Genomic DNA, 46,882 nt, shown 5'->3' with positions numbered 1-46,882 from the left:
TGCCGCGCACAAGGCCGGCCGGCATCACAGGGATGCCGGCCGGCCTTGTCGTTTATCGCACTATCAGAAACTGCCCCAGGTCGTCACATCGTCGACCGCGAGCCGCGCCGTCGGGCGCCCTTCGGCTGCCGCCTTGCCCACGGCGATGAGCATGACCGGTACATAGTTGTCCGGCACATTGAACGCCTTGATGAACTGCCCGTGATCGAATCCGCCCATCGGCACCGTATCGAGGCCGCGCGCCCGCGCCGCCAGCATGAGCTGCATGGACGCCAGGCTGCCGTCGATCAGGGCGATTTGCTTGAGCGCTTCCCTGCTCATCGATCCGTAGGACGAAGCAACCCGCTCCCGCTGCTGCGCGGCGAATTCCTCGGTCATATAGCCGCGCTCGACCGCAATCCGGGTGATCTCATCCACCCGCTTGTAGCCTTCGATATCGCCCAGCACGGCGATCGTGGCCGAAGCTTCGAGCACCTGCCGCTGGTTGTACGCGATCGGATACAGCTTCTCTTTGTCTTCCTGCTGATCGATCACGAGAAAGCGCCACGGCTGCAGGTTGTTCGACGACGGCGCCAGCACGGTGTCGGCCAGGAGCGACTTGATTTCTTCCCGGCTCAGCACGAAATTCGGATCGTAGTGCCGGACGGACCGGCGCGTGCGGATCACTTCGCCGAAGTCGGCCGGAATCCGCTCAGCCAGACGAAAAGCTTGATCAGTACGCATCTCTCTCACTCCTTGTATTCCGATGGTTTCGCTCTCCAATTTCTATTCTATCACAAATCGCTTCCGGCACGAAAGAATCGTCATTCGCCCGAGCGCATCGTCAGGCTGACGCGCCCGCGCTTCACGTCCACCGACAGCACGCGGACCGTCACCGTATCGCCGACGGATACGACATCCAGCGGATGCTTCACATAGCGGTCGCTCATCTGTGAAATATGGACAAGCCCGTCGTTCTTGACGCCGATGTCGACGAAGGCGCCGAAGTCGATCACGTTGCGAACCGTGCCCTTCAGTTCCATGCCGGGCGCGAGATCCTCGATGCGGAGCACGTCCGTCCGGAAGACGGGCGGCGGCAGCTCCTCGCGCGGGTCGCGTCCCGGGCGCAGCAGGCTGTCAATGATGTCGCGCAGCGTCGGGACGCCGACGTCGAGCCGTTCGGCGGCTTCGGCAGGATCGAGTTCCCGCAGTTTCGCGTTCAGCGCTTCCGTCCCCAGGTCGTGCACGGTATGCCCCAGCATCGCGAACAGCCGGTCGACGACGCCGTAGGATTCCGGGTGGATCGGCGTCCGGTCGAGCGGCTGCGCGCCGTCCGGCACGCGGAGGAACCCGATGCATTGCTCGTAGGTCTTCGCGCCGAGCCGCGGCACCGACCTCAACTGGCTGCGGTCCGTGAACTTGCCGTTCGCTTCGCGGTACGCGACGATGTTGCGGGCGAGCGCCGCGTTGATGCCGGCGACATACGACAACAATTGAGGCGACGCGGTGTTGACGTCGACGCCGACATGGTTGACCGCCGATTCGACGACGGCGCCCAGGCTCTCGTCCAGCCGCTTCGGATTGACGTCGTGCTGGTACTGCCCGACGCCGATCGCCTTCGGCTCGATCTTGACAAGCTCGGCGAGCGGGTCCTGCAGCCGCCGGGCAATCGACACGGCGCTGCGCTCCGCGACGTCGAGGTCCGGGAATTCTTCGGCCGCCAGCTTCGAAGCCGAATAGACGCTGGCGCCCGCCTCGCTCACGATGACGTATTGCAGTCCGCCGGCGTCCAGCCCCGCATCGCGCCGCTTGCGGATCAGATCGGCGGCGAACTGCTCCGTCTCCCGCGAGGCGGTGCCGTTGCCGATCGCGATCAGCGTGACGCCGTACCGGTCGATCAGCCCGCTCACGAGCTTCTCCGCCTCGGCCGTCTTGTTGTGCGGCGGCGTCGGGTAGCAGACGTCCGTCGCCAGCAGCTTGCCGGTCTCGTCGACGACGGCCAGCTTGCAGCCGGTGCGGTATGCCGGGTCGATGCCGAGCACAACCCGCCCCTTCACCGGCGGCTGCAGCAGCAGGCTGCGCAGGTTCGCGGCGAATATGCCGATCGCGTGCTCCTCCGCCTGCGCCGTCATTTCGGCGCGCACCTCGCGTTCAATGGACGGCGCGATGAGCCGCTTGTAGGCGTCTTCGACCACAGCGCGCAGCACATCGCGCACGGCTTCCGGCTGCCGGTCGAGCGCGATCCGGCGTCCGATATAGTCCAGGATGCGTGCCGGGTCGAGCTCCAGCGACACCTTCAGCACCTCTTCCCGCTCGCCCCGGTTGACGGCGAGCACGCGGTGCGGCGGCATCCGGCGAACCGGCTCGCGGTAGTCGTAGTACATCTCGTAGACCGACTCCGCTTCCGGGTCCTTCGCCGCGGACACCAGCACCGCGTGGGTCTGCGTGTGGCTCCGCACCCAGGCGCGGATCTGCGCGTCGTCCGCGAGCTGTTCCGCGATGATGTCCATCGCGCCCTGCAGCGCTTCCTCGGCCGTCGGAACGCCCTTCTCCTCATGGATGTACTTTGCCGCCTCCTCAAGCGGCGTTCCGTGCCGCGGCCGGCTGAGCAGCCATTCCGCGAGCGGCTCCAGCCCCCGCTCCTTCGCGACGCTTGCCCGCGTCTTGCGCTTCTGGCGATAGGGACGGTACAGGTCCTCGACCTCCTGCAGCTTCACCGCCCGTGCGATGGCTTCCCGCAGCTCGTCCGTCAGTTTCCCCTGCTCGTCGATGAGCCGGATCACTTCGCGCTTGCGCGCCTCCAGATTGCGGAGATAGTTCAGCTTCTCCGCAATGTCCCGCAGCTGCTGCTCGTCCAGCTCGCCCGTCATTTCCTTGCGGTAGCGGGCGATGAACGGGATCGTGTTCCCTTCCTCCAGCAACCGGACCGCCGCGCCCACTTTCCCGGCCGGCAATCCGAGGTCGGCGCCGATCAGCTTCACGATCCGTTCGCGTTCGGCCGCCTCCTGCTCCGGCGTCAGCGCCTCGGCGGAAGTCGCCTCACGCGCCGTGATCGTTTCGGCAAGTTCCGCCCCCTTTTCCTTCTCCGTATCCCATGCGTTGTCCGATCTGCTCATGCACACCATCCTTGTCAGCCGACAGTTTCCTTCCCATTTTCGCAGATCGGTCCAAGTGTTGCAATTTTCAGCGCAGCCACCTCAATTCGGCTTCATGGCCGAGCGACCGGATGAGGCGGAGCTGAAGATACAACCGGTCGTTCAGCGATATGCTGTTCGCGCGGTTCAGCCGCAGTTCGCCCCGGCCCGTATCGACGACATATTCATGGCCGCCATCCGACGATTCCTGCCGCATCGTCCATCCCCGTGCAACGAACGGTTTGAGCGGCACATACGCCTCTCCGTCCAGTCCGACGTACGCGAAGGGCAGCTGCACATCCGCACCGTCCAGCGTCAGCACCGCGGCATAGTCATGCCGAATCCCCGTGTCGGCCACCGGCAGCGCGTCAAGATCGAGATCCTCCGGCAAGGAAGGAGGCTCCGGACGCTCTTCCCGCGACACTTCGGTCTCGGGATAGAACAGCTCGGTCTCGCCTTCCTTCGCCAGCCGGGACTTCCCGGCGCGGAAATCGTAAATGCGCAGCCGCCGTTCCGGCTCATTGATCACATAGAGCAGCAGATTGCGTTCGGCGTTGTACCCCCGCATGGAACCGAGCATGAACCGCTTCGCCTCGCCGGTCGCCGGATTAATGCGCACCAGTTCGTTCTGCCGATCCGTCTCGCTGAATTTCTGCAGCAGCAGGGTGCCGTCCGCCAGCCAGTAATATGGCATGGCATTGGTGCTGACGGCCAGCTGCCGGATCTCGCCGGTCGCGTTGTTTCGCAGCAGGACGGTTTCTTTTTTCTGTATGGTGCGGGATGTGTAGCGGATGATCGACCCCGGATACGACGTTTGCCCGTTCGCCGGATCAAACGGCTCATAGTACGGGACGATCTTCAATCCCCATTTGCCGTTCGGGGAAGGCGCAAACTCCGTGTGGTAGACCACTTCGTCCGCTTCCGCGTCATAGCAGGCGTTGAAGTACTGCTCCGGGTGCGGGGGATAAGCGAACAAGAATGCGCAGCCGCTTTCGGAACCGGACCACAGACGGGCGATGCCATCCGGCAGCCGCATCCATTCTCCGTCCGCCGTGCGGAACACGACGAAACTTTCCGCGCCTCGGTAAACGTTGAAGAACACCTCCCCGGTACGGGAATCCGTATAGACGTAGTCGGCTTGATAGGGCTCCCCGGCAGCCGCATGCGCGCCCGTCGGCGTCAAGCCGGTACAGGCAGCGGAGGTCAGCGCGCCTGCAAACAGAACCGCCGTGATCGTTTTTCTCCATTTCATGATCGCAACCTCCTGATCAGATCGCATCGTTTCAACGATTCCACTTCAACCCGGCTTCATGGCCCAGCGACCGGATGAGCCGGATCGGAATGTACAACCGGTCGTTCAGCGCCATGCTGTTCGCCCGGTTCAGCCGCAGGCTACCCCGCTCCGATTCGACGATATAGTCGTGGCCGCCTTCGGCAAGCGGTTCCTTCCTCAATGTCCATCCCCGGTCGACAAGCGGCCGCAGCGGCACATACGTCTCCCCGTCCAATCCGGCAAACGCGAAGGGCAGCGGGATATCAGCGCCGTCCAGTGTCAGCACCGCGGCATGTTCCTCCCGAATCCCCGTTTCGGCAACCGGAAGCGCATCGAGATCGAGATCCGCCGGCAGGACGGGCTCTGCTTCTTTGTCACCCGGCGTTCCGAAATCGGGATAGAACAGCTTCTCCTCGTCTTCCTTCGCCAGGCGGGACTTCCCGGTCCGGAAATCGTAAATCCGCAGCTTCCGCGATGGCTCATTCATCACATAGAGCAGCAAATTGTGCTCCGCGTTGTACCCCCGCAGGGAACCAAGCATGAACCGCTTCGCCTCGCCGGTCGCCGGGTTGATGCGCACCAGCTCGTTCTGCCGTGCCGTCTCGCTGAACCGCTCCAGCAGCAGGGTGCCGTCCGCCAGCCAACGATAGTCCGGATACCTGTCGCTTATGGCAAGCTGCCGGATCTCGCCGGTCGCGTTGTTTTTCAACAAGAGGAGATGCTGTTTCTGCGAGGTGTGGGAACCGTAATGGATGCTCGGCTGCGGCGTTGAGGTATGCACATTCGTCGGTACGTAAGATTCGTAGAACGAGACGATTTTCAGTCCCCATTTGCCGCTCGGGGAAGGCTCGAACGCCGTGGTGTAGACCAACGCGTCCGCCGCGGCGTCATAGCAGACGTCATGGAACGGAGCCGAATAGGTGGATACGCGGACGCAGCCCGTGCGGTCGTCAAGCCCGATGCCGCGCACACCGTCCGGCAGACGCATCCATTCGCCGTCCGCCGTGCGGAACACGACGAGCTGGTACGGTTCGGAATTGCGGATCACATCGAAGAACACCTCGCCGGTCGAAGGGTCCGTATAGGCGTGACGGGCAAAAAATTTTTCCGCCGCGGCCGCATCCCTGAGCGGGTAACCCGCGGTTGCAACAGACAGCGCCAACAAGGCGGACAACAACCGAACGAAACTTTTCGATCGCATGCCTGAACCTCCATTACGAGAACGAATGATTTTGCAAAGTTAGACGAGCGCGGAATGGAAAAGTTTCACAGACAGCCCGCTGAAACGTTTCTCTCCATTCGGCGTATATAAATGACAGCACCGGAAACAGGAGGAAGTCCATGCACGATCCGTTCTCTCCGGGACCGTTCGGCGGTTTCGATTTCATGTTCACCTTGATGCCGATCATCATCCTGATCGGGTTCGCCGCCTTCTTCGCCATAGTCGTCGTCGGAATTGCCCGCCACATTCGCAACACCCGCGCGCCCCGTCGGACCGTCTACGCCCGCGTCGCGGCGAAACGGATGGAGGTGACGGGAGGCTCGAACATGCATCATCATGCGGACGGCGCCGTCCATCACGGCTTCGGCTCACGCACGGACTATTACATCACGCTGGAATTCGAGAACGGCGAACGGCGGGAATTTCTCGATGTGAAAAATCTGTACGGCCTCGTGGTCGAGGGGGATGTCGGCTATGCGGCCATTCAGGGAGACTGGATCGTCGCGTTCGAGCGCCAGCCGATGACGCATATGGGGCACAATCCCGGCATGTAAGGCGAAGGATCGTTACCTTTCAACGAGGAGGCAGACAGGGTCATGCGCATTGGCGTCTGGGTCATGATCATGGTCGGCGTGCTGCTCCTGGCCGTCTCCGCTCCGATGCTCTACGCCCACTATCGGGAATACGCGCTTGCCGAGAAAGCAAGGAACCAGTATGCGATACAGCGGATTCCGATCGAGCCCGACGGATTCACGGGGGAAGCTTACGTGTTCGATTTCCGCGGCAACCGGATCGAACTGCGGGATGAATTCACGAAACCGACGGAGGAGCGGCGGCACGGCCCGATCCGCATCACAGTGAACGGGCGCGACCATTCCATTGCCGCGGATGCGGTCATCCGCCCCGCTTACCGCGATTCGAACCGTTACCACGGCTATCTCGCGCTGGCCGAGCTGACCGACCGCAAGACGGGAACGGTCCGGCTGGCCATTGTGCAGCGGATCGACGGGCATGCGGACAACGCGCCTTCCCCGATGGAAGAACTGCGCTGGCGGATCCTTCTGGTGTCGGAAGACGGCACCGTCGAGGAAGAAACGTTCGCATACGGCGAGCACACGCACCCGCTCTACCGGACGCGGCTCGCCAACTTCGCGACGCCGATGTCCTTCGGATATGAATCGAATGTGCTGAATGTCTGGCTGTCGCTGTTCTACCCGATCCTGTACCCATATGTTACGGCGCTGGCGGGGATGACCCTTCTCCTCTCCGGCGCGGTCGGACTGTTCATGCTGCGGCGGGTGAACGGGAAGCCCGCAATATAGCAGAACCTCGCCGGCCCGACGGGCGGCGAGGTTCCTGTTCCTGATCAACTTTGCGGCAGCGCCGGAACGTAAGGGTTGTGCGTCATCTCGAATCCGATCGTCGTCTGCGGGCCGTGTCCCGGGTAGACGCGCGTTTCGGGCGGCAGCTTGTAGAGCTTGTTCCGGATCGAGTGCTCGAGGTCTTCCGTCCGCCCGCCGGGCAGGTCCGTCCGGCCGACCGACATCCGGAACAGCACGTCGCCGCCGAACAGATGGCTGCCGTGCAGCAGGCTGACGCTGCCCGGAGAGTGGCCCGGCGTATGGATGACCCGGAATTCGCGGCCGATAAGCTTGAGGCTCATGCCGTCCTCAAGCGCGTGTTCGGCCGGCTCGGCCGCGACGGGCGGCGTCACGTCCGGCCACCGTGCGGAGCCGTTCTTGCGCGGATCGGTCAGCCAGTCCGCCTCCAGGTCGTGCACATAGACCGGGCAATGGCAAGCCCGGCGCACCTCCTCGACCCCCGCGATGTGATCGAAATGCGCATGGGTCAGCACGATCGCCTCGACTTTGACGCCGAGCGCTTCGATGCGCTCCAGCAACCGCTTCGGACCGGCGCCGGGATCGATCACGAAAGCTTTGGCGCCTTCCGCATCCATTACCAGATAGGCGTTCGTCTCAAGCGGACCGAGCGTGAACGTCTCAATGCGAATGTCCTCCATCGTCAGAAACCGGAGATGAGCTCGCGGATTTCCCTCAGGACGTGCGCCTGGTAACCCGTGCCCTCTCCGTACCTCCTCTTGATCTCTTCACGCACCGCGGCCAGTTTCTCCTGATAGCCGGGCGCGTTCCGGTCGGGATTTTCCTGCTTGAAGCGGACCATCACTTCCTGCACGTGCCCGGGGCGCGGCCCCCAGGTGCCGAGCACCGCGCCGCCCGTATCGGCGAAAATGACGACCGGCACCGACTCGCCGCCGAGCGTCAGGAACTGCTGCATCGTATCCGGATGCTCTTCCTTGATCAGCACGTCGATCGGCACCTCGCCCGCTTCCAGCGCCCGGAACACCGGCGGGATGTTTTTGACGCAATCGCCGCACCAGTCCGCCATCAGAATCAGGCAGCGCAGATCGTCCCGAAACCGGAGCGATTCGAAGAACTCCCGGTCTTCCTCGCTCGGCCATGCGAAATGCTCATAGAGCGAGACGAACGTCTCCTTGTTTTGCGTCATGCCGTCCATGAACGCGCGCGGCGAGATGCCGCGTCCCAGCTTGTCCGCCACCGATTTTGCCATTGTGGATCGCCATCCTTCCCTCAATCTTCCATCCATGTTACCAGAGCCGCCCGCCCGTCTCAACCGCCCGCCCGGCCCGGTCCGAAAGGCTACTTGCGCTCTTTCAGCACGCGGTTGCGCACGAACCAGACGATGAAGGCAATACCGCCCAAAGCAATCAGCGCGTAGACGATATACGAGTAGACATCCATATAGTGCACGATCGATTCCCACGATGCGCCGACGGCGGCGCCGATGCTGACGAGCGCCGTATTCCAGATGAGCGAGCCGGCCGTCGTAAGCACGAGAAAGGTCGTGAAGTTCATACCGGAACTGCCGGCCGGAATCGAGATCAGGCTGCGGACAAGCGGCACAAGCCGTCCGAAGAAAACCGCCCACGGGCCGTACCGGTCGAACCAGGCGTCCGCCTTCCGGATATCCTCGGGTTTCAGCCGGAGAATCTTGCCGTAGCGGACGACGATCGCCTCCAGCCGCTCCGCGGACAGCACCCGCCCGACGCCGTACAGCAGGATGGCGCCCGCCATCGAGCCGAGGGTCGCAGCCAGCACGACGCCGAAGATCGTCATGCTTGACGTCGTCGTCATGAAACCTCCGAAGGTCAGAATGATTTCCGAAGGGATGGGCGGAAAGAGATTCTCAATCGCGATAAGCAGCAGAATGCCAAAGTATCCGTATGATTCCATGAATTCGGTAATCCAGTGTTCCATCCGCCAGCACCTCCGAAAATCGCAATCTGTTCCGTATTCTATCACACCCGCACACCAGACTTCCAGAACGATGGGGTTGCGCGGGGCCCGGGCATTTTCCGCAGCTCAGGCATGCGCGGACAAGACCGCGCATAGATTGTCCATGAACATTCTATGCGAGAGGTGGCGGGCCATGTCCAAAGTCTATTTCATTCATAAACGGAAGTTCTATCTGGCGCTCGCGCTGACGGCGGCGGTCATCCTGGCATTGGCATACCTGCGATGGGAACAGGCGATTCTGGCGAACGGCAAGCCCGAAGAGGTCAGCGTCTACCATCTGGTGACGGGCGAGTTCAGCAGCACCGGGCCGAACGGGCAGAAAATCGAAGTTTACCGCTGGGACCCCGGCCATATTGTCGTGAGCCGCGGGCAGCCGGTCGAGCTGCAGATCACCGGCGTCAACGGCGGGAGCCATCCGTTCGTCATCGAAGGGCTGGGCGTCCGCGGCATCGTCCGCAAGGGAGAAACGACGGTCGTCCGTTTCACTCCCGAACACGCGGGCACTTACCCGATCGTTTGCCTGACGCACCGGGATCTCGAACAGAACGGCCCGATGGTCGGCTACATTCGCGTGCAATGATGTTGCGTCCCGGCGGCGCGGCCATGTGCCCGCCGCCTTTCGCCATGCATACAATGCTTCAGGCTGAACCAGCGGCGCAAGCCGCAGCATGGCGAGGTGATCGGACTGATGAGACTGCAGCAGCCGGGAGGCAAGCACGAAGCCGCCTATCCTTCCGCACGCAAAATCCGACGCGCCTGCAACGTTGAACTGTACCGCACCATCAAACGGCTGAACCGGTACATTCCGGCGGAGAAAGTCGAGGAAGCGGAGAAGCTCTATTTTCGCAAGGTGGCGGAAAATCTGCTCTGGATTCACGAGCATCGGGACAACCGGAAGAAGCTGGCCGATTGGTGGGAAGCGAACGTCTGCCCGGACATTGCGGCGCTTTGGGACGTGGAACCGAAGCGGCTCAGCGCGGCGTTCCGCTCGGCATTCGGCGGTTGAGGCAGTTAAGGCGGGAAAGCCGCGCCGGTCCGGGCCGGCACGGCTGCATGCGGGGGCTTGCCGCTCGGCATCAGCCGATGACGGCGAATGTCTCGACGCCCGCGGGTATCGTCCGCGTGCGGAACAGGAACCCGTTCGAATCGAACACGCGCAGCGTATAGCTTACCCGCGTGAGCGTGGCGACGCCGCTGAACCGGACGACGCCGAAGCGGTCGAAGGCGGCGGTCTGCACAAGCACGCCGTTTCGGTACAGACGGGCAATAAACCCCGTCGTATCGAAGGGCACGCCGTTCGACTGCACCCATACGACGGTCAGCCGATCCAGAATCGGACTGTTCGGGCTCTGAAGGTTCGCCGCGGAATTCAGTCTCCATCTCCGCGCGGATTTCGGCTTTGACGGTTTGCGCATCGCGATCCCTCCCCTCGCCTTCAACGTATGCAGAAGCTGCGGGGAGGACACGGACAATGCGGATAAGCCTTCGTTTTGGCCGCGTGCGGAAATAAGAAAAACGCCTGACGGCGTCCTTTAGTTCGTGCGATTTAGTTCATACGTGCAAAATAGCCGGCTGTAGGGAACAATCTACACCCGGCTTATTTTCTTACATCGCTTATCCTGTACTCGTAACCATGAATTCCTTTGTAATATTCTGGGTACATGCCTCCTCCACATTCTTCGCAACGGAATTGCGGAGGTACTGTCGGATCTCCATCATCCATCGCATCGAAATTCCGAACGACATTCAGCGGAATCTCTTCTGTTGTATGACATTGAAGACAGATGTAGGTTACTTTCGCTTTGCTATGCAGCCCGCTTTGCGGCTTTTTCCTTTTCTTCGCTTCCTTTCGTTTCTTCGACACCGGCGACATCCCGAATCATCCTTTCCAGGCATGCCTTTGAGGTGGAGCACACCGCGTACTTCACCTTCAACTTCCCTTCTTCAAGGCAGGCTTCTCCCTTGTATTCATAATAACTTTCGCATTTTGGGCAACACGGCGGCTTCCCCGTCTGCTCCTTGACCCGTTCACTCCACGTTCTGCGTTTTAATATCCTCTTTGCCTTGACGATCCATCTTCTCGCAGCTTTTTGCCACTCACTGACTAACTTCTTGCACAAGCTCTTGATCCGCCGCGAGTAAACCCCATAGTAACGGATCGTCTTAAAGTTTTCATCCGGAATATGCCGGATCAGTCTGCCAATAAATTCTTCCACCGAAATCGTCTCCGTCTTCTCTTCCCCGTCATTCTTATCCCGGTAACGAAAGGTCACCCTTTCTCCGTCATACGCTTCGATCCGGCTAACCGCTACCGCCGGTCTTCTCATGTATCGCCCGATATATCCGAGTTGCCGCTTGACGTTCCCTTTCTGTTTCGGAGCATGCACATAGAAGCCTTCTCCATTTTCGGAGTAGGCTTTTTGCAAACGGGACTGCACTTGCCTTTTCTCTTGTTCGCTTAACTTTCGGCGAATCAGCTTCAACACAACCGTCTGCCATTGTTTACGCAACATCTCGAACGGAATAAAGTCGTATGTTTTCCACTCGCCGTTCTTCTTCATCCCTCCCATGGTTACTAGCATATGGACATGAGGATTGAAGTTAAGCCGTGCCCCAAACGTATGCAATCCGGCTATGATTCCGGGAGTTACCTTATGTTTCTTCTCAAAATGTTCTTTGACTAAGCGCACCGCTTCATCCATAAATTCTTTGAGCAATTTTGCCCGATGAAGCAGAAAGATTTCCCGCAATCCTTCGTCAATCGTGAAGACGACATGACGATGGTTGACTTGGAATACATCTTGTTCCAGTAGACGTGCCCATTCCTCTGTTTCTCCGCATGAACAGGTCGTACAGAATCTTCCTTTACAGCGATACGGAACAAGCCGCAGGTCATGACATCCTTCACATACCAGCAGCTTAAATCCGTTTCGGGGATCCCCGCATCGACGGAACTTCTCTACTTCCTTCCGTACATTGGCACGCAGCTTGCCGCCATGTTTTGCCACAAACCGATCCCAGTGCCCTCGCTCATCAAAAAAGATGCGTTTCAAGATGTTCGTCTCCATATCCTAACCTTACCAAAAACAGAAATAAGGCGGAAGACCTGCCTCCACCCCAAAACTTATAAATTCTATAATGTAAAGAAAAACGGCTTGCGCCGTCCTTCACGTGATCACAGCTCTTTCACAATCATGAGCTGCATGTCGTATTTCAGGTCGATTTCGTAGGGCGTGGACACCGGACGGCCGTCGGCTTCGCGCAGAATGCGCACAACCGGACGGTGAACGGCAAGCGGGTTGTTGGCCGTCACAACGGCGATTTGACCCGTATTGAGCATAACCGTCGTCGCGACCGGGTACACCGACACATGCCGGCAGAACAGCTTGATCAGTTCCAGATCGAACAGCGTATTGCCGGCTGCGAACAAATACTCGATCGCCTCGGACGGCGAGTAGCGGTTGCGGTAGGAGCGCGGCGATGTGAGCGCGTCGTACACATCCGCAATCGCGATAATCTGCGCGTATTCGTGTATTTCATTGCCTTTGAGGCCGCGGGGATAACCGGAGCCGTCATACCGTTCATGGTGCTGCAGCGCGCAGTGCGCGGAGAGCAGCGAGATGTCATGCTGCGTTCGCAGCATGTCGAACCCTTCCGTCGTATGCTTCTCGACAATGGCCCGTTCTTCGGGCGTCAGCGGCGTGGTCTTGTGCAATAGCTCCTTCGGCACCTTGGTCATGCCGATGTCAAAGAGCAGCGCGCCGACGCCCAGCTCCTCGATCTGATTCCGGTTGTATCCTTTGGCCATGCCCATGATGCCGGCGAGCACGGCCACATTGACCGAGTGCTGGAACAGGTAAGCGTCCGCCACATGGATCTGGGCCAGACTGTACATGATGTCCTTGCGCTGCAGCAGGTCATGAATGATCTCCCCGAACAGCGCCCGGAACGTCCGCCCGAGATCCGGCGTCGATGCGCGTCCCCTGTTGGCCGGCGTGTCCATCAGGCTGCCGACCGTCTTGTAGATGGTGTCAAACGCGCGTTGATAGGTTTCGTCGCGAATCACTTCTTCGGGCACGATGTCGCTGGTCCATTCGTCTTCCACATAGACGACATCAATGCCCATGCCGCGCAGCCGTTCGATAAATCGTTCGTTCAATTCGACGCCTGCGCCCAGCAATACGCTGCCGTTCTCCCGCATGATTGGCCTCGCGAGCCTCTCCCCCGGCCGAACCATACTGATGTGAATTCTTCTCATGAATTTACCCTTCCTTCGGCAGCTCTGACTTGCGTTCATGCCTGCAGCATGGTCTGGCGGTCATAACCGCGTTTCCGGCTCTCCTTGTCGTCGTACATGCGCCGGTCCGCATGATGCAGCAATGCCTGCAGCGTGTCGCCGTCTCCCGGGAACACCGCCGTTCCCACGGACGCCGAGACCCGGGTGCCGATCCGCTTCGACAGCTTGTCCAGCGCATCGCCGATCTCTTCGGCGATCGGCTGCCCGGTTCCCCTGTCGAACGGACGGATGAGCAGAAACTCGTCGCCGCCCCAGCGCGCGACGATCTCTCCCTTGCCCGCGCATCCGCGGAGGGCGCCGGCGATAAGCTGCAGCGCCTGATCTCCGGCCTGATGGCCGTATGAATCATTGATGAGCTTGAAGTCGTTGATATCGATCAGGGATACCGAAAGCGGCTTCCCGCGTTTCGCCGCCTGACGAAGCAGCTTCGGCATCATGCCCGAGACGTATTTCCGGTTCCAGATCCGGGTCAGGTCATCCTGCATCGCGATCGTCCGCATCCGGTCATACGCCTTGCCTGCCAGCCATGCCAGGGGAAGCAGCACCAGCAGAAAAAACACGGCCGCCAGCATCACCACCGCCGGATTGACGGCATGACCGTCGAGCAGCGCGTACAGGCCAAGCAGCGAGGAGCTACCGACAGCCGAGTATCCAATTGCCGCGATCTGCCCTTTGCTGCTCATGCCGCACCTCCCGGTTCAGCATACGATCGTCAATCGGCGGCGACGATCCGGTTCCGGCCGCCGTTCTTGGCACGATACAAGGCGGCGTCCACTCTGGAGAACAGTTCCCGGAGATATTCCTTCGGATCGTCGATCCTGTCCGGATTGCTTTCTTCCACGGCAAGCACGCCCATGCTGATCGTGACCTGGACGGTCCGGCCGCTTGCGCCGGTGCTGATCTCGCTCGACGACACGGCTTGTCTGACCCGTTCGGCCAGCATCAGCGCCTGCGTGCGGTTCGTGTGCGGCAGATAGACGGTGAACTCTTCACCGCCATACCGCGCCACGATGTCGGTCCGGCGCAGGCAGCGGCGCACGGTGTCGGCCGTGTGCTTGATGACCTCGTCGCCGATCAGATGTCCGTGGATGTCGTTAATCGATTTGAACAAATCAATATCGAACAAGAAAATGGCGAACGGAATGTTGTACCGGATGTTCGTCATGATCTCGTGCTCGAGCTGCTGCATCAAATACCGCCGGTTGTAGCAGCCGGTCAGGCTGTCCGTGATCGCCATCCGCTCCAGCTGCTGGTTCATGGCGTACAGCTCGGCCTGCATTTCGACCAGTTCACGGTTCCGCTGTTGAAGCGCTTCATTCTGACGGTATGAAGATTCAACGAGCGAGCGAAGCTCGCTCACATCCTGGAACGTCAGCACCCGGCCGATCAACACGCCGTGCGCTTCGATCGGTTCGCCGTGTATGATGACATGGCGGAATGTGTCGTTGTCCTTGAACGTCACTTCGATCTGCGCGGGCCGCGGCGGATTGCCGCGATACGCCTGCAGAAACGAATCGACCCCGCCTTCGACATCCAGCGGCTCCAGCAGCGTCTCGATCCGCAGCCGGTCTCCCGTCCGGATATCGAACAGCCGCCGGAACACGCGGTTCGTCTCCAGCACCACATCGTGCTCGTCGAGCACCGCGACGCCGGTCGACATGCTGTCCACGACATTCACCTGCGCGATGCGCACGACATCGAACACGCCGTATCTCCGGATGGCGATGACGAAGTAAATGACCGAAAACATGATGCCGAAAGACGTCAGCCCGGAGATGGTCGGGAGCTGCTTGTCGATGACGACGTTGACGAACGTGTCGCCCAGCGCGAAGACGGCCAGAATGACCATGCCCGTGACGGCCATCTGAACCTGGCGCCGGTGCCGCGGCGCGGCACTGTGGCGGGACGTCCGCATGAACAAGGCGGATGACAACACAACGTATATGAATTGTATGGCGACCATTATCCAGAATATCGGTCCGTATTCACGTTCGGCATAATCCGTTCCCACCGGCTTCATGAACAGGCCGGACGGATTCAGCAGAATCAGGATGACGACCGCAATCGTCGGGATCGCCAATGCCGTCATCGACCTGCGGTTCAACACATACGAGCTGCCCGAAAGAAATATGGCGAATATGGTCCAGGCAACCCCGACGACGGAGATGCCCGCAAACCCGATCTTCAGGTAGAATGACTGGTAGAACGGGTCATCCGTGGTCTCCACCGCGAACTGACTCAGCGGCCACAGCAGCAGGCATGCGTGAAACGTCAGGTAAACCTTGTGCAACCGGGTGATCGTACTGCTCATGAACACATAGACGAATAACGCCGACGTGACAAGGAACAGGCCGAAATCCAACCACAACGCATATTCCAAAGAGGTCACCACATTACTAAATATAGGTAGTCATTCCACCTTATCTTAGCATAAACCGGTTTTCGCCGACAATCGGCACCGGCGACTCCGCATGCACGCCGTCAACAATACAATACACGATGTCAGCGGGAAATTCGACATTTTTTTAGCCTTATCCTTCCTTGTCCGTCCCGCTTTCCTCCGCATCCAACGCCGCCAGCCCGGCTTCCGCTTCTTCGCGCGGCAGACCGCCTCCGGCGAGCCGTTCGTCCGGAAGCTTCAGCAGCCTCTTGTAAAACGCGACGGCCGTTTTCCGATCCGCCCCTTCCGACTCCAGCCATTCGTACAGCCAGTTCTCCGCTTCGGCGTACCGGCCGCGGCGCTCGCACCAATGGGCGAGACCGAGTGTCAACGACGGCGGCAGCTCCCAGGCGGCAAGCTCCGCAAGCAGCGCCTCCGCTTCTTCGTCGGGGTCCAGCGCCGCGTCGTCGGGTTTCTCCGCCGATACCCGGAGATTCAATCCCAGCGCCTTGAGTCGACGCCGGTACGCCAGTTCTTCGTCTCCCCCGGCATCCGCGACCGCCGCGGCCTCCCTGAGCAGCCGCGCGACGGCGATGATCGCGCCGGCGTCCGGAACACCGGCCGTCGTGTGAAGCTGCGCCAGGTCGTCCGCAGACAGCCGGTCGACGAGATCCAGCCGGAGCCGCAGATGCCGTTCAAGCCAGTCGTCGATGAAGCGGAGCGCCTGCTCTTGCTCTTGTCTGCGGCGCAAGCCGAGAATGGTGCCGGCCGCTTCCGCCGCCTGCGCGATCATGCGCATGATGTAATCCCGCTGGAACATGCTGTCTCCCTTCCGCGGCGCATCCCGCCGGCGTCATGCTTGTCCCGATATGACCCATTCCGTGAAACCGGCGATCGCTTCCGCCAGCTTCGCGGGCGCTTCCATCATCGACATATGCCCGCAGCCGGCCAGCAGCACGCGGCGGACGTTCGGGCCTTCCGTGTCGATGAAGGTCCGCTCCGGGGCGACAACCGCGTCGCCTTCTCCCGCGACGAGCAGCACCGGCACGGAAGCGCTCCGCACCACGCCGGAACGGTCCGGCCGCGCTTTCATGCCGAGCGCCGTCGCCGCCGCGCCCGCCGGCGAGACGCCGAGCCCGATGGCAGCCGTGCGCGCGACTTTGTCCGGCATGCGCTCGCGGTTCTCCGCCGCGAACAGTTTCGGCGCAAGCTCGTTCACGAAAGGCGCCGCGCCTTCCGCAAGCAGCCGCTGCGCCGTTTTGTCGCGGCCGGCCTTCGCTTCCTCCGTGTCGGGCAGCGGGGTCGAATGGACCAGGCCGAAACCCCGCAGCCGGTCCGGATGCTTCCCGGCGAAGGCGAGGGTGATGTAGCCGCCGAGCGAATGGCCGAGGACGATCGCCTCGCGTTCGCCGAGCGCATCCAGCAGCCGCAGGAGATCATCCGCGAACTCTTCCATTGCATATACCGTGCCGGCGGGCGCTTCGGACAGGCCGTGGCCTCTCAGGTCCGGCACAATGTACAGACCGCTGCCCTCAAGATGCGGCAGCGTCTCCTCCCAGTAAGCGGAGCTTCCGCAAAAGCCGTGCAGCAGCACGACGGCCGGGTCGGCCTCCCGCCGCTTCCGGCCGTATGTCAAATATGCCAGTTCAGCGCCGGATGCCGCGCGGATCCGGCTTGCCGCAATCGAGATCGGTTCGCTCATGTACGTCCCTCCGTAACCGGCCGGATGTGGCCGGCGTCAGTCTCCATGCCTCCGCCGCAGCGGCGGCCGCGCTCTCCGCCATGTCGATGACCAGCGAGAGCGGCGCGGTCATCAGCGCGTAATAGGGCTTCGCCGACCGGGCGGCGACCACCGCCGCGGCGCTGTAATGCCCGGCCTCGGGCAGCCGCTTGCCGACGGCTTCGGCCGGCAGCAGCGGGCCGCGGGCGACCGAATACTTTCCGACGTTGGCCGGCGAGCCGAGGCACGCGTCGAAGGCGATCACCGTCTTGCCGGCCGGCAGGCCGGCCAGCACATCCGGCAGCCGGTCCGCGTCGCAAGGCTCGCGCAGCGTGCCGTATACATGCGGCCAGCCGGCCTCCAGCAGCCGGCTCCCGAGCAGCGGACCGAACGCGTCGCCCGTCGACCGGTCCGTGCCGATACAGAGCATGACGATGTCATCCGGATCCGGCAGCGCGGCGGCGATACCGGACAGAAACCCGGCAAGTCCCGCCGTATCGACCAGTCTGCGCATCGGGATTCCGCCCTCCTTCGATTTTGCGGAAGCGCGCCCGCTCCGGCTCCGCCTGCCGCCCGTATCCCTTCCATTCTAGCGGAAGCCGCCCGCCATCCGCAAATGAATTGGCGCCGCGGCTCCCGGGCATGTTACAATGCGGTCATGCGGCGGATGCCGCCGGCATTTCCATATTATAAGGAAGGAAGTTGACGATGACGGATTTGCGCGAACCGACGGAGGACAACATCGCCTTCATGATCGAAGCGATCAAGTCGAGGCTTCGCATGGCGGCCGGAGCGGCATTGCAGGCTTCCCGTTTTCCTCTCGAGCATTATGACGAGATCAAGGAACTGTACGAACTTGTTCAGGCCAAGCCGCATTTCAGCGTCAGCGAAGTCGAAGCGCTGGTGTCCGAGCTCGGGCGTCTGAGCGCTTCGAAGCCGTCAGACGCGTAACGGACCGGAAATTGAGGGGCGGCCGGTCAGCCTTCGCTCGCCGCGGCTGCCTGCGCGTCCGGCGCCTCTTGATCCTCCGCTTCCAGCACCAGCTTGACGCTGATCCGCTTGTTCTCCCCTTTCAGGAAGAAGGCGATCCGCTCCAATTTGTCGGCCAGTTCCGGACCGGGCAGCGTCACGTTCAGTTGATAGGCAAAGTGGTCCTGCTTCGCGCCGGAGAGCGAGTTCCTGAAGTCGCCGTATCCGTACGGCCGCGACTCGGAGCGTTCGTGGATGAGCTGCTCCGGATAGAACTTGTCCGATTTGTTGACCACGCGGTCGTAAATGCGCAGCTTCTTCAGCATCATATAATATTGGGCCGAATGTTTCAGTCCCCAGGCTTCCCGAATGTCCTTGAGCGTGTAATCGAGCTTGTACCGTTTCAACTGTTCGACCTGTTCATCCGCATCAAGACGCATGAATTCTTCCAAAGGCATAATGGAAACCGCCAATCTCATCATCCCTCCCGCGCCTGAACGGCGATTCTGAACCGGCCAGCCGCATATTATTTTTTTATAATTCCTTCCATATTTTAATAAATAATTGCGGGATAATCAACGTTCATGTCAGGTTCCCATTATATTGAATTTACTGGCATGACAGCCCATCCGAACGCGGACAAAATCAAAAGATCGTCATTGTCCCGACAGGTCGGGACAATGACGATCTTCTTGCCGTTATCCTTGATGCACCGGGCGCCAACCCGCCGATTCCACGAACGCGGCAAACGCGGCCCGTCCGGCGTCGTCGCGCTTGAACACGCCGGCGTCGCACAGCACTTCGGTGAACTTGCGCCCGACTTCTTCCCGCAGCAGGCGCTCCGCTTCCGCCGGCGGCAGCGAGTTGCCGTGCGCGCGCACCAGTCCGGCGAGCCAGCCGGCATGCGGATGCAGCGGATGCGCCGCGTCGGCGAACGCCTCCGGATCGTACGGCTGATCCCCGGCCAGGATGGCCGCGATCTGCCGGAGCTCGCGCTTCAGCCGCCCGGGCAGCACGGCGAGCCCCATCACTTCGATCAAGCCGATGTTCTCCCGCTTGATGTGATGCAGATGGCGGTGCGGGTGGAAAATGCCGTCCGGATGCTCCTCGCTCGTCCGGTTGTTGCGGAGCACCAGGTCGAGCTCATACCGGCCGTCCGCCTTCCGCCGCGCGATCGGTGTAATCGTGTTGTGCGGCTGCCGCGTGCCGTCCGCCAGCGTCGTATGCGCGAGAATGCCGACGGACGGGTCGGAGTGGTCCCGCCAGGCGGCCAGCAGGTCCGCCGCGGCTTCCTCCAGCTCGTCCCGACGCTCGCCCGAGAGCCTGAGAACGGACAGCGGCCAGCGGACGACGGCGCAGCTGACACCCAAATACATCGGATGCCGGTACACCTTCTCCGTCTCCGCCTTCTCCATCGCGAATTGATGGCGTCCGGCCTGAAAGTGGTCGTGGTTCAGGATGGACCCGCCGACGATCGGCAGATCGGCGTTCGATCCGACGAAATAATGCGGGAACCGATCCAGAAAATCGAACAGCCGCGTGAATGTCGCCTCCGTGATCGCCATCGGCACATGCTCGGCGCGGAGGATGATGCTGTGCTCGTTGTAATACACGTAAGGCGAATATTGGAAAAACCAGTCTTCGCCGTTCAGCGTAAGCGGCAGCACGCGCAGGTTCTGGCGCGCGGGATGGTCCGGCCGGCCCGCGTAGCCGACGTTCTCCGGGCAGAGCAGACATTTCGGATAGCTGGACGGCGGCAGCGAGCGGATGCGCGCGATCTCGCGCGGGTCTTTCTCCGGTTTCGACAGGTTGATCGTAATCTCGATGCCGCCGTACTCGCTCGCATGCACCCAGTATTCGTTCTGCCGGACGCGGTCCATCCGGACGTAATTGGACGCGATGTTCAGCTTGTAGAACGCGTCGGTCGCCGCTTCGATGCCTTCGCGCTCCGCCAGCCGGGCGAAGGCGTCCGCCGTCTCCGAAGGCCGAGGCATGATGAGGCCCATGATCCGGGCGTCGAGCAGATCCCGGGAAGTCGTCGTGTCGTCCGGCACGAGCCCGACGGCGATGCCGTAGTCGATCAGCGGCGCGAGAACCGGCGCGGCTTCCGCGGGCACCGGCTCGCTTCCCGCCGCCGTCTCCCCGGCGGCGCCGGGCTCCGTGAAGCCGAACAGGTCAAGCAGCGCGTTGAGCGCCCAGTCCCGGTCCGCCGGCCGGATCAGCCCGTGATGCAGCGCATAGCGGACGAGCCGCCCGATCGCCGCCTGCGCCTGCCGCGCCTGTTCCGGCGTCACCGGCGCGCCGGATGTCGGTTCGGTCATGATGCAGTCCTCCTTGTCATCTCCGGCTCACCGGTCTCCGTACCCTTCGGGGTGCGCCGTGTGCCATGCCCAGGCGGTGCGGATGATCGTGCCGATGTCGGAGCGGCGCGGATTCCAGCCGAGCTCCCGCTTCGCGCGCTCCGAGGACGCGACGAGCACCGCCGGGTCGCCCGCCCGGCGCGGCTGTACGACGACGGGAATGTCCCTGCCCGTTTCGCGGCGCGCCTGCTCGATGATCTCGCGGACCGAATAGCCGCGGCCGCTGCCCAGGTTGTAGACGGCGCTGCCTTCGCCGCGGCGCAGCCGGTCCACGGCAAGCAGATGGGCGTCGGCCAGGTCCGAGACGTGGATGTAGTCGCGGATGCACGTGCCGTCCGCCGTGGGATAGTCGTCGCCGAAGATGGCGACATGCGGCCGCTTGCCGAGCGCCGCCTGCAGCACGATCGGCACGAGGTGCGTCTCCGGGGCGTGATCCTCCCCGATCCGTCCGCTCTCATGCGCGCCGGCCGCGTTGAAGTAGCGGAGCGAGACGTTCTGGATGCCGTGCGCGGCATCGAACCAGCGGATCATCCGCTCCATCGCCAGCTTCGTCTCGCCGTAGGCGTTCGCCGGCTCCGTCTTGTCCGTCTCCTCGATCGGCACGCGCTCCGGTTCGCCGTACACCGCCGCCGTCGACGAGAAAACGATCCGCTTCACGCCGTTCGCCCGCATGCGTTCAAGCAGGCAGAGGGTGCCGTAGACGTTGTTGTGATAATACTTGCCCGGGTCCGTCATGCTCTCCTGAACGAGCGAATTCGCGGCGAAATGGATGACCGCGTCGATCTCGTGCGATCCGAAAATGCGGTCCAGCAGCGCCTCGTCCCGAATGTCGCCTTCATAGAAATGTGTGCAGCCGTCCGCCGCCTGCCGATGTCCGGTCTGCAGATTGTCGAGGACGACGACTTCTTCCCCGCGCTCGAGAAGCGCCGCCGCCGTGTGCGAGCCGATGTAGCCCGCTCCTCCCGTCACCAGTATTGCCATGGTTTCTGCTCCTTTCCGTCCGGTTCGCCCCGCGGGGAATCCGCTTCTGTCTGACGCATCCGCCCGACGCGCCGCATTCGCCCGCGTCAGACGCAGCCCCGTTCGACGGACTCGCCCCCGGTTCGGCCGGTTCTTTATCTCCCGTTGTTATTCGATCCGTTCGACACCGTTGCCGATCGAGCAGACGTAGAAGTCCGCCTGAAGCCCGGTCGCTTCCGCATAGCGGCTGCCGACCACGCGCTTGAACGTCTCGACCGCGTCCTCGTGCACGAGCGACACGGTGCAGCCGCCGAAGCCGGCCCCGGTCATGCGCGAGCCGAGCACGCCTTCCACGCTGCGCGCCGCATCGACCATCGCGTCGAGTTCCCGTCCCGTCACTTCATACAGGTCGCGCAGCGAGTCGTGGGACGCGTTCATCAGCCGGCCGAACGCCGCGAGGTCGCCCCGCCGCAGCACGTCGACCGACTGCCGCACCCGGTCGATTTCCTCCACGACATGCCGCGCCCGGCGGCGCACTGTTTCATTGCCGATCAAATGCGCATGCGCGCGGAATTCGTCCGGAGTGAGCCGGCCGAGCAGTTCGAGATCCGGGAACGCTGCCTTAAGATCCCGCACCGCCTGCTCGCATTCGCCGCGCCGCTCGTTGTACTTCGAGTCGGCCAGCTCCCGGCGCTTGTTCGTGTTGCCGATGACCAGCTTGTACGCGCCGCTGTCGAACGGCACCAGCTCGTATTCCAGCGTGTCGCACATGAGCAGGATCGCGTGATTCCGGCGGCCGTTCGCCACCGCGAACTGGTCCATGATGCCGCATTTGACGCCGACGAACTCGTTCTCCGCCCGCTGCGCCAGCTTCGCGATCTCCACCGTGTCGGTCTTGTGCCCGTTCAGCTCCAGCAGGCCGAACGCCGTCACGACCTCGATCGACGCCGAGGACGAGAGACCGGAACCGTTCGGAATTTCGCCGCAGTACAGGATATCGGCGCCGCCGCCGAGATCGAAGCCCATCGCCTGCAGTTCGCGCACGACGCCCTTCGGGTAGTTCATCCAGTCGTCGGCCGGATCGTAGGCGATGCCGTCCAGGCTGATCCGTCCGGCCGCGGGAAAGTTCGTCGACGCGAGCCCGATCGTGCGGTCCGTCCGGGGCCGCGCCAGCATCGTCGTGCCGAACGTCAGCGCCGCCGGAAAAACGTACCCGCCGTTGTAGTCCGTATGTTCCCCGATCAGGTTGACGCGCCCCGGCGCGTGATAGACCCGGAGCCCTTCCTCCGTGCCGCCGTAGCGCTCGATGAATTGCTGTTTCAGACGCGCAAGATCCGCCACTGTCATCACGTTCCTTCATTTCAAGGTTTCGTTCCGCTAGCCCCAGTATAGCGGAGCGAAGCGGGGCAAGCGAATGGCGGAAAGTGAATTCGATATGGATTTTTGTGACTTCATTCGGACGTGCGGATGGCCGTTTTCGCTTCTCTGTGGTATGGTTGAAGCAACAGGTCAATCATGAGGAGATGGAACCATGGAACGCCATCCTGTGGAAGGCCGCAAACCGGAACATTCCCCGCCGTCACGCGGCCCCGCCGAATCGGAGCGCGCGCCGGCGGCACGCATGCCGGCGGAACGCGTGCCGACCTACAGCGTCGTATCCAACCCCGTCTCGATCGAGCACGGCGACCTGAACGTGCTGTTCTCCGGCGAAAGCCAGACCCGGCCCGGACACCGGATCGGCCCGAAGGTTTACGACTTCTGGCTGCTTCACCACGTGCTGTCCGGGACCGGGGTCTACCGCGTCGAAGGGACCGAATACCGGCTGCGCGCCGGGCACGCGTTCCTGATCGCGCCGGGGCGGCTCATCGAGTACGCCGCGGACGAACGCGATCCGTGGCGGTACCGCTGGGTGGCGTTCGCCGGCTCGCAGAGCGAAGCGCTCGCCGCCTCCGCCGGCTTCACGGCGGCGCGGCCCGTGGCCGATGCGGGACGCAGCCTCCGGCCGGCCGCGCTCATCGGCCGGATCCAGCGCGCCTTCCGCGAAGGCGGCAAGCTCGCGCATCTGGAGGCGGCGGGCTGCCTCAGCCTGCTCATGGTCGAGTACGGCAAAGCGCAGGCCCGCGAAGACGCGCCCGTACCCGGCCCCGGAGCCGGGGGCAACGAGCTCGTCCAGCGGATCGTACACTATCTGTCCACGCAGTACGCGGAACCGGTCTCGATCGAGTTGATGGCCGCAACGCTCGGTTTCAGCCGCGCCTACCTGTCCCGCGTCTTCAAGCGGCATACCGGGATGACGCCGGTCGAGTTCCTGCTCCGGCTGCGCATCGATCACGCCCGGCGCCTGCTGCGGGAGCGGCGCGAACTGACGGTGGAGCAGATCGCCGCCTCCGTCGGCTTTCAGGACCCCCTCTACTTCTCGAAGCAGTTCCGCCGCATCTGCGGCATGCCGCCGACGGCGTACCGCGAATCGATGCTCCGGCTGGGAGCGCCCCGGCGGGGAGATTGACGAAACAGGTCGAATGCCGTCGATTCCGAAGGAAGCCGGGCGTCCGGTACCGGTTCGATCGGCGTATGGTTTAAATTGGATGAATTTTTTTAAAATTGGTGACAGAAAGGTGGAGGATCGGAAAAAGACGAGGTGGCAGACCAAATGAAGCGTACGTCCAAACCGACGGCGGCCGATACGGATGCGCTGCTCTCCGTCTATCGGTCGAGTCCGTCCCGCGAGAACGCGGCGCGGGTGATCGAAAAGTGCGAGCCGATGATCCGGCTGGCCGCTGCGCGCGTATCGCGCAACCGGCCCGATCTGTACGAAGATTTGCACCAGGTCGGGAGGCTCGCGCTCTTTCGCCTGCTCGGCCGGTACGATTCGGCCGTCGGCGCGCAATTCGAAACGTATGCGATGAAAAGCTTGGTCGGCCATATGAAGAACTATTTGCGCGACAAATCGTGGTATGTTCAGGTGCCCCGCCGCATCAAGGAAAAAGGCATCCACGTCCGGCAGACGATCGACGAGCTGACCGCGCAGCTCGAGCGACCGCCGAGCGTCGAAGAGATTGCGGAACGGCTCGGCCTCACGCGTGACGAGACGCTGGAGGTGCTGGCCGGCCGCGACATGTACCACTATGTCTCGCTCGATACGCCGATTTATGATGACGAGAATCTGTCCACGCTGGGCGACCGGATCGGCCATCCCGGCGACGAGTTCACGGCGGTGGAAAGCCGGCTGGACCTGGAGCTGGCGATGAAAAGGCTCAAGCCGGAAGAAGCCGAGGTGCTGCGGCTCGTGTTCGGTTTCGGTCTGCCGCAGCGGGCGGTCGCCGAACGGCTCGGCGTCTCGCAGATGAGTGTGTCGCGCATGCAGCGGCGGGCGATCGGCAAGCTGAAGCGCTGGCTGTCGGACAACCGCCGCGGCGAGGAATGCCATTGATCCCCTGCGCCGCCGTGAAGGAGTCCCTTGTCCTGCAAGCCCGCCAGCGGGTATGATGGGAGTGATCAAGACAAGCGCGCAATCGCCCGAATGGAGGGACGATATGAATCACCGCATGCTGCGCATGCCGGCAGGCTGGGAATGGCATCTGCTGACCGACGGCCGCGCGTCTTCGGACCTGGCGCCGGGGCCGCGCGTGGGATCGGCGCTGCCCGGGACGGACCGGCCATGGCCGGCATCGCCGCAGATCGGATCGGAACAGCCGGCGCAGGCTTCGGTGCAGTCCGGACAGGAGCAGCCGAAGGCGGGCACGGCGCAGGACGGAGCGGAACAGCCGGGGGCTGCATCGACGCCTTCCGCAGCGGGACCGGAAGCGCGGGCGGATTCGGTGCAGGACGGAACGGAAGCGGCGGGACCGGCCGACGGCCGCCCGGCGGGTTTCGGGGTGCAACATGCGGACGCGCCCCGTACGGAAGCGCGGGGCGCGGTCTTGACCGCCGAACGGACACGCGCGGCCGCGCTGGCCGAAATCAAGCGGCAGCTTCCGGAATGTGCCAACTGGCTCGATCAGTCGCTCGAACGGCGGGAGACGCTCGCCGTGTCGACGGAGACGCCGGATGCCGGCGATGCGGCGTTCGGCACGCTGCCGCTGCGGATGTCCCCGGACGAGCACGATGTCTGCCCGCTTCATTACTGGCTGACGGAGAAGCGGCTCGTCACGCTGCAATTCGACCTGCGGTTCATGCTCCGCCTGCAGCGCCCGCCGTGGGACGACCGGCTCGAGCGGGCGGCCAACGCCCCCGAAGCGTTCGCCGTCATCCTCACGGCGGCGCTTGATGCGATGCGCAGCGGGTTCGAAGCGTTCGAGCGGCGGCTGGCCGGGCTGGAAGCGGACGCGGAACGCAGCGGCCGGCCGATCCCCGTCGAGGTGCTCGCCGAGCTGCAGCGCGGGCTGCTGCAATGGAACCGGCATTTCCTCGCCGTGGTCGAAGCGGAATCGGCGGCCGCCGAATCGTTCGGCACGCGGTTCACGGACAGTGAACCTTACCGCCGGCTGCAGCGCCGGCTCAGCCGGATCCGCGCGCTCATCGACCGGCACGCCGAAGCGATCGAGGCGCTGACCGCGCTCAGCGGCGCGGCGTCGATGCAGAAGAGCGGCTCCCTGCTCAAGGCGCTGGCCGCCGTCATCGTGCTGCCGGCGCCGGCCGCGGCGGCGGGCGCGCTCTGGGGCATGAACGCCGGCGGCGTGCCGCTCGCCGACAAGCCGTGGGGATTCGCGGCCGTATGCGGCGGCACCGCGCTGCTCTCCCTCATCCTGTACGGATGGCTGCGCCGGATGACGCGCACCGGCCCGGACCGGACGGAGGGCGGCGGGCGCGGGCGGCAGCCGCGCGCCGCGGCCCGAAGCGCGGCTGCGCACGGCGGCTCGCTTCCGGGATACGGTCACGACGGTGCCGGTCAGCAGGCCGCGCCTTATGGACAGAGCGACGGCCAGACCGGGCTGCCCTCCCGTTTGTCTCGCCGGAAGCGCCGGTAGCTCTCAACCGCAGCACTCACAGCCATCGCACAGCGAATCACCCCGCCGCGGACGTCACGCCCCGGCGGGGCTTTTTCTCTGCTCCGAATCCGCGGACCCCGGCACATATTGCACGATCTCGAAGCCGAGATCCTCGATCATCTGATGATCCCGCGACACTTCCTGGCCGGGCGTCGTCAGGTAGTCCCCGACGAACAGCGAATTGGCGGCGTACAGCGCCAGCGGCTGCAGGGACCGCAGGGTGATCTCGCGGCCGCCGGCGACGCGGATCTCCTTGTCCGGGCAGATGAACCGGAACAAGGCCAGCACTTTCAGCGCTTTCCGCGCGGACACCCTTCCGGCGCCCTCGAGCGGCGTGCCCGGAATGGCGTTCAGAAAATTGACCGGAATGGAGTCGGCATCCAGCGCGCGGAGGGTGAGCGCCATATCGACGATCTCCTCGTCCGATTCGCCCATGCCGATGATGACGCCGGAACACGGCGAGATGCCCGCCGCCTTCACCCGTTCGACGGTCTCGACGCGCTGCTCGAAGGTGTGCGTCGTCGCGATCCGGCCGTACCGTTCCCGGCTCGTGTTCAGGTTGTGGTTGTAGCGATGTACGCCCGCTTCGGCCAGCAGCTCGGCCTGGCCTTCGCGCAGCAGCCCGAGGCAGGCGCAGATCTTGAGCGGCATCGTCCGTCGGATTTCACGCACCGCTTCCGCCACTTCCCGCAGTTCCCGGTCGGTCGGACCCCGGCCGGATGCGACGATGCAGAACGTGCCCGCCTTGCGCGCGAGCGCTTCCCGCGCCCCGGCGAGCAGCGATTCCTTGTCAAGCAGGCTGTATCTCGGAATGTCCGCCCGCGAGACGATCGACTGCGAGCAATACCCGCAGTCCTCCGGGCAGAGACCGCTCTTGGCGTTCATGATCATGTTCAGCATGACCTTGTTGCCGAAATACCTGCTCCTGACGCGCCAGGCGGCATGAAGCAGCGGCAGCAGCTCTTCGTCCGGCGCACGCAGCACGTCGAGCCCTTCTTCGACGGTCAGCGGACGGCCGGACAGCGCGGCGTCCGCAAAGGCATTCCAGTCTGTGCGCGGTTTGCAGTCGATATGCGGCATGCGCATTCCTCCATTGTTAACCTTTTATTAATCACAAGGTTAACAATATCAGCGCATTCGCCTCCTGTAAAGCGCCTGAAGTCGTTCCGGGAAGTCCGAAAGATCCACGACTTCTTTCACCCTGCCCTTCTCACGCGGTCGAATGCGCGCGCGTGATCCGCATGCTTATCCCCTGCGGCTCTGGCGATTGCCCCACAAGGTGAAGAGAATGCCGATCAACGTCACCAGGGAAGTCGACCAGGGCACGGCTCTCAGTCCGCCGCCGATGCCGAAATCGATAACGATTCCGCCCAGATAAGCGCCCAGAGCGTTCCCCAGGTTGAAAGCCGCGATGTTCAGCGTGGAAGCCAGCGTCGGCGCTTCCCTGGCGGTGTTCAGAGGGCCAGCGTGGCGTGGCGTTGCGAAGAGACCGCTGTTGCGCGGGTCAAGCTGTTCGAGTCCAAAGGAATGACGAACCTTCCCCCAAAGATTGATTTTTGGTGCGAGGTTCATTTTAAGACCGGATGATTTATAAATCAAATTATGTAAATTTGAATTACTTATAAATAAATTTATGTATAAGCTGCATGAATTTCATCATGCGGCTGACGGGAGCGATGAACGGGCCGTCACAAGTTCTCCCGGATGATCTTCATGACGTGCTGAATCTCGGGATAGTATTTGTGCTTGCTCTTGTAGGCGAAGAACAACGCGTTGCGCACGGACAAATGGGAGTAAACCATCCGGACATCCCCTGCATTCGCCGGTTGCAGCAAATAGGCGGGAACCACGCTCAGGCCGGCGCCCGCCCCGACCAGCGCAAGAATCATGTGCAGATTCGGGACGATGTAAGGAACATGCAGCTTCGGGCGCTTCTTGAAATGTTCCCTCCACACCCTTCGGATGATCGGCAATTCGGGTCCGTACGCAATCCACTTCTGACCGGCGAGCCAGCGATCCTGTTCCGCCAGGCTCCGGGTTTCGGGAACGTCCCAATGCGCGGGCGCGATGATGACGAACTCCTCTTCGCCCAGCTCCTCGTATTCGATCCCCGGCTTCATGAATTTTTTGGAGGTGATGATGAGATCCACCTTTTCCGCTTCCAGACTTTCGACCAATTCTTCCGCCGTTCCGAAATGGGAAATGGAGCATGTGCCGAATCGGGGCAGCAGCGGGAGTATTTTTTCCTGATAGAAGTCCGGCGCCGAACCGATCTTGATCCATTTCATGCCCGGCAGGGAAGCGGTCTTCAAATCCGCGCTCACCTTCTCCAGCGCCTCCACGAGTGGAGCCGCCTCGGAGTAGAGCAGCTTTCCCCGCTCGGTGGGAATCATTTTTCTGGCCATCCGGACGAACAATTTCTCGCCGACCTCGGCTTCCAGGGAAGCGAGGTGCTGGCTCATCGCCGGCTGCGTCATGAAGCGGGACTTGGCGGCTTCGGACACCGAGTTGTGGCGGTAGATGGAGACGAAGCTCCGGTACCATTCAAAATCGATCACGTGATCACCTCCGCTTCTACATCACATTTTAACCGCAATTGCTTCCGGGAACGAGACACTCGCCAAGTACAGACGGCCGTTCGGGAAGCGTCCCCGACGGCCGTCGTCCGTGCTCACACTTCGATGTAATTGTTGCGCGCCAGCTTGCGGTACCAGCGGAAGCTGTCCTTCTTGATCCGCTGCTGCGTCTCGTAGTCGACGTAGAGGATGCCGAAGCGCATCGAATAGCCGTACGCCCATTCGAAGTTGTCCATCAGCGACCAGGTGTAGTAGCCCTTCACGTTCACGCCCGATTCGATCGCGCGTGCCACCTGCAGGACGTGCTTCTTCAGATACTCGATCCGGCGCTGGTCGCGCACCCGGCCGTCCGCGCCGGGCTCGTCGTTGTAGCAGGCGCCGTTCTCCGTAATGTAGATCGGGATGTCGCCGAACTCCCGCTTGATGTAGGTCAGCACGTTGTACAGACCCTGCGGGTAAATGTTCCAGCCGATGTCGGTCTTCTCCCAGCCCATCGGCACTTCCTGGAATCCGAAGATGTCGCCTTCTTCCGGATTGTAGCGTCCGATCCCTCCCGTGTAGTAGTTGATGCCGAGGAAATCGATTTTCGAGCCGATCAGCTCCATGTCGCCCGGCTCGATCTTCGGCTTGCCGCCCAGCTTCTCGAACCATTGGACGAGCTTCTCCGGATACTGCCCCGTCATGACCGGGCGGAGGAACCATTCGTTCAACCAGCCGCGCCGGCGCCATGCCGCCTCCACGTCTTCTTCCCGGTCGGAGAACGGCTCCATCCATTCGGTGTTCGGCGCGATGCCGATTTCGCCCTTGATGCCGAGCTCGCGGAACAGGCGGACCGTCTTGCCGTGCGCCACCAGCACGTTGTGCGCGACGTCGATCGCCGTCTGCAGATCGCGCAGACCGGGGGCATGCGCGCCGATATAGTTGGAGAGGAACGAGATGCACCATGGCTCATTGAACGTCGCCCACAGCTTCACCTTGCCGTCGAGCGCCTTGAACACCGTCTCGACATATTTCAGAAAATGATCGATCGTCTCGCGGTTCGCCCAGCCGCCGCGGTCCTGCAGCGCCTGCGGGAGATCCCAGTGGTACAGCGTCAGCATCGGCTCGATGCCGTGTGCCAGCAGCTCGTCCACCAGATTGCGGTAAAACTCGATGCCCTTCGGGTTGATCTCGCCCGAACCGTCCGGAATGATCCGCGGCCAGGCGACCGAGAACCGGTAGGACGTGATGCCGAGATCCTTCATCAGCTTGACGTCGTCCTTGTACCGATGGTACATGTCGCACGCGACATCGCCGTTGTCGCCTTCCCATACTTTGCCGGGCGTGCGGCAGAACGTGTCCCAGATCGACAGGCCGCGCCCGTCTTCCCGGTATGCCCCTTCCACCTGGAATGCGGCGGTGGCGGCCCCCCAGACGAATCCATTCGGAAACTGCACGATAGCCAAATCCACTCTCTCCTTCCGTTATTTTGCGCACATGCTGAACAGACGGACGCGGTCGCCGCGTCCATTTTCGCTTCATGTCTTCCATTGTAAAAGATAAACGGACCTGTTCCACTCTCCTGTTTGGCCATGGTTGTATGCGATTTTGTCATTGGCTGGAAAAATACTGGAACGGTCCAGGAGTTTCCGGCTTGCAATCCGACATGTTCGGCGGCTTTCCGTCATAAGTTTCCTTGAGGCAAAAACGGGGCGGGAGGCGGAGCGCATGTCAGAAGTAACGAGGGGATGGAGCGCAAGGCGCGCGCTGCTGCTGCTGGCCGTCTTGAGCCAGGCCTACGCGCAGTACAAACGTCCGGCCGGCCCGATCGTCCTGCCGCATCCGTACCGGATGACGGCCGCCATCGCGGGCAAGGCGTACGCGGACGATCAGACGGCATTCGCCTTCCTGGTCGAATCGGAACGGGACGCCGTCCTCGCGTTCCGGGGCACGATTCGCACGGATGAATGGGTGTCGGACGCCATGGCCCGGCAGATCGCCTGTCCGTTCGATTCCCGCATGGGTTGGACCCATGCCGGATTTACGGACATTTACGAATCCATGCGTGGCAAAATAGCGGAAGCGCTGGAGACGATCGCTTCCGCCAAACCGCTGTTCATTGCCGGGCACAGCCTGGGAGGCGCGCTGGCCGTGCTCGCCGCCGCCGAGCTGGCGTCCGGCGGGCGGCAGCCCGTCGTCTACACCTTCGGCGCGCCGCGCGCGGGCAGTCCCCGCTTCGCCTGCCGTTACGACAAGCTGGTGCCCGATTCCTATCGTGTCGCCAATCCGCATGACATCGTCACCCGGCTTCCGCCCCCGATCTGGTGGTCGCCGAGGACGAACGCCTTCTACTTCTACCGGCATGTCCGCACGCGGATCGGCGTCGAGTTCCGTTCCGGCCGACGGTCGGGCAATCATTCGCTCCGCGGTTATTTCCGCTCGCTCGCCCTGCAGGACCCCGCCTATGCGGCATCCCTCTGGACGTCGGTCGGAACGGATGAAGATTGATGGACCGCTCGCAAGCTTTCATTGACCGTCCGTCGGGCGGTCTTCGACCTCGGACAAGCCGCGGCGTTTGACAGCGCGCCTGGTGAGAATCTCATGGGTGACGACCGCCGTGAGAACGATGAAAGCCAGCACAATGAACCATGCCGACTCACCTGTGTAGAACGTCACTGTAACCCTCCTAACCAATCTGGAATTCAAGCGCATTGTTCATGAAACGTGAACTGCTTTTCCTGATTATAGGAGAATTGCACGAAAAAATCAAGGATTTTTTCACGTTTCATGAATGGTAAAAGGGGTTTGTTCATTCATCGTGTACTATGTTATCAACTCTACTAACACGATAGACGGGTGAAAGCGCCATGATCGGCGAAAGACTGCGGAAATTGCGCAAAGCGAAAGGCATGACCCAGGAACAGGTGGCCGCCTATCTGAACGCCGCCAAATCCACGGTCTCACAATATGAGAACAATGTGAACGAACCGGATCTGCAGACGTTGGTCAAGCTGGCCGACCTGTTCGGCGTGTCGGTCGACTACCTGTTCGGCCGCGGCGAACCTGCCGACAAGAAGGAGGAAACGGCCGACTGGCCGCATCTGCTGAAGGAGAAATTGACGGAAGAGGAAGCTGAATATTTGCAGGAGAGCCTGGCCATGTATCGGAAATGGAAGGCGCGCCGCTCGAAGGATCGGCGGGGAACGACGTGACGCGCGCCCCTGAACGGATCGACACCGCGCTCGTCACGGGCGCGGGCGGGGGCCTCGGGCTCGAGACCGCCATCGCCCTTGCGGAAAGCGGTTACCGCGTCGCCGCCGGCCTGCGCGACATCTCCCGCGCGAACGCGCTGCTTGAGCGGGCGCGGGTAAACGGCGCGGCGGACCGGATCCTCCCGCTTCAGATGGATGTGACCGACGCGGGCCAGATCCGGACGGCCGTGCGGGAGGCGGAGTCCGCCTTCGGCGGCATCGGCCTGCTTGTGAACAACGCCGGCTTCGCCGCGGGCGGCTATACCGAAACATTGCCGCCGGAGCTGTGGCGCCGTCAGTTCGACGTGAACCTGTTCGGCGCCGTCGAGACGGTCCGCGCCGTCCTGCCCGGCATGCGCCGGCGCGGCTCGGGCCTGATCGTGCAGGTCGGGAGCATCAGCGGGCGCATCGGCCTGCCCGGCTTCGCCGCCTACAACGCGTCGAAATTCGCCCTCGCCGGCTGGAGCGAGGCGCTGCGCCACGAGCTGCGCCCGCTCGGCATCGACGTCGCGCTGGTCGAGTTCGGCGCTTACCGGACGGGCATCTGGGCGAAAGGATTCGCCGGCCTGCCGGAGGATACGCCCGAAGACTACCGCCCGCAATTCCGGCGGATGCTCGAGCTTGCCCGGCGGTCCGCGGAACGTGCGCCGGATGCGCGGCTTGCCGCCGCGCTCATCGTCCGCATCGCGCGCGGACGTCCCCGCCGGTTCCGCTATCCGGCCGGGGCGGGCGTCCGGCTCGCGCTCGCGGCGCATGCGCTGCTGCCCTGGCCGCTCTACGAGCGGCTGATTCAGGCGATGCTGCGCGGGTAAGCCATCCGCAATGCACACACAAAGGCGGGGCCGCCATCGGGTCCCGCCTTTGTTGTGCGCGAGTGAGCATTGTGGTGCACATCTGCACCGGATTGCCCGCCGCATGCCCATTGTCGACCTCACATGGTGCATATCTGCACCAGATCGGCGTCCGGTCACGGCAGCAGGTAGAACAGGATGGCGCAGAAATGCAACGCCGATCCGGCGAGGACGAGCAGATGCCATACGGCGTGGTGGTATTTCAGCCTTCTCCACAGGAAGAAGACCGTGCCGACCGTGTAGGCGGCGCCTCCCAGGACGAGCAGGACGAGCCCTTCGGCCGCCATCCGCTCGGTCATCGGCCCCCAGGCGGCGACGATGATCCAGCCCGTCGCCAGATACAGCAAGGTCGACACGACCGGGTATCGCCCCGGAAAAAGCGACTGGAACGCGATGCCGAGGACGGCCGCGGTCCAGACGATGCCGAGCAGCGTCCAGCCGAGCGCGCCCTGCACGGCGTGCAGCACGACCGGCGTGTAAGTGCCGGCGATGAACAGATAAATGCAGGCGTAATCCGCGATCTCCGCCCATCGTTTCGCCCGGCCTTCCGGCAGGCTGTGGACGAGCGTCGATGCGGTGTAGACCAGGAGCATGGCGATGCCGAACACGGTGAAGCTGAAGACGTGCAGCGGCGTGCCCTTGACGGCCGCGAACAGAACGAGCAGCACGAGCGCCGCCAGACTGAGCACGGCCCCGATGCCGTGGGTGACGGCGTTCGCGAGCTCCTCTCTCCGGGTGAACGTACAGGTTTCGGTCAATATTTTTCCTCCCTTGCCCCCGGGGTGCATGCGGCGCCGGCCACAACCGGACGGCATGCCTTGGCGGCCCGGGGCGTTCCTGCCATTATACGCCTATTCGGGAGAAAAAGCGAATGCGCAAAAAGGGACTCCGCTTCTTCCGCGAAGTCCCTCGAAGTCCTTCTTCCGCCGCCGAGCCTCAAAATCCGCGTTCGTATTGTTTCGGGGCGATCTCTTTGGAAAGCCCGGTCGTCTCCCGGATCGCGTGCAGCGACCAGTACGGATCGTACAGCATGCCGCGGGCGACGCCGACGAGATCGGCATCGCCGTTCCGGAGCACCATATGCGCCACCTGCGGATTGTCCAGCCGGCCGACGGCGATGACCGGAACGCCGAGCGCTTCCTTGAACGCGCGGGCGTAAGGCACCTGGAAGCCGGGCGTGTCCGAAGGTTTCCGTTTGCCCGGCTTGCCCTCGCCGCCCGACGAAATGTCGAAGATATCGACTCCCGCCGCCTGGAGCCGCTTGCCGAAATCGATCGAGTAGTCGATGTCGTAGCCGCCGTCGACGTATTCGACGGCCGACAGCCGGAAGATCAGCGGCATGTCGGGCGGCAGCACCGCCTTGACGGCCCGGACGACTTCTTCGGCGAACAATACGCGGTCGCGGCCGTATTCGTCGTCGCGCCGGTTCGAATACGGCGAGAGGAACTGGTGGATCAGGTAACCGTGCGCGCCGTGCAGCTCGACGGCGTCGACTCCGGCTTCCACCGCCCGTCTGGCAGCCTCGGCGAATTTGACCACGAGCCCTTTCACTTCCTCCGTCATCAGGGCGCGCGGCGTTCTGTACCGCTCGCTGTAGGCTTCGGCCATCGGACCGACGGGCACCGGCTCGTCCTCCGCCTTCCGGCCGGCGTGCGCGATCTGGATCGCGACCTTCGCGCCGTGCTCCTGGCACGCGCGGATGATGCGGCGGAACGCCGGCACATGATCGTCCGACCAGAGACCGAGGCAGCGGTTCGAAATGCGGCCGGCCGGCTCGACGTTCGTCATCTCGATGATGATCAGCCCGGTGCCGCCGACCGCGCGGGATACATAATGGACATAATGCCATTCCGTCGGCATGCCGTCCTGGCCGTGCGCCGAGTACTGGCACATGGGCGGCATGACGATCCGGTTGCGCAGCTTGAGCCCTTTGTGTTCAAACGGCGTCTCCAATCCGACCATCGTTTCACGTCCTTTGCAAATTATTGCTTGTACGCAAGCATTTCGCACATTCCCATTATAAAATATCTTCCTTGGCCGGAAAAATCGGATTTTTCGATCGTTCACCCGCATCCATTTTCCCGGCCCGTGTTGCGGTTGTGCTATAATGTTCAGGAATTCATCACGAGAAACGGAGGACAAGACCGATGGGAACCATACTGTGCCTGCACGGATTCGGCCCCGAAGAACAGGAGAAAATCCGCCGGGCAGCGCCCGGTGCCACCATCGTTTTCGGACGTTCGGCCGAAATCGGGCCTGACGTCTATCGGGATGCGGAAGCGGTGTGCGGCTGGAACGACCGGGTCGCGGAAATTTGCCTGCAGGAAGGTGCGAAGCTGCGCTGGGTACAGACGTGGTCGGCCGGCATCGACAGCCTGCCGCTCGAGAAGCTGCGGCAGCGCGGCGTGCTGCTCACCGACGCCGCCGGCGTGCACTCGGTCGCCGTGGCGGAGACGGCCCTCGCGCACATGCTCGGCCTGACGCGGGGCATCCATATCGCCGTGCGCAGCCAGATGGCCGGGGAATGGCACCGCCCGTCCGAGCTGTCGGAACTGTATGGACGGACGGCGCTCATCGTCGGCGCCGGCGCCATCGGCACACGGATCGCCGAACTGGCGCGCGCCTTCGGCATGCGCACGATCGGCATCCGCCGCACGCCCGCTCCGCAGCCCGCCTACGACCGGGTGGACGGAATGGACAAGCTCGACGAGGCGATCGCCGAGAGCGACTATATCGTGAACGTGCTGCCGGATACGCCCGAGACGCGCGGCATTTTCGACGAAGCGCGTTTCCGCCTGATGAAGCCGACCGCGTTCTTCATCAATGTCGGACGCGGCGCGAGCGTCAAGACGGAGGCGCTGGTCGAAGCGTTGCGCGAACGCCGGATCGCGGGCGCCGGGCTCGACGTGTTCGAGGAGGAGCCGCTGCCGTCCGGGCATCCGCTCTGGGCGCTCGACAACGTCATCCTGACGCCGCACACCGCCGGCCACACGAACCGGCTGAAAGAGCGGGTCGCCGATCTGTTCGCGGCCAACCTGGAGATCTATCTGCGCGGAGAGACGGACCGGCTGATCAATCTCGTCAACTACGACAAAGGCTACTGAGCCGGGGAAGGCGGCCGTACCGGCCGGAGCGAGCGGACCAGCCAGTCCAGGACCGCCGCGGCCGTTCGCTCCAGGTTCGTCGTCTTCGCCGCCGCGCCGGACGGCCCGTGCTGAAAATAGTCCTTGTGCCCGCCGTCGATCGTGATGGCGGCGATATGGCCCGGCGCCCACCGGCGCGAATCCCAGACCGGAATGCCGGCGGCGGCTTTGCGGATGCCGCCCCACGTGCCGAGCCGCGTGATCGGATCGCGGATGCGGCCGCGTTCGTCCGTCGCATAGAAATACGCCGTCCGGTCCCGCAAGGCGGGATGGATGCGCACCTTCGGCGAGCCGATCTGGACGATTCGGCAGTCGCGCACGGCGCCCTCGGCCAGCAGGCGCCGCCCCGCATGGTAAGCAGCGACGCCGCCGCCGCTGTGACCGATCAGCACGACGACGCGGCCCGCCGAGCGCTCGCGGATCGCCTCGACGATCGGCTCCGCCGGCGCCTCAAGCGCGCTGCTCCGGGGCGCGGCCGGCTGCGCGGCTGCGCCGTGCCGCGGCGAGCCTTCGGCCGATGCATACTCGCCGGCAGCTTCCATCTGCAAATCGCCCAGCCGGTCGATGGCAGGCTGCAGATTGTCAGCCGCGAGCGCCAGCCTGCGCGCCACATCCCGCGCCACTTCCCGCAGCTGGCGGTGCAGCGGGATCGTATGGTCGCCGTACGGGTACAACACGTGTACGTCAGCGTCCGCATACCCCGCCTCGATGCTCATCGCCTTCAGCCGTTCTGCCGGTTCCCGGAAATAGGTCGGCCACGTCTTGACGCCGGCAAGCAGATACAGATCGACACCGCCATTCATGATGCCTCAGCCCCTTTCCGACATGGTGCTCCGATCGCATGGATGCTCCTCCTATGTTCTCCTCCGATGCAGTATCCGTGTGCGGAATCTTCTCTCCGATGATCTTGTCTCCGGTTGCGATGTCCCCGGTTCGGGAAATTGTTCCGTACATAGTGTTGCTCCGATTGCGGCACCTGATCCGATTGTGATGCTTGATCCGGCTTCGCCGCCAGCGTGGTGCCGCCGTTTGCGAAGTATTTTCTTCGTTTGCGGGGCATCCGGTATGACCCATTATGCCGTTGCGCCGCATTGTTTTCCAGCCGGGTTTTGGTCAGAGCCCGCCGGCCGGCCGGCCCGGACAAACAAAATCCCCGCCCCGCATAGGGGCAGGGACGTGCCGTCACAACTGCAGCACGATTTCGTGCCGGGCGCCGTCGTCGACGAGGGCGACATGCCAGCCGCCGGGCGCGGCCGTCGCCGATGCCGGCGAATGGCCGGCCGCATCGGCCCCCGGCTCCGCCGGCACCGGCTTGCCGTCGACCGTAAGGCCCGGCCCGGTACCGCCGGACTGCCGATTCCGCACCTCGATCGCGTACACGCTGCCGCCGTACCGGTACTCGGCCGAATAGCCCGGCCATCCCGCCGGAATCCGCGGTTCCAGGAACAGCCGGCTGCCTTCCCTGCGGATGCCGAGAATCCACTCAAGCCCGGCCTGGTACATCCAGCCGGCGGCGCCCGTGTACCACGTCCAGCCTGCCCGGCCGCGGTACGGATTCGACATGTATACGTCCGCCGCCATGGCATACGGCTCGCCGAGGTACACGCCGATGTCGCGGGGCGACGAGGTGTGCCGGATCGGGTTCAGCAGATCGAACAACTCGAACGCCTTGTCCCCGTCGCCCAGGACGGCCCAGGCGACGATGCTCCAGATGACGCCGTGCGTGTACTGGCCGCCGTTCTCCCGAATGCCGGGCGGATAGCCCTGGATATAGCCGGGCGACGGATCGGTCGTGTCGAACGGCGGCGTCAGCAGCCGCGCGACCAGTGCCGTCCGATCGACCAGCTCGCGGTCGAACGACTGCATCGCCCGCAGCGCCCGCTCGGGCGGCGCGCCGCCCGAAATGACGGACCATGACTGGGCGATCGCGTCGATGCGGCATTCGCGCCCGCCGTTCGTGCCGAGCCATTCGCCGCCGTCGGTGAACGCCCGCCGGTACCATTCGCCGTCCCACGCGTGCCGGTTCAGCGCCTCCGCAAGCGACTCCCGCGTCCGCCGCATTTCGGCGGCCCGGACACCGTCGCCGCGCCGTTCGCATACCCGCGAGAACAGATCCAGCACCGTGATCAGGAACCAGCCGAGCCAGACGCTCTCGCCCCGGCCTTCGCTGCCGACGCTGTTCATCCCGTCGTTCCAGTCGCCGATGCCCATGAGCGGCAGGCCGTGGCTGCCGAAGCGGAGCGCGCGGCCGATCGCGCGCAGGCAGTGCTCGTAGACCGTGCCGGCTTCGTCCGATTCGACCGTCTGCTCGTAGCGCTCATGCTCGCCTTCGCCCAGCTCCTCGCTGACCAGGAACGGCCGCGTCTCGTCCAGCAAGCTCATGTCGCCCGTGTGCAGCACATAGCGCGCGGTCGCGTAGGGCAGCCAGAGCAGGTCGTCCGAATAGCGGGTACGGACGCCCCGCTTTGTCTCCTCGTGCCACCAGTGCTGCACGTCGCCTTCCCGGTACTGATGGGCGGCGTGGATCAGAATTTGGTTGCGCGTCAGATCCGGCCGGGTATGCAGCAGCGCCAGTGAATCCTGGAGCTGGTCGCGGAAGCCGTACGCGCCGCCGGACTGATAGAAGGCGGAGCGCGCCCACATCCGGCAGGATAGCGTCTGATAGAGCAGCCAGCCGTTCAGCAGCATATCCATCGCGGGATCGGGCGTTGCGACCCGGAGCTGTCCGAGCGTCTCCGCCCAGAAGCCCGCCGCTTCGCCGAAAGCATCCCTGCACCGCTCCACGTTCGCATACGCCGAGACGAGCGCCCGTGCTTCTTCAATATCCCGGCCGCAGCCGAGCAGGAGGCATACCGTCCGCTCTGCGCCCGGTTCCAGCTCGATCACCAGCTGCACGGCGCCGCAGTTGTCGGCGAACCGGCCCACGGCCCCCGACAGGGTCCGGCGCTTCATCGCCGCCGGCTCGGCCATGCTGCCGCCCCGGCCGATAAATTCGCGCCGGTCGGCCGTGCAGACGGCCGGCCCGCCTTCGCCTTCATCCGCGGCGATGCCGAGAAACGCCGTCTCGGACCGGAACGTTTCCTGCCAGGCGTTGCGGGCGTACAGCGCCCTGCCGTCCCATTCCGACCCGATGTACGGCGCGCCGTTTTCCCGGCTGACGCCAAGCACCCAGGAGACATACCCGGTAACGGACAGACGGCGCCGCCGGTTCCCCGTGTTCACGAGGTGGATCTCCGTAATTTTCACGGGATCGTGCCGCGCGGTGAACACCGTCATCGTCTGGCGGATGCCGAAGCATCGGCGCTCGAACCGCGAATACCCGCGGCCGTGGGAGACGACCGCCGCGCCCGGACCGCCGGCCGGCGCCGGGGTGATCGACCAGAACCGCCCCGTCTCCTCGTCGCGGATGTAGCACGCTTCCCCGGCCGGATCGAGCACCGGATCGTTCGACCAGGGCGTCAGCTTGAACTCGCGGCTGTTCCGGAACCAGGTGTAGCCCGTGCCGCGCTCGGTGATCAGGAAGCCGAAGTCCGGGTTCGCCGCCACATTCGACCAGGGAGCGGGCAGGCTTTTGCGTTCGGGCAGCACGATCCGGTACTCGGAACCGTCCGGGACAAAACCGCCCCAGCCGTTCCACAGCACCAGCCCTTCCCGCGCCTCTTCCGCCAGACCGGCGTCGACATCCGCCGCCTCGGCGTCCGCGGCCGCCGGCACAAATGCCGGCGCAGCCGCCTTGGCCGCCGCGGACATGATGCGCAGCTGCGCGCGCAGGCTGGACCCGTCCAGGCGGAGGATGATCCGGGCGGAGGCGGCGAGCAGCCGCTTATCCTCTTCCCGCAGCTGATCGGCACTCAGCGCGTACGTATGCCCCGGACGGTCGTCGTACATGCGCGGCACGGACTGTTCGATCAGCCGCGTGAGACGGTCGCGCAATTCCTGCTGGTAACCGCCCGGCGATTCGATCAGGAACACCAGATCGAACACGATGCCGCCGCGGCGCAGCCATTCGTGGCAGCGAATGAGCTCCGCCGCCGTCGCCGTGCCCGCGGTATCCTGCGCCAGCACAAGTACGATCGGCAGATCGCCGGAAATGCCGAGCGGCCACAGCTCGGACTGGCTGAACGGGCCGCGGCCAAGCGCCTCGGCCCGCTCCGCCTGCAGCGGCGGCGTATACAGCACGCGCCCCGCCAGGACATGGCAGAGCGAAGCTTCCGCCGACTGCATGTGCAGGTGATGCAGCTCGATCCGGCTGCGCGTCCAGGCGAGCTGGAAGGCGCGCTCCACCTGCTGCGCCGTGCTGAATCTGCCGTACAGCTCGAGCGCTTCCTCCCGCGATGCGGCCGTCCCCGTGACGACGATCAATTTCACCTGGCCGCCCGCCTGCACGGAAAATCGCCTGCGCACGGCAAAGATCGGGTCGACCACCGCGCCGACCGTGCCGGTGAGCCGCGAACGGATCGCCTGCGGTTCCCGCATCGACCCGCCGCGCCCGATGAACCGCGCCCGGTCGGTCTCGTATTCGATCGGACCGACCGATTCCCCGCACGGAATGAGTCCGTGCACCGCCCAGACCGGCCGGTCGCCGCCACTCCGCGGTCTGCGCCGGGCAAGCAGCGCTTCCTGCCCTTCATCGAACGACGTTTCGATGAACAGCTTGCTGAACGCGGGATGCGCCGCGTCCGCCGCCGGTTCGGCCAAGGCCAGTTCGACGAAGGTCGTCGCCTCGAGCAGCCGGGCGGTTTCGCCCAGGTTCGTGATCGTAATCCGGCGGATTTCCGCGTTTCCTTCGGCCGAGACGCATATATCCATCGTCGTCCGGATGTCGCCGTCCCGGCGCATGAACCGCGCCTGCTCCAGCGAGAACTCCGCCGCGTATTCGTCCCCGGCCGAACCGGTCGGGTGCCATGCGGCCGACCAGACCGTCTCCCCCTCGACATCGCGGATATAGACGCCGCTTCCCCACTCGTCGGCGCAGGCGTCTTCCCGCCAGCGCGTCACCGCCAACCCGTCGCTGCGCATGAAGCCGTTCCCGGAGGCGGTGACGACGGTCGTGAAGGACCCGTTCGACAGCACGCATACTTCCGGATGCGGCGGATGCGGCGTGCGGAACGTCCGCTGCGGCGCCTTCAGCCGCTGGTCCGGATCCTGCATGCGGAGCGGCGCGGCGGCCGCGTGCAGCACGAGCGCCGGACGTTCGGGCACCCGCTCCTGCAGCAGCAGCTCGGCGGAGCGGACGCGCTTGTCGGCATGGAAGCGGTCCACCATGCTGGAATCCAGCAGCAGATTGCCGAGGGTGAGCAGCATCATGCCCTGGTGGTGCGCCATGAAGCTGCGGATCACGACGCTCGTTTTGCCCTCGGGCAGACGTTCGCGGGTACAGTCAATCGCTTCGTAGTAGCCGTATTCTCCGCGCGCGCCGAGCGCTTCCATTTTCCTCAGTTCATCCATCGCGAGCCGCGGCTCGTAGGGCAGCACCATGACCGTGGCGTAAGGCGCGACGACGAGATCCGTCTCAAGGCCGCGCTTGAACCCGAGGCCGGGCACCCCGAACGCCCGGTATTGATAGTTCATCTGGAAGTCGAACGCATAGTAGCCCGACTCCGAAATGCCCATCGGCACGCCGCGCAGCCGCGCGTACTCCGCCTGCTTGCGGATGACGGCGCGGTAGGTGGCGTCCCAGACCGTCCCTGCGAAGGTGCGCATGAGCAGCGGCGGCATCAAATATTCGAACATCGTGCCCGACCAGGAGACGAGCGCCTTGCCGCCGCCGGTCCGGGTCATGGCGCGGCCGAGCTTGAACCAGTGCGAGACGGGCACCTGTCCGAGCGCGATCGCGATGAAGCTCGCCTGCCGGGCTTCCGAGGCGAGCAGATCGTAAAGAATCGTCTCTTTCTCCCCGGTTGCGGTGTGGCAGCCGAGGCTGAACAACTTGGTTGCGGGATCGAACAGCGGCCGGAAATCGGTGCCGGCGATGAGCGCCTCCATCCGCTCGATGAGCCGGCGTCCGCGGGCTGCCCAATCGCCGGTTTCGGCCTGCGGGCGGGACAAGCCGTACGCGCCGACCGGTTCCGCCGACGCCTCAAGATCGGCCGTCACCGGCTGCAGCCGCTCCGGTCCGCGCGGCGCGGACGGCTCCCGTTCCCCGGTGGTCGACGCCATGCGCTTACCGGCGCCCTCCTCCGCTTCTCCGTCCGGATAATCGCGCCTGAGCCACTCGGCGAGCCCTTCCTTCGCGGCGATCAGGCAGCCGACCAGGTTCCCCGAGTCGACGGTCGACACGTATTGCGGCGGCAGCGGACGAAGCGTCTCCGTGTTGTACCAGTTGTAGAGGTGGCCGTTCCATTTTTCCATCCGCTCGACCGTGCCGATCGTCCGCTCCAGCCGCTCGATCATGCCGGGCGTGTCGATGAACCCGAAATCCCGCGCCGTCACCGTGCAGGCGATCAGCATGCCGATGTTCGTCGGCGACGTGCGGTGGGCGACGCCGACCGGCGGATCGATCTGCACGTTGTCCGGCGGCAGCCAGTTGTCCCGCTCCGTCGTGTAGTCTTCATAGAAGCGCCAGATATCCGCGGCCAGCTTCCGCAGTTCGTTCCGCTCCGCCTCCGTCAATCCGTCTTCGCCGGCCGGAGCGGACTTGTCCAACCAGCCGATGACGACGGGAGCCGCCGCCCAGATCGCGGCAAGCGAAAGGCCGATGGCCGTCTGGGCGGGCGAAGCGGCGAAAAACGCCAGAATTCCGGTCGCGATGGCAAGCGCAAGCCCCCATTCCAGCCCCATCAACCGGCGCGGGCTGAGCCGCTCGACTTCCGCCGAGCTGATCCATTCCAGCAGTTTCCGGCGGGAGACGGCCATCCGGTAGAGCGCCCGGGCGATCGCGTCGACGGTCATGACCGCCTGATAGGGCAGCGTCGCGAGCGCCGACAGCGACTGCCCGGCGGCTATGGCGAGGACGGACGGACGGCGGATGAGCCGCCCGGGCGCGGCGAGCGCGCGCCACACCGGCATCGCCAGCGTCGCCAGCGCGATGACGGCGACGGCCGTTCCGGATCCGGCCGGCAGGAGCATGGCCAGCACGAGCAGCACGAGCAGCGCGGGGGTGAGCAGGCTGCGGCGCAGATTGTCGGTGATCTGCCAGCGCGTCAGCGGCGACAGGTCGACGCGCCGCTTCCGCCCGCTGCGGTCTTCCGCCGTGCGGCGCAGCCAGCCCAGCAGCTGCCAGTCCCCGCGTATCCAGCGGTGCTGCCGGTGCTGGTAGGCGCTGAACGTCGCCGGATGGCCGTCCACCAGCTCGATGTCGGGCAGCAGCCCGCTGCGCAGGAAGCCGCCTTCCAGCAGATCGTGGCTCAGCACCCGGTTGTCCGGAATGCGCTCGCGGAGCACCGCGCGGAACGCGTCGACGTCGATGATGCCTTTGCCCGTAAAAATCCCGACGTCCAGACCGTCCTGGTACGGGTCCGACACGGCGAACGCGTAAGGATCGATGCCCGGTTCGCCGGACCAGAGTCTGGCGAACCGGGAACGCATCGCCGATTCGTGGCTGACGCCGATGCGCGGCTGCAGGACGCCGTAGCCTTCCTCCACGCGCGTGCCTTCCTTGTTCAGCCGCGGACGGTTGTACGGGTAATGCATCGTCCCGATCATCCGCTGCGCCGCGCCGATCGGGAGCTGCGTGTCGGCATCCAGCGTGATGAGGTAGCGGATGCCGGGCAGCACCGACGGATCGCCGACGCGCACGGCGTAAGACGTGTTCGATTCGCCGCGCAGCAAATCCGCAAATTCGACCAGCTTGCCGCGTTTCCGCTCCCAGCCCATCCAGACTTTGTCCGCTTCGTTCCAGGTTCTGCGCCGGATGTACACGTGAAATGTCGAACCGCCTTCCGAGCCGTATGCCCGGTTGAGCGCCTCGATGGCGCGGACGGCTTCATCGGCGATCGCCTGGTCCTCTTCCTTCGTCTCCGCGTCCGCATCGGCGAAATCGCCGAGCAGCGCGAAATGCAGATTCGGGTCCCGGTTGGCAAGATAATGGAGTTCGAGGCGCTCGGCGCTCTCGCGAACCTGCGAGGGGCTGGTCCAGATCACCGGCACGACGACCATCGCCGCGGCGTCATCCGGAATGCCCGTGGAATAGTCGTAGCGCAGCAGCGGCCGCGACTGGCAGTACGCGCAGATGGACTGGTGCACGATCTGCACGGCCCATTCGCTCGCCGGAAACGCGAGCAGAAGCGCCGTCACCGCGGCCAGGACGGCCTGTCCGCCGGAGGCGCCGAAAGCGGGCGCCGCCAGCCAGACGGCGAGCGCCCACAGGGCGGCGAAAACGCCGGCCAGCGCGCCGAAGTAAGCGGGAAGGCGCATCTGTTTGATCGCCGCCCGGGGCATGGCGCGCGGTTTCGCGCACAGTTTCAGCGCGCGCCAGAGCGCCCGGACGCCGCGCGGATCAAGCAGATAATACGCCGCGTAGGCCGGGCGCGGCAGGATGCCGCCGTCCTGGCAATTCTGCTCCTCGGTCTGGCCGGTCCGCAGCGCATCGGCCTTCCCGGCCTGCGTCACGTCGGCCCGCCCCTGTTGACCGGCGCGGTCCGGGCGCTCGCCATAGCGGGCGGCAAGTTCCACCGCCTGTTTCGCCGCCAGCGTCTCGGGCACGCGCATGCGTCGGGCCAGCACCTGCACCCGGCCGAGCAGCACCTGCCGGCTGGAAGCGTCGAGCAGCGGGTACGTGCCCGCCGCCTCCGTCCGGAGCACCCGGTCGACATGGCAGAGCCGCTCGAACATGCCGCTCCAGTCCAGGCGGTCCAGCCGCCGCAGCGATTGGATCGCGTGGCTCGCCGACACTTCGTACGACGCCTGCAGCCTGTGCTCGTGCGCGATGATCCGCTCCAGACTTTCCTGTTCCGGATCGAGCCGGCAGACGAGCCATTCCCGCACGTCGCCCGCGTATTCGGCCATTTCGCCGAGCCGGTCGACGAGATGGACGATGGTCGGACCGGAGAGCGGCAGCGTCTCGCCGGCGCTGTCCAGCGCATCCCGGATGGCGGTCGCCGAGGGCGTTTTCTCCGCGAACGGTTCCAGAATGCGGTCGATTCGATCCCCCGCCTCGCGGCGTTCTTTCAATGTGCGGACCAGGCCGGCCAGCCGCCGGATGACCGCGATGCGGACAAACAGCGGCATCATCGCGACCTCGCCGATCGTCAGGACGGCGATGTCCTGATACGCGTCCGCATACGCGGCGAGCAGATCGGCGTCGAACAGGCCGTCCGTATGCTCCAGATAATCCGCGCAGAGCGACAGCACGCGCAGCTCCCGGCTGCCGGACAGCGCGGGCAGGCGGCGCGTTTCGTCTCTGCGGATCATTTTGCGGATATGAAGGGTTTGTTCGGCGATGAAGTCCGCATGATCGAGCAGCCATTCTTCGGCCGGTCTCGTCCCGCTTTGTCCCTCCCGCTGAAGTCTGAGCGCGTATTCCCGAAGTTCCGTGGCGTCGCGGTCGAATCCGCGGATCAAGGCGGATGATGCGCGAAGGCCGCCGCCGGACAACGTATGCGTCAAAGCCAGCTCCCGCGCCCTGCGCCGAAGCTGCTCCTCGTTCAGAATCATGAGTCCTCCCGTGATCGATGTCGTAATTTCAGGTAAAGTCACGAAGTTAAATATTCCCACGACGGGCGTTTTTTATGACCGGGAGGCGAAAGGGGGGACTTTGTGGCGGATTGTGAAGAACGTTTTCGGAGAGCGGAAAAGGGCATGCCGTCGACAAAAAAAATAAGGACCGTCCATGCGGACAGTCCCGATTCGGTGCGGCTGCTATGAACGTGGCGGTGCGTGGAGCAAAGCCGGTGCGCCTGTAGCGCGCATACCACGTTACAGCCTCGCGCGAAGCCCCGCGGATAGGCCTGTAACGTGCATACCGCGCTACAGCGTCGCGCAGTGCCCAGCCGATGGGCCTGTAACGTGCATATCGCGCTACAGCGGCGCGCAGAGGCCCGCCGGGGCGCCTGTAGCGCGCATACCACGTTACAGCGGCGCGCAGAGGCCCGCCGGGGCGCCTGTAACGTGCATATCGCGCTACAGCGGCGCGCAGTGCCCAGCCGATGGGCCTGTAACGTGCATATCGCGCTACAGCGGCGCGCAGAGGCCCGCCGGGGCGCCTGTAGCGTGCATGCCACGTTACAGCGGCGCGCAGAGGACCGCCGGGGCGCCTGTAGCGCGCATACCACGTTACAGCGGCGCGCAGAGGCCCGCCGGGGCGCCTGTAGCGTGCATACCACGTTACAGCCTCGCGCGAAGCCCCGCCGATAGGCCTGTAACGTGCATACCGCGCTACAGCGTCGCGCAGTGCCCAGCCGATGGGCCTGTAACGTGCATATCGCGCTACAGCGGCGCGCAGAGGCCCGCCGGGGCGCCTGTAACGTGCATATCGCGCTACAGCGGCGCGCAGAGGACCGCCGGGGCGCCTGTAGCGTGCATGCCA

The 46,882-nt window shown here is 63.9% G+C and carries 40 protein-coding genes; 12 read left to right on the top strand and 28 right to left on the bottom strand.

The window, feature by feature from the left end:
- Positions 1–63: 63 nt before the first annotated feature.
- From KJQ12_RS07285 to KJQ12_RS07270, 4 genes are all read right to left on the bottom strand, one after another.
- The gene (locus KJQ12_RS07285) at positions 64–723 is read right to left on the bottom strand and encodes a nitroreductase family protein (protein ID WP_213484076.1); all 660 of its coding nucleotides are present in this window, start codon (positions 721–723) and stop codon (positions 64–66) included.
- 80 nt (positions 724–803) lie between these two features.
- On the bottom strand, positions 804–3,095 hold the full coding sequence (locus KJQ12_RS07280; protein ID WP_244860489.1) for a Tex family protein: 2,292 nt from the start codon (positions 3,093–3,095) through the stop codon (positions 804–806).
- Positions 3,096–3,162: 67 nt separating this feature from the next.
- Positions 3,163–4,365: a hypothetical protein gene (locus KJQ12_RS07275; protein ID WP_213484075.1), complete on the bottom strand. Its 1,203-nt coding sequence runs from the start codon at positions 4,363–4,365 to the stop codon at positions 3,163–3,165.
- 31 nt (positions 4,366–4,396) lie between these two features.
- The gene (locus KJQ12_RS07270; RefSeq protein ID WP_213484074.1) at positions 4,397–5,587 is read right to left on the bottom strand and encodes a hypothetical protein; all 1,191 of its coding nucleotides are present in this window, start codon (positions 5,585–5,587) and stop codon (positions 4,397–4,399) included.
- A 140-nt stretch (positions 5,588–5,727) separates the two neighbouring features.
- Here KJQ12_RS07270 and KJQ12_RS07265 point away from each other — a divergent pair, with 140 nt between their 5' ends.
- Together KJQ12_RS07265 and KJQ12_RS07260 are read left to right on the top strand one after the other, a co-directional pair.
- On the top strand, positions 5,728–6,162 hold the full coding sequence (locus tag KJQ12_RS07265) for a DUF2500 domain-containing protein (RefSeq protein WP_213484073.1): 435 nt from the start codon (positions 5,728–5,730) through the stop codon (positions 6,160–6,162).
- Between the two features lie 42 nt (positions 6,163–6,204).
- The gene (locus KJQ12_RS07260) at positions 6,205–6,930 is read left to right on the top strand and encodes a hypothetical protein (protein ID WP_213484072.1); all 726 of its coding nucleotides are present in this window, start codon (positions 6,205–6,207) and stop codon (positions 6,928–6,930) included.
- 44 nt (positions 6,931–6,974) lie between these two features.
- Here KJQ12_RS07260 and KJQ12_RS07255 read toward each other — a convergent pair whose 3' ends face one another.
- The 3 genes from KJQ12_RS07255 to KJQ12_RS07245 all read right to left on the bottom strand — a co-directional run bounded on the left by KJQ12_RS07255 (position 6,975) and on the right by KJQ12_RS07245 (position 8,904).
- Complete coding sequence (locus KJQ12_RS07255; protein WP_015253916.1) at positions 6,975–7,628, bottom strand: MBL fold metallo-hydrolase; 654 nt, start codon at positions 7,626–7,628, stop codon at positions 6,975–6,977.
- Between the two features lie 2 nt (positions 7,629–7,630).
- Entirely contained in the window at positions 7,631–8,197 is a 567-nt protein-coding gene (locus KJQ12_RS07250; protein ID WP_015253915.1) for a thioredoxin family protein, read from the bottom strand.
- Between the two features lie 89 nt (positions 8,198–8,286).
- On the bottom strand, positions 8,287–8,904 hold the full coding sequence (locus KJQ12_RS07245; RefSeq protein ID WP_213484071.1) for a DedA family protein: 618 nt from the start codon (positions 8,902–8,904) through the stop codon (positions 8,287–8,289).
- A 172-nt stretch (positions 8,905–9,076) separates the two neighbouring features.
- On the opposite strand from KJQ12_RS07245, the gene KJQ12_RS07240 reads away from it, so the two are divergent.
- Positions 9,077–9,523, top strand: coding sequence for a cupredoxin domain-containing protein (locus tag KJQ12_RS07240; protein WP_213484070.1), 447 nt, complete (start codon positions 9,077–9,079; stop codon positions 9,521–9,523).
- Positions 9,524–9,631: 108 nt separating this feature from the next.
- The gene (locus tag KJQ12_RS07235; RefSeq protein WP_213484069.1) at positions 9,632–9,949 is read left to right on the top strand and encodes a dehydrogenase; all 318 of its coding nucleotides are present in this window, start codon (positions 9,632–9,634) and stop codon (positions 9,947–9,949) included.
- Between the two features lie 70 nt (positions 9,950–10,019).
- Here KJQ12_RS07235 and KJQ12_RS07230 read toward each other — a convergent pair whose 3' ends face one another.
- The 8 genes from KJQ12_RS07230 to yyaC form a co-directional block, all read right to left on the bottom strand.
- Complete coding sequence (locus tag KJQ12_RS07230; RefSeq protein ID WP_015253911.1) at positions 10,020–10,358, bottom strand: hypothetical protein; 339 nt, start codon at positions 10,356–10,358, stop codon at positions 10,020–10,022.
- A gap of 390 nt (positions 10,359–10,748) precedes the next feature.
- A complete protein-coding gene (locus KJQ12_RS07225; protein ID WP_083883009.1) occupies positions 10,749–12,011 on the bottom strand; it encodes an IS91 family transposase in 1,263 nt (420 codons plus the stop codon).
- 107 nt (positions 12,012–12,118) lie between these two features.
- The gene (locus tag KJQ12_RS07220) at positions 12,119–13,201 is read right to left on the bottom strand and encodes an HD-GYP domain-containing protein (RefSeq protein ID WP_213484068.1); all 1,083 of its coding nucleotides are present in this window, start codon (positions 13,199–13,201) and stop codon (positions 12,119–12,121) included.
- Positions 13,202–13,236: 35 nt separating this feature from the next.
- Positions 13,237–13,923 carry a GGDEF domain-containing protein gene (locus KJQ12_RS07215; RefSeq protein ID WP_213484067.1) on the bottom strand — a complete coding sequence of 229 codons (687 nt, stop codon included), beginning with the start codon at positions 13,921–13,923 and terminating at the stop codon, positions 13,237–13,239.
- Between the two features lie 29 nt (positions 13,924–13,952).
- Positions 13,953–15,620: a histidine kinase N-terminal 7TM domain-containing diguanylate cyclase gene (locus KJQ12_RS07210; protein WP_244860487.1), complete on the bottom strand. Its 1,668-nt coding sequence runs from the start codon at positions 15,618–15,620 to the stop codon at positions 13,953–13,955.
- A gap of 151 nt (positions 15,621–15,771) precedes the next feature.
- The gene (locus KJQ12_RS07205) at positions 15,772–16,440 is read right to left on the bottom strand and encodes a DUF6483 family protein (protein ID WP_213484066.1); all 669 of its coding nucleotides are present in this window, start codon (positions 16,438–16,440) and stop codon (positions 15,772–15,774) included.
- A gap of 33 nt (positions 16,441–16,473) precedes the next feature.
- Positions 16,474–17,322, bottom strand: a complete 849-nt coding sequence (locus tag KJQ12_RS07200) for an alpha/beta fold hydrolase (RefSeq protein WP_213484065.1) — start codon at positions 17,320–17,322, stop codon at positions 16,474–16,476.
- Positions 17,267–17,854: a spore protease YyaC gene (gene yyaC / locus KJQ12_RS07195; protein WP_213484064.1), complete on the bottom strand. Its 588-nt coding sequence runs from the start codon at positions 17,852–17,854 to the stop codon at positions 17,267–17,269. The genes KJQ12_RS07200 and yyaC overlap by 56 nt, the downstream gene beginning before the upstream one ends.
- A 194-nt stretch (positions 17,855–18,048) precedes the next feature.
- Here yyaC and KJQ12_RS07190 point away from each other — a divergent pair, with 194 nt between their 5' ends.
- The gene (locus tag KJQ12_RS07190) at positions 18,049–18,291 is read left to right on the top strand and encodes a DUF1128 domain-containing protein (RefSeq protein WP_015253904.1); all 243 of its coding nucleotides are present in this window, start codon (positions 18,049–18,051) and stop codon (positions 18,289–18,291) included.
- Positions 18,292–18,317: 26 nt separating this feature from the next.
- Here the strand turns inward: KJQ12_RS07190 and KJQ12_RS07185 are convergent, their stop codons facing one another.
- The 4 genes from KJQ12_RS07185 to KJQ12_RS07170 all read right to left on the bottom strand — a co-directional run bounded on the left by KJQ12_RS07185 (position 18,318) and on the right by KJQ12_RS07170 (position 22,970).
- Positions 18,318–18,767: a hypothetical protein gene (locus KJQ12_RS07185; protein WP_244860485.1), complete on the bottom strand. Its 450-nt coding sequence runs from the start codon at positions 18,765–18,767 to the stop codon at positions 18,318–18,320.
- A 240-nt stretch (positions 18,768–19,007) separates the two neighbouring features.
- On the bottom strand, positions 19,008–20,630 hold the full coding sequence (locus KJQ12_RS07180) for a UDP-glucose--hexose-1-phosphate uridylyltransferase (protein WP_213484062.1): 1,623 nt from the start codon (positions 20,628–20,630) through the stop codon (positions 19,008–19,010).
- 27 nt (positions 20,631–20,657) lie between these two features.
- The gene (galE, locus tag KJQ12_RS07175) at positions 20,658–21,650 is read right to left on the bottom strand and encodes a UDP-glucose 4-epimerase GalE (RefSeq protein WP_213484061.1); all 993 of its coding nucleotides are present in this window, start codon (positions 21,648–21,650) and stop codon (positions 20,658–20,660) included.
- A gap of 147 nt (positions 21,651–21,797) precedes the next feature.
- Complete coding sequence (locus KJQ12_RS07170) at positions 21,798–22,970, bottom strand: galactokinase (RefSeq protein WP_041854175.1); 1,173 nt, start codon at positions 22,968–22,970, stop codon at positions 21,798–21,800.
- Between the two features lie 190 nt (positions 22,971–23,160).
- Here KJQ12_RS07170 and KJQ12_RS07165 point away from each other — a divergent pair, with 190 nt between their 5' ends.
- From KJQ12_RS07165 to KJQ12_RS07155, 3 genes are all read left to right on the top strand, one after another.
- Entirely contained in the window at positions 23,161–24,135 is a 975-nt protein-coding gene (locus KJQ12_RS07165) for an AraC family transcriptional regulator (protein ID WP_213484060.1), read from the top strand.
- Between the two features lie 144 nt (positions 24,136–24,279).
- On the top strand, positions 24,280–25,059 hold the full coding sequence (locus tag KJQ12_RS07160; RefSeq protein ID WP_015253898.1) for a sigma-70 family RNA polymerase sigma factor: 780 nt from the start codon (positions 24,280–24,282) through the stop codon (positions 25,057–25,059).
- A 103-nt stretch (positions 25,060–25,162) separates the two neighbouring features.
- Positions 25,163–26,596 carry a CorA family divalent cation transporter gene (locus tag KJQ12_RS07155; RefSeq protein ID WP_213484059.1) on the top strand — a complete coding sequence of 478 codons (1,434 nt, stop codon included), beginning with the start codon at positions 25,163–25,165 and terminating at the stop codon, positions 26,594–26,596.
- A gap of 54 nt (positions 26,597–26,650) precedes the next feature.
- Here the strand turns inward: KJQ12_RS07155 and bioB are convergent, their stop codons facing one another.
- The 4 genes from bioB to KJQ12_RS07135 form a co-directional block, all read right to left on the bottom strand.
- Complete coding sequence (gene bioB / locus KJQ12_RS07150) at positions 26,651–27,697, bottom strand: biotin synthase BioB (RefSeq protein ID WP_244860483.1); 1,047 nt, start codon at positions 27,695–27,697, stop codon at positions 26,651–26,653.
- A gap of 165 nt (positions 27,698–27,862) precedes the next feature.
- Positions 27,863–28,189 (bottom strand): hypothetical protein, encoded by a 327-nt coding sequence (locus KJQ12_RS07145; protein ID WP_244860481.1) that lies wholly within the window; start codon positions 28,187–28,189, stop codon positions 27,863–27,865.
- A gap of 116 nt (positions 28,190–28,305) precedes the next feature.
- Positions 28,306–29,175, bottom strand: coding sequence for a LysR family transcriptional regulator (locus KJQ12_RS07140; RefSeq protein ID WP_213484058.1), 870 nt, complete (start codon positions 29,173–29,175; stop codon positions 28,306–28,308).
- 113 nt (positions 29,176–29,288) lie between these two features.
- Positions 29,289–30,638 carry a GH1 family beta-glucosidase gene (locus tag KJQ12_RS07135; RefSeq protein ID WP_213484057.1) on the bottom strand — a complete coding sequence of 450 codons (1,350 nt, stop codon included), beginning with the start codon at positions 30,636–30,638 and terminating at the stop codon, positions 29,289–29,291.
- A gap of 262 nt (positions 30,639–30,900) precedes the next feature.
- Here KJQ12_RS07135 and KJQ12_RS07130 point away from each other — a divergent pair, with 262 nt between their 5' ends.
- A complete protein-coding gene (locus KJQ12_RS07130) occupies positions 30,901–31,680 on the top strand; it encodes a lipase family protein (RefSeq protein ID WP_213484056.1) in 780 nt (259 codons plus the stop codon).
- A gap of 18 nt (positions 31,681–31,698) precedes the next feature.
- Here the strand turns inward: KJQ12_RS07130 and KJQ12_RS07125 are convergent, their stop codons facing one another.
- Positions 31,699–31,848 carry a hypothetical protein gene (locus tag KJQ12_RS07125; protein ID WP_015253892.1) on the bottom strand — a complete coding sequence of 50 codons (150 nt, stop codon included), beginning with the start codon at positions 31,846–31,848 and terminating at the stop codon, positions 31,699–31,701.
- Positions 31,849–32,039: 191 nt separating this feature from the next.
- Between KJQ12_RS07125 and KJQ12_RS07120 the strand changes: the two genes are divergently transcribed.
- Positions 32,040–32,384, top strand: coding sequence for a helix-turn-helix domain-containing protein (locus KJQ12_RS07120; protein WP_015253891.1), 345 nt, complete (start codon positions 32,040–32,042; stop codon positions 32,382–32,384).
- Complete coding sequence (locus KJQ12_RS07115) at positions 32,381–33,235, top strand: SDR family NAD(P)-dependent oxidoreductase (protein WP_244860480.1); 855 nt, start codon at positions 32,381–32,383, stop codon at positions 33,233–33,235. Before KJQ12_RS07120 ends, KJQ12_RS07115 begins: the two co-directional genes overlap by 4 nt.
- A 155-nt stretch (positions 33,236–33,390) precedes the next feature.
- On the opposite strand, the gene trhA is transcribed toward KJQ12_RS07115, so the two are convergent.
- Positions 33,391–34,032 carry a PAQR family membrane homeostasis protein TrhA gene (gene trhA, locus KJQ12_RS07110; RefSeq protein WP_015253889.1) on the bottom strand — a complete coding sequence of 214 codons (642 nt, stop codon included), beginning with the start codon at positions 34,030–34,032 and terminating at the stop codon, positions 33,391–33,393.
- A 178-nt stretch (positions 34,033–34,210) separates the two neighbouring features.
- Complete coding sequence (locus KJQ12_RS07105; RefSeq protein WP_213484054.1) at positions 34,211–35,236, bottom strand: NADH:flavin oxidoreductase/NADH oxidase; 1,026 nt, start codon at positions 35,234–35,236, stop codon at positions 34,211–34,213.
- A gap of 185 nt (positions 35,237–35,421) precedes the next feature.
- Here KJQ12_RS07105 and KJQ12_RS07100 point away from each other — a divergent pair, with 185 nt between their 5' ends.
- The gene (locus KJQ12_RS07100) at positions 35,422–36,378 is read left to right on the top strand and encodes a D-2-hydroxyacid dehydrogenase (RefSeq protein WP_015253887.1); all 957 of its coding nucleotides are present in this window, start codon (positions 35,422–35,424) and stop codon (positions 36,376–36,378) included.
- Here KJQ12_RS07100 and KJQ12_RS07095 read toward each other — a convergent pair.
- Both KJQ12_RS07095 and KJQ12_RS07090 read right to left on the bottom strand, forming a co-directional pair.
- Positions 36,372–37,220 (bottom strand): hypothetical protein, encoded by an 849-nt coding sequence (locus KJQ12_RS07095; RefSeq protein WP_213484053.1) that lies wholly within the window; start codon positions 37,218–37,220, stop codon positions 36,372–36,374. The genes KJQ12_RS07100 and KJQ12_RS07095 overlap by 7 nt on opposite strands.
- 379 nt (positions 37,221–37,599) lie before the next feature.
- A complete protein-coding gene (locus tag KJQ12_RS07090) occupies positions 37,600–46,011 on the bottom strand; it encodes a GH36-type glycosyl hydrolase domain-containing protein (RefSeq protein ID WP_213484052.1) in 8,412 nt (2,803 codons plus the stop codon).
- Positions 46,012–46,882: the final 871 nt, after the last annotated feature.

Source organism: Thermobacillus xylanilyticus (assembly GCF_907165215.1).
GTDB lineage: Bacteria > Bacillota > Bacilli > Paenibacillales > Paenibacillaceae > Thermobacillus > Thermobacillus xylanilyticus.
This window is presented reverse-complemented; position numbering and strand designations above follow the sequence as displayed.

Bases quoted from the DNA above. Each gene is read 5' to 3' on its own strand.
- KJQ12_RS07280 (WP_244860489.1), bottom strand. From the start codon at position 3,095: ATGAGCAGATCGGACAACGCATGGGATACGGAGAAGGAAAAGGGGGCG.
- KJQ12_RS07245 (WP_213484071.1), bottom strand. From the start codon at position 8,904: ATGGAACACTGGATTACCGAATTCATGGAATCATACGGATACTTTGGC.
- bioB (WP_244860483.1), bottom strand. From the start codon at position 27,697: ATGCCGCATATCGACTGCAAACCGCGCACAGACTGGAATGCCTTTGCG.
- KJQ12_RS07270 (WP_213484074.1), bottom strand. From the start codon at position 5,587: ATGCGATCGAAAAGTTTCGTTCGGTTGTTGTCCGCCTTGTTGGCGCTG.
- KJQ12_RS07215 (WP_213484067.1), bottom strand. From the start codon at position 13,923: ATGAGCAGCAAAGGGCAGATCGCGGCAATTGGATACTCGGCTGTCGGT.
- KJQ12_RS07260 (WP_213484072.1), top strand. From the start codon at position 6,205: ATGCGCATTGGCGTCTGGGTCATGATCATGGTCGGCGTGCTGCTCCTG.
- KJQ12_RS07275 (WP_213484075.1), bottom strand. From the start codon at position 4,365: ATGAAATGGAGAAAAACGATCACGGCGGTTCTGTTTGCAGGCGCGCTG.
- KJQ12_RS07120 (WP_015253891.1), top strand. From the start codon at position 32,040: ATGATCGGCGAAAGACTGCGGAAATTGCGCAAAGCGAAAGGCATGACC.
- KJQ12_RS07165 (WP_213484060.1), top strand. From the start codon at position 23,161: ATGGAACGCCATCCTGTGGAAGGCCGCAAACCGGAACATTCCCCGCCG.
- KJQ12_RS07230 (WP_015253911.1), bottom strand. From the start codon at position 10,358: ATGCGCAAACCGTCAAAGCCGAAATCCGCGCGGAGATGGAGACTGAAT.
- KJQ12_RS07190 (WP_015253904.1), top strand. From the start codon at position 18,049: ATGACGGATTTGCGCGAACCGACGGAGGACAACATCGCCTTCATGATC.
- KJQ12_RS07265 (WP_213484073.1), top strand. From the start codon at position 5,728: ATGCACGATCCGTTCTCTCCGGGACCGTTCGGCGGTTTCGATTTCATG.
- KJQ12_RS07285 (WP_213484076.1), bottom strand. From the start codon at position 723: ATGCGTACTGATCAAGCTTTTCGTCTGGCTGAGCGGATTCCGGCCGAC.
- KJQ12_RS07180 (WP_213484062.1), bottom strand. From the start codon at position 20,630: ATGACCGAACCGACATCCGGCGCGCCGGTGACGCCGGAACAGGCGCGG.
- galE (WP_213484061.1), bottom strand. From the start codon at position 21,650: ATGGCAATACTGGTGACGGGAGGAGCGGGCTACATCGGCTCGCACACG.
- KJQ12_RS07185 (WP_244860485.1), bottom strand. From the start codon at position 18,767: ATGCCTTTGGAAGAATTCATGCGTCTTGATGCGGATGAACAGGTCGAA.
- KJQ12_RS07200 (WP_213484065.1), bottom strand. From the start codon at position 17,322: ATGAGCGAACCGATCTCGATTGCGGCAAGCCGGATCCGCGCGGCATCC.
- KJQ12_RS07205 (WP_213484066.1), bottom strand. From the start codon at position 16,440: ATGTTCCAGCGGGATTACATCATGCGCATGATCGCGCAGGCGGCGGAA.
- KJQ12_RS07145 (WP_244860481.1), bottom strand. From the start codon at position 28,189: ATGAACCTCGCACCAAAAATCAATCTTTGGGGGAAGGTTCGTCATTCC.
- KJQ12_RS07225 (WP_083883009.1), bottom strand. From the start codon at position 12,011: ATGGAGACGAACATCTTGAAACGCATCTTTTTTGATGAGCGAGGGCAC.
- KJQ12_RS07095 (WP_213484053.1), bottom strand. From the start codon at position 37,220: ATGAATGGCGGTGTCGATCTGTATCTGCTTGCCGGCGTCAAGACGTGG.
- KJQ12_RS07160 (WP_015253898.1), top strand. From the start codon at position 24,280: ATGAAGCGTACGTCCAAACCGACGGCGGCCGATACGGATGCGCTGCTC.
- KJQ12_RS07130 (WP_213484056.1), top strand. From the start codon at position 30,901: ATGTCAGAAGTAACGAGGGGATGGAGCGCAAGGCGCGCGCTGCTGCTG.
- KJQ12_RS07255 (WP_015253916.1), bottom strand. From the start codon at position 7,628: ATGGAGGACATTCGCATTGAGACGTTCACGCTCGGTCCGCTTGAGACG.
- KJQ12_RS07250 (WP_015253915.1), bottom strand. From the start codon at position 8,197: ATGGCAAAATCGGTGGCGGACAAGCTGGGACGCGGCATCTCGCCGCGC.
- KJQ12_RS07100 (WP_015253887.1), top strand. From the start codon at position 35,422: ATGGGAACCATACTGTGCCTGCACGGATTCGGCCCCGAAGAACAGGAG.
- KJQ12_RS07155 (WP_213484059.1), top strand. From the start codon at position 25,163: ATGAATCACCGCATGCTGCGCATGCCGGCAGGCTGGGAATGGCATCTG.
- yyaC (WP_213484064.1), bottom strand. From the start codon at position 17,854: ATGCGCAGACTGGTCGATACGGCGGGACTTGCCGGGTTTCTGTCCGGT.
- KJQ12_RS07105 (WP_213484054.1), bottom strand. From the start codon at position 35,236: ATGGTCGGATTGGAGACGCCGTTTGAACACAAAGGGCTCAAGCTGCGC.
- KJQ12_RS07240 (WP_213484070.1), top strand. From the start codon at position 9,077: ATGTCCAAAGTCTATTTCATTCATAAACGGAAGTTCTATCTGGCGCTC.
- KJQ12_RS07090 (WP_213484052.1), bottom strand. From the start codon at position 46,011: ATGATTCTGAACGAGGAGCAGCTTCGGCGCAGGGCGCGGGAGCTGGCT.
- KJQ12_RS07235 (WP_213484069.1), top strand. From the start codon at position 9,632: ATGAGACTGCAGCAGCCGGGAGGCAAGCACGAAGCCGCCTATCCTTCC.
- KJQ12_RS07220 (WP_213484068.1), bottom strand. From the start codon at position 13,201: ATGAGAAGAATTCACATCAGTATGGTTCGGCCGGGGGAGAGGCTCGCG.